This window comes from Micromonospora wenchangensis (genome assembly GCF_002210435.1).
Taxonomy (GTDB): domain Bacteria; phylum Actinomycetota; class Actinomycetes; order Mycobacteriales; family Micromonosporaceae; genus Micromonospora; species Micromonospora wenchangensis.
Genome location: NZ_MZMV01000046.1, coordinates 1 through 57,478, shown reverse-complemented (window position 1 = coordinate 57,478; position 57,478 = coordinate 1). Strand labels below are relative to the sequence as shown.

General features: G+C 73.4%; 50 protein-coding genes and 1 pseudogene. 26 read left to right on the top strand and 25 right to left on the bottom strand.

Going from position 1 to position 57,478, the window contains the following annotated elements; all coding sequences use genetic code 11:
- The first annotated feature begins 39 nt into the window (after positions 1–39).
- From B5D80_RS23675 to B5D80_RS23665, 3 genes and pseudogenes are all read left to right on the top strand, one after another.
- Entirely contained in the window at positions 40–1,677 is a 1,638-nt protein-coding gene (locus B5D80_RS23675) for an ABC-F family ATP-binding cassette domain-containing protein (RefSeq protein ID WP_088646125.1), read from the top strand.
- A 38-nt stretch (positions 1,678–1,715) separates the two neighbouring features.
- Positions 1,716–1,961: pseudogene (locus B5D80_RS23670) on the top strand (hypothetical protein); the annotation flags it as partial.
- Between the two features lie 145 nt (positions 1,962–2,106).
- The gene (locus tag B5D80_RS23665; RefSeq protein ID WP_088646123.1) at positions 2,107–2,832 is read left to right on the top strand and encodes a methyltransferase domain-containing protein; all 726 of its coding nucleotides are present in this window, start codon (positions 2,107–2,109) and stop codon (positions 2,830–2,832) included.
- Between the two features lie 25 nt (positions 2,833–2,857).
- Here the strand turns inward: B5D80_RS23665 and B5D80_RS23660 are convergent, their stop codons facing one another.
- The gene (locus tag B5D80_RS23660; protein WP_088646122.1) at positions 2,858–3,856 is read right to left on the bottom strand and encodes a LacI family DNA-binding transcriptional regulator; all 999 of its coding nucleotides are present in this window, start codon (positions 3,854–3,856) and stop codon (positions 2,858–2,860) included.
- 139 nt (positions 3,857–3,995) lie between these two features.
- Here B5D80_RS23660 and arfA point away from each other — a divergent pair, with 139 nt between their 5' ends.
- Positions 3,996–5,507: an arabinosylfuranosidase ArfA gene (arfA, locus tag B5D80_RS23655; protein ID WP_088646121.1), complete on the top strand. Its 1,512-nt coding sequence runs from the start codon at positions 3,996–3,998 to the stop codon at positions 5,505–5,507.
- A 67-nt stretch (positions 5,508–5,574) separates the two neighbouring features.
- On the opposite strand, the gene B5D80_RS23650 is transcribed toward arfA, so the two are convergent.
- Positions 5,575–7,077: an amino acid permease gene (locus B5D80_RS23650; protein WP_245854935.1), complete on the bottom strand. Its 1,503-nt coding sequence runs from the start codon at positions 7,075–7,077 to the stop codon at positions 5,575–5,577.
- 479 nt (positions 7,078–7,556) lie between these two features.
- Between B5D80_RS23650 and B5D80_RS23645 the strand changes: the two genes are divergently transcribed.
- Both B5D80_RS23645 and B5D80_RS23640 read left to right on the top strand, forming a co-directional pair.
- Positions 7,557–9,254 carry a glycoside hydrolase family 10-like protein gene (locus B5D80_RS23645; protein ID WP_483869378.1) on the top strand — a complete coding sequence of 566 codons (1,698 nt, stop codon included), beginning with the start codon at positions 7,557–7,559 and terminating at the stop codon, positions 9,252–9,254.
- A gap of 171 nt (positions 9,255–9,425) precedes the next feature.
- Positions 9,426–9,968, top strand: a complete 543-nt coding sequence (locus tag B5D80_RS23640; protein ID WP_088646132.1) for a phospholipase — start codon at positions 9,426–9,428, stop codon at positions 9,966–9,968.
- Positions 9,969–10,029: 61 nt separating this feature from the next.
- On the opposite strand, the gene B5D80_RS23635 is transcribed toward B5D80_RS23640, so the two are convergent.
- Together B5D80_RS23635 and B5D80_RS23630 are read right to left on the bottom strand one after the other, a co-directional pair.
- Positions 10,030–12,858 (bottom strand): ATP-binding protein, encoded by a 2,829-nt coding sequence (locus B5D80_RS23635; RefSeq protein ID WP_088646119.1) that lies wholly within the window; start codon positions 12,856–12,858, stop codon positions 10,030–10,032.
- Positions 12,859–13,032: 174 nt separating this feature from the next.
- Positions 13,033–13,257, bottom strand: coding sequence for an FmdB family zinc ribbon protein (locus B5D80_RS23630; protein WP_088646118.1), 225 nt, complete (start codon positions 13,255–13,257; stop codon positions 13,033–13,035).
- 56 nt (positions 13,258–13,313) lie between these two features.
- On the opposite strand from B5D80_RS23630, the gene B5D80_RS23625 reads away from it, so the two are divergent.
- The 3 genes from B5D80_RS23625 (at position 13,314) to B5D80_RS23615 (ending at position 19,204) form a co-directional block, all read left to right on the top strand.
- Entirely contained in the window at positions 13,314–14,702 is a 1,389-nt protein-coding gene (locus B5D80_RS23625; protein ID WP_425437246.1) for a lytic transglycosylase domain-containing protein, read from the top strand.
- Positions 14,703–14,774: 72 nt separating this feature from the next.
- The gene (locus B5D80_RS23620; RefSeq protein WP_088646116.1) at positions 14,775–15,791 is read left to right on the top strand and encodes a GNAT family N-acetyltransferase; all 1,017 of its coding nucleotides are present in this window, start codon (positions 14,775–14,777) and stop codon (positions 15,789–15,791) included.
- 140 nt (positions 15,792–15,931) lie between these two features.
- Positions 15,932–19,204, top strand: coding sequence for a lamin tail domain-containing protein (locus B5D80_RS23615; protein ID WP_088646115.1), 3,273 nt, complete (start codon positions 15,932–15,934; stop codon positions 19,202–19,204).
- Between the two features lie 56 nt (positions 19,205–19,260).
- On the opposite strand, the gene B5D80_RS23610 is transcribed toward B5D80_RS23615, so the two are convergent.
- The 7 genes from B5D80_RS23610 to B5D80_RS23580 all read right to left on the bottom strand — a co-directional run bounded on the left by B5D80_RS23610 (position 19,261) and on the right by B5D80_RS23580 (position 26,672).
- The gene (locus B5D80_RS23610) at positions 19,261–19,878 is read right to left on the bottom strand and encodes a helix-turn-helix transcriptional regulator (protein ID WP_144081748.1); all 618 of its coding nucleotides are present in this window, start codon (positions 19,876–19,878) and stop codon (positions 19,261–19,263) included.
- Between the two features lie 542 nt (positions 19,879–20,420).
- Positions 20,421–21,404 carry a porphobilinogen synthase gene (gene hemB, locus B5D80_RS23605; RefSeq protein ID WP_088646114.1) on the bottom strand — a complete coding sequence of 328 codons (984 nt, stop codon included), beginning with the start codon at positions 21,402–21,404 and terminating at the stop codon, positions 20,421–20,423.
- A gap of 19 nt (positions 21,405–21,423) precedes the next feature.
- Positions 21,424–23,004 carry a bifunctional uroporphyrinogen-III C-methyltransferase/uroporphyrinogen-III synthase gene (locus B5D80_RS23600; RefSeq protein ID WP_088646113.1) on the bottom strand — a complete coding sequence of 527 codons (1,581 nt, stop codon included), beginning with the start codon at positions 23,002–23,004 and terminating at the stop codon, positions 21,424–21,426.
- On the bottom strand, positions 23,001–23,969 hold the full coding sequence (hemC, locus tag B5D80_RS23595) for a hydroxymethylbilane synthase (protein ID WP_088646112.1): 969 nt from the start codon (positions 23,967–23,969) through the stop codon (positions 23,001–23,003). The genes B5D80_RS23600 and hemC overlap by 4 nt, the downstream gene beginning before the upstream one ends.
- Positions 23,966–25,357: a glutamyl-tRNA reductase gene (locus tag B5D80_RS23590; protein WP_088646111.1), complete on the bottom strand. Its 1,392-nt coding sequence runs from the start codon at positions 25,355–25,357 to the stop codon at positions 23,966–23,968. Before B5D80_RS23590 ends, hemC begins: the two co-directional genes overlap by 4 nt.
- Positions 25,354–26,124, bottom strand: coding sequence for a redox-sensing transcriptional repressor Rex (locus B5D80_RS23585; RefSeq protein WP_088646110.1), 771 nt, complete (start codon positions 26,122–26,124; stop codon positions 25,354–25,356). The genes B5D80_RS23590 and B5D80_RS23585 overlap by 4 nt, the downstream gene beginning before the upstream one ends.
- Positions 26,125–26,417: 293 nt before the next feature.
- Positions 26,418–26,672, bottom strand: a complete 255-nt coding sequence (locus B5D80_RS23580; RefSeq protein WP_088646130.1) for a glutaredoxin family protein — start codon at positions 26,670–26,672, stop codon at positions 26,418–26,420.
- A gap of 708 nt (positions 26,673–27,380) precedes the next feature.
- Between B5D80_RS23580 and B5D80_RS23575 the strand changes: the two genes are divergently transcribed.
- The 3 genes from B5D80_RS23575 (at position 27,381) to B5D80_RS23565 (ending at position 30,482) form a co-directional block, all read left to right on the top strand.
- Positions 27,381–28,412: an ECF subfamily RNA polymerase sigma factor, BldN family gene (locus B5D80_RS23575; RefSeq protein ID WP_088646109.1), complete on the top strand. Its 1,032-nt coding sequence runs from the start codon at positions 27,381–27,383 to the stop codon at positions 28,410–28,412.
- A 231-nt stretch (positions 28,413–28,643) separates the two neighbouring features.
- A complete protein-coding gene (locus B5D80_RS23570) occupies positions 28,644–29,507 on the top strand; it encodes a DUF5667 domain-containing protein (protein ID WP_088646108.1) in 864 nt (287 codons plus the stop codon).
- Between the two features lie 75 nt (positions 29,508–29,582).
- A complete protein-coding gene (locus B5D80_RS23565) occupies positions 29,583–30,482 on the top strand; it encodes an HAD family hydrolase (RefSeq protein ID WP_425437243.1) in 900 nt (299 codons plus the stop codon).
- Between the two features lie 42 nt (positions 30,483–30,524).
- Here B5D80_RS23565 and B5D80_RS23560 read toward each other — a convergent pair whose 3' ends face one another.
- From B5D80_RS23560 to B5D80_RS23540, 5 genes are all read right to left on the bottom strand, one after another.
- Entirely contained in the window at positions 30,525–31,382 is an 858-nt protein-coding gene (locus B5D80_RS23560; RefSeq protein ID WP_088646129.1) for a lysophospholipid acyltransferase family protein, read from the bottom strand.
- Between the two features lie 143 nt (positions 31,383–31,525).
- Positions 31,526–32,599: an NAD-dependent epimerase/dehydratase family protein gene (locus B5D80_RS23555; protein ID WP_088646106.1), complete on the bottom strand. Its 1,074-nt coding sequence runs from the start codon at positions 32,597–32,599 to the stop codon at positions 31,526–31,528.
- Positions 32,600–32,718: 119 nt separating this feature from the next.
- A complete protein-coding gene (locus tag B5D80_RS23550) occupies positions 32,719–32,820 on the bottom strand; it encodes a 30S ribosomal protein bS22 (RefSeq protein WP_007465623.1) in 102 nt (33 codons plus the stop codon).
- A 207-nt stretch (positions 32,821–33,027) separates the two neighbouring features.
- Positions 33,028–33,240, bottom strand: coding sequence for a helix-turn-helix domain-containing protein (locus tag B5D80_RS23545; RefSeq protein ID WP_088646105.1), 213 nt, complete (start codon positions 33,238–33,240; stop codon positions 33,028–33,030).
- A 178-nt stretch (positions 33,241–33,418) separates the two neighbouring features.
- Positions 33,419–34,339 (bottom strand): proline dehydrogenase family protein, encoded by a 921-nt coding sequence (locus B5D80_RS23540; RefSeq protein WP_088646128.1) that lies wholly within the window; start codon positions 34,337–34,339, stop codon positions 33,419–33,421.
- A gap of 143 nt (positions 34,340–34,482) precedes the next feature.
- On the opposite strand from B5D80_RS23540, the gene B5D80_RS23535 reads away from it, so the two are divergent.
- The 3 genes from B5D80_RS23535 to B5D80_RS23525 are packed head-to-tail and all read left to right on the top strand — an operon-like array spanning position 34,483 to position 36,495.
- Complete coding sequence (locus B5D80_RS23535; RefSeq protein ID WP_245854933.1) at positions 34,483–34,758, top strand: hypothetical protein; 276 nt, start codon at positions 34,483–34,485, stop codon at positions 34,756–34,758.
- 2 nt (positions 34,759–34,760) lie between these two features.
- Positions 34,761–35,927 carry a glutathionylspermidine synthase family protein gene (locus tag B5D80_RS23530; RefSeq protein ID WP_088646104.1) on the top strand — a complete coding sequence of 389 codons (1,167 nt, stop codon included), beginning with the start codon at positions 34,761–34,763 and terminating at the stop codon, positions 35,925–35,927.
- 19 nt (positions 35,928–35,946) lie between these two features.
- Entirely contained in the window at positions 35,947–36,495 is a 549-nt protein-coding gene (locus B5D80_RS23525; RefSeq protein ID WP_088646103.1) for a CGNR zinc finger domain-containing protein, read from the top strand.
- A 35-nt stretch (positions 36,496–36,530) separates the two neighbouring features.
- Here the strand turns inward: B5D80_RS23525 and B5D80_RS23520 are convergent, their stop codons facing one another.
- Positions 36,531–37,337: a sugar phosphate isomerase/epimerase family protein gene (locus tag B5D80_RS23520; RefSeq protein ID WP_211291623.1), complete on the bottom strand. Its 807-nt coding sequence runs from the start codon at positions 37,335–37,337 to the stop codon at positions 36,531–36,533.
- A gap of 76 nt (positions 37,338–37,413) precedes the next feature.
- The gene (locus B5D80_RS23515; RefSeq protein ID WP_088646101.1) at positions 37,414–38,358 is read right to left on the bottom strand and encodes a Ppx/GppA phosphatase family protein; all 945 of its coding nucleotides are present in this window, start codon (positions 38,356–38,358) and stop codon (positions 37,414–37,416) included.
- 73 nt (positions 38,359–38,431) lie between these two features.
- On the opposite strand from B5D80_RS23515, the gene B5D80_RS23510 reads away from it, so the two are divergent.
- Positions 38,432–39,244 carry a DUF3109 family protein gene (locus B5D80_RS23510; RefSeq protein WP_211291622.1) on the top strand — a complete coding sequence of 271 codons (813 nt, stop codon included), beginning with the start codon at positions 38,432–38,434 and terminating at the stop codon, positions 39,242–39,244.
- Between the two features lie 13 nt (positions 39,245–39,257).
- Here B5D80_RS23510 and B5D80_RS23505 read toward each other — a convergent pair whose 3' ends face one another.
- Both B5D80_RS23505 and B5D80_RS23500 read right to left on the bottom strand, forming a co-directional pair.
- Positions 39,258–39,941 (bottom strand): response regulator transcription factor, encoded by a 684-nt coding sequence (locus B5D80_RS23505; RefSeq protein WP_067314784.1) that lies wholly within the window; start codon positions 39,939–39,941, stop codon positions 39,258–39,260.
- Entirely contained in the window at positions 39,938–41,248 is a 1,311-nt protein-coding gene (locus B5D80_RS23500) for a sensor histidine kinase (protein WP_088646100.1), read from the bottom strand. The genes B5D80_RS23505 and B5D80_RS23500 overlap by 4 nt, the downstream gene beginning before the upstream one ends.
- A gap of 212 nt (positions 41,249–41,460) precedes the next feature.
- On the opposite strand from B5D80_RS23500, the gene phoU reads away from it, so the two are divergent.
- Positions 41,461–42,114, top strand: coding sequence for a phosphate signaling complex protein PhoU (gene phoU / locus B5D80_RS23495; protein WP_088646099.1), 654 nt, complete (start codon positions 41,461–41,463; stop codon positions 42,112–42,114).
- A 72-nt stretch (positions 42,115–42,186) separates the two neighbouring features.
- On the opposite strand, the gene B5D80_RS23490 is transcribed toward phoU, so the two are convergent.
- Positions 42,187–42,954 (bottom strand): phosphoglyceromutase, encoded by a 768-nt coding sequence (locus B5D80_RS23490; RefSeq protein ID WP_088646098.1) that lies wholly within the window; start codon positions 42,952–42,954, stop codon positions 42,187–42,189.
- 151 nt (positions 42,955–43,105) lie between these two features.
- Between B5D80_RS23490 and B5D80_RS23485 the strand changes: the two genes are divergently transcribed.
- A complete protein-coding gene (locus tag B5D80_RS23485) occupies positions 43,106–44,452 on the top strand; it encodes an MDR family MFS transporter (protein WP_088646097.1) in 1,347 nt (448 codons plus the stop codon).
- A 592-nt stretch (positions 44,453–45,044) separates the two neighbouring features.
- On the opposite strand, the gene B5D80_RS23480 is transcribed toward B5D80_RS23485, so the two are convergent.
- From B5D80_RS23480 to mshA, 3 genes are all read right to left on the bottom strand, one after another.
- Positions 45,045–45,785: a hypothetical protein gene (locus B5D80_RS23480; protein ID WP_088646096.1), complete on the bottom strand. Its 741-nt coding sequence runs from the start codon at positions 45,783–45,785 to the stop codon at positions 45,045–45,047.
- A 76-nt stretch (positions 45,786–45,861) separates the two neighbouring features.
- On the bottom strand, positions 45,862–46,377 hold the full coding sequence (locus tag B5D80_RS23475) for a type III secretion system chaperone family protein (RefSeq protein WP_088646095.1): 516 nt from the start codon (positions 46,375–46,377) through the stop codon (positions 45,862–45,864).
- A gap of 60 nt (positions 46,378–46,437) precedes the next feature.
- On the bottom strand, positions 46,438–47,802 hold the full coding sequence (gene mshA, locus B5D80_RS23470) for a D-inositol-3-phosphate glycosyltransferase (protein WP_088646094.1): 1,365 nt from the start codon (positions 47,800–47,802) through the stop codon (positions 46,438–46,440).
- Between the two features lie 182 nt (positions 47,803–47,984).
- On the opposite strand from mshA, the gene B5D80_RS23465 reads away from it, so the two are divergent.
- Positions 47,985–48,752, top strand: coding sequence for an SDR family oxidoreductase (locus B5D80_RS23465; protein WP_088646093.1), 768 nt, complete (start codon positions 47,985–47,987; stop codon positions 48,750–48,752).
- 6 nt (positions 48,753–48,758) lie between these two features.
- A complete protein-coding gene (locus tag B5D80_RS23460) occupies positions 48,759–49,556 on the top strand; it encodes an SAM-dependent methyltransferase (RefSeq protein ID WP_088646092.1) in 798 nt (265 codons plus the stop codon).
- A gap of 23 nt (positions 49,557–49,579) precedes the next feature.
- Here the strand turns inward: B5D80_RS23460 and B5D80_RS23455 are convergent, their stop codons facing one another.
- Positions 49,580–50,671 (bottom strand): UDP-N-acetylmuramate dehydrogenase, encoded by a 1,092-nt coding sequence (locus B5D80_RS23455; RefSeq protein ID WP_088646091.1) that lies wholly within the window; start codon positions 50,669–50,671, stop codon positions 49,580–49,582.
- A gap of 70 nt (positions 50,672–50,741) precedes the next feature.
- Here B5D80_RS23455 and B5D80_RS23450 point away from each other — a divergent pair, with 70 nt between their 5' ends.
- The 6 genes from B5D80_RS23450 (at position 50,742) to B5D80_RS23425 (ending at position 57,422) form a co-directional block, all read left to right on the top strand.
- Positions 50,742–51,503 (top strand): maleylpyruvate isomerase family mycothiol-dependent enzyme, encoded by a 762-nt coding sequence (locus B5D80_RS23450; protein ID WP_088646090.1) that lies wholly within the window; start codon positions 50,742–50,744, stop codon positions 51,501–51,503.
- 235 nt (positions 51,504–51,738) lie between these two features.
- A complete protein-coding gene (locus B5D80_RS23445) occupies positions 51,739–53,046 on the top strand; it encodes an ABC transporter substrate-binding protein (protein ID WP_088646089.1) in 1,308 nt (435 codons plus the stop codon).
- A 94-nt stretch (positions 53,047–53,140) separates the two neighbouring features.
- Positions 53,141–54,127 carry a carbohydrate ABC transporter permease gene (locus B5D80_RS23440; RefSeq protein WP_088646088.1) on the top strand — a complete coding sequence of 329 codons (987 nt, stop codon included), beginning with the start codon at positions 53,141–53,143 and terminating at the stop codon, positions 54,125–54,127.
- A complete protein-coding gene (locus B5D80_RS23435; RefSeq protein WP_088646087.1) occupies positions 54,124–54,957 on the top strand; it encodes a carbohydrate ABC transporter permease in 834 nt (277 codons plus the stop codon). The genes B5D80_RS23440 and B5D80_RS23435 overlap by 4 nt, the downstream gene beginning before the upstream one ends.
- Before the next feature lie 58 nt (positions 54,958–55,015).
- Positions 55,016–56,395: a GH1 family beta-glucosidase gene (locus B5D80_RS23430; RefSeq protein ID WP_088646086.1), complete on the top strand. Its 1,380-nt coding sequence runs from the start codon at positions 55,016–55,018 to the stop codon at positions 56,393–56,395.
- A gap of 19 nt (positions 56,396–56,414) precedes the next feature.
- Positions 56,415–57,422, top strand: a complete 1,008-nt coding sequence (locus tag B5D80_RS23425; protein WP_088646085.1) for a LacI family DNA-binding transcriptional regulator — start codon at positions 56,415–56,417, stop codon at positions 57,420–57,422.
- The last annotated feature ends 56 nt before the right edge of the window (positions 57,423–57,478 follow it).

Sequence of the window (57,478 nt, the reverse complement as noted above, 5' to 3'; positions counted from 1 at the left end):
TCCCCGCCCCGGATCGGCGGGCGCTAGGCTCGGGGCCTCATGAGCGCCACGATGATCGCCAAGGGACTCGCCGCCGGGCACGGGGAGCGGATGCTCTTCAGTGACCTCGACCTGGTCGTCGCCCCCGACGACGTGGTGGGGCTGGTGGGGGTCAACGGGGCGGGCAAGTCGACACTGCTGCGCACGCTGGCCGGGGTGCAGCCGGTGGAGGAGGGCAGCGTCACGCTGAGCCCGCCGGGGGCCTCGGTGGGCTACCTGCCGCAGGAGACGGAACGCCGGGCGGGCGAAACCGTCCGCGACTTCCTGGCCCGCCGGACCGGGGTCACCGGCGCGCGGGCCGCCCTGGACGCGGCCACCGAAGCGCTCACCGCGGGCACGGCCGGTGCCGACGACGCGTACGCCGGGGCGTTGGAGCGGTGGCTCGACCTCGGCGGGGCGGACCTGGACGAACGCGCCGAGCAGGTCGCCGCCGAGTTGGGGCTCACCGTCGACCTGGACCACCCGATGACCGGCCTGTCCGGCGGCCAGGCGGCCCGCGCCGGGCTGGCCTCCCTGCTGCTCAGCCGGTACGACGTCTTCCTGCTCGACGAGCCCACCAACGACCTGGACCTGGCCGGCCTGGACCGGCTGGAACGGTTCGTCACCGGGCTGCGCGCCGGCACGGTGCTGGTCAGCCACGACCGGGAGTTCCTGACCCGGACGGTGACCCGGGTGCTCGAACTCGACCTGGCCCAGCAGCAGGTCCGGCACTACGGCGGCGGCTACGGCGCCTACCTGGAGGAGCGTGAGGTGGCCCGCCGGCACGCCCGCGCCGACTTCGAGGAGTACGCCGAAACCCGGGCCGCGTTGGAGGCCCGTGCCCGCACCCAGCGGGCCTGGATGGAGAAGGGCGTGAAGAACGCCCGCCGCAAGGCCACCGACAACGACAAGATCGGCCGGAAGTTCCGGACCGAGGCCACGGAGAAGCAGGCGGCCAAGGCGAAGCAGACCGAGCGCCTGATCGAACGCCTCGACGTGGTCGAGGAACCCCGCAAGGAGTGGGAGCTGCGGATGGAGATCGCCGCCGCGCCCCGGGCCGGCGCGGTGGTGGCCTCGCTGCGCGACGCGGTGGTCCGCCGGGGCGACTTCACCCTCGGGCCGGTGAACCTCCAGGTCGACTGGGCCGACCGGGTGGCGATCACCGGGGCGAACGGCTCCGGCAAGACCACCCTGCTCGGTGCCCTGCTGGGCCGGCTGCCGCTCGACGCCGGGCACGCCGCGCTCGGCCCGGGGGTGGTGGTCGGCGAGGTCGACCAGGCCCGGGGGCTGTTCCTCGGCGACCAGCCGCTGCTGGAGGCGTTCCGGGCCGCCGTACCGGAGAAGGCACCGGCGGACGTGCGGACGCTGCTGGCCAAGTTCGGCCTGCGCGCCGCGCACGTGCTGCGGCCGGCGGTGACCCTGTCGCCCGGCGAGCGGACCCGGGCGGCGCTGGCGCTGCTCCAGGGCAGGGGGGTCAACCTGCTGGTGCTGGACGAGCCGACCAACCACCTCGACCTGCCGGCCATCGAGCAGTTGGAGTCGGCGCTGGCCGGCTACCCGGGCACGCTGCTGCTGGTCACCCACGACCGGCGGATGCTGGAGGCGGTAAGCGTCGACCGGCGGCTGCGGGTCGCCGACGGGCGGATCGCCGAGGACTGATCGGCGTCACCCGCCGACCGCCGGGTGACAATGGGGTCATGCTCAGATGGGAGTACGCGCTGCTGGTCCGCCGTCGCCAGCCGACCGCCTCCGACCTCAGCTGGGAGGTCGTCTTCGTCTGGTACGGCCCGGACGGCTCGATGACCGACGTCACCGCCTACGGCGACACCGCGTTGGCGCACCTGAACCGGGCCGGTGACCAGGGCTGGGAACTCGTCGGGATGAGCGAGGACCCGTCCCTGGAGGGCCACAACGAGCTGCACCGCTACCACCTCAAGCGGCCGAAGGCGGCAGGTGCGCCCCGGCAGCGCATCCGGGCCGTCGGCCGGCCCACCCGACGAGCCGGCGGCTGACCCGGCCGGAGCCGGCGCACCGGGATCGGGTGGTGTGCCGGGCCGGGAAGCGGGTAACGGCCGGCGGGAGGTGGCCATGGTCGCGTTGGCGCAGGCACCGCCCTCGGCCGAACGGCTGCGGGCGCTCGACGGGTTCCTCGAAGCGGCCTGGGCCGAGCAGGCCCACCACGACGAGCGGTTACGCGGACTCGGCGTCGAGGTGCGGTTCGACCGGGGGGTCGCCCACCTGAGCGGGGAGGTGCCCGGACCGGAGCAGTTGCGGCTGGTCCGCGAGCTGGTCGGCCGGCTGGCCGGGGTGTACGGCGTGTGGGGGCGGGTGCGGGTCGCCGGTCGGGACCCGGTGGTGGTGGACCTGGGCTGCGGCGGTCAGAAGCAGTACCCGACGAACCTGGGGCTGGACATCTTCCCGGCCCCCGGGGTGGACGCGGTGGCGGACCTGTCCGGGTCGCTGCCGCTGGCCGACCACTCCGTCGACGTGATCTTCACGGTGCACATCCTGGAGCACCTGATCGACTTCCTGCCGCTGGTGGACGAGTGCCACCGGGTGCTCCGGCCGGGTGGCGTGCTGCACGTGATGAGCCCCTGGTGGGGACATGTGAACGCGGTGGCCGACCCGACCCACGTCCGGCTGCTGGACGTACAGACGATCAAGGGGGTGTGCGGTCAGCGCCCGCCGGGGACCCCGCGCTGGTTTCCGCTGCACGCCGGCTGCGACGGTGCGTCGATCTTCGCCGACCTGACCCCGCTGCCCGCCGACGCGCCACAGGTGTCCCCGGCCCACCTGGCCCGCTTCTTCGACTGACCCGGGGACGCCTGACCCGGCCGGGTCAGGTGGTGCTCTCCCGGAAGGCCAGCCGGTGCGGGGCGGTGACCTCCCGGGCGGGCGCGTCCCGCTCGCCGGCCAGCCGCCCGGCGAGCAGGTCGACGGCGAGCCGGGCGATCCGTTCCTTGTCCGGGCTGACCGTGGTCAGGGTGGGGACGCTGAACCGGCCGTCCTCGATGTCGTCGAAGCCGGCGACGGCGACGTCGGCGGGAACCCGCAGTCCGGCCTCGTGCAGGGCGCGCAGCGCGCCGAGGGCGAGGGTGTCGCTGAAGCAGAAGACCGCGTCCGGGCGGGCACCGGAGGCGAGCAGGTGACGCAGGGCGGCGGCCCCGTCGGCGCGGTGCCAGGCCGGCGTGGCGGCGACGAGGCGTTCGTCGTACCCGATGCCGGCGTCGGCCAGGGCGGCGGTGTAGCCGGCCAGCCGCAGGCGGGCGCCGGCACCCTCGGGGGTGTGTTGCGCGCCGACGGCGGCGACCCGGCGGCGGCCGGTACCGATCAGGTGGGCGGTCATCTCCCGGGCGGCGGTCACGTTGTCGATCATCACGTGGTCGGCCCGGCCGTGGTCCGTCCGCTCGCCGAGCAGCACCATCGGCAGTTCCAGCCCGACGAGGTCGTCGGCGGACAGCGACAGCGGGCTGAAGATCAGCCCGTCGATCATGTGGTCGCCGATGCCGGCGGCGGCTACCTTCTCCCGTTCCCGGCCGCCGCCGGTCTGGTCGATGAGCACCGTCCAGCCGTGGTCGGCGGCGGCGGCCACCACGTGCCGCGCCAGCTCGGCGAAGTACGGCACGTCCAGCTCCGGCACGGCGAGGGCGATCACGCCGGTACGCCCCTTGCGCAGGTTGCGGGCCGAGAGGTTGGGTCGGTAGCGGAGTTCGGCGATGGCCGCCTCGACCCGGGCCCGGGTGTCCGGGCGGACGTGCTGGTAGCCGTTGACCACGTTCGACACGGTCTTGACCGACACCCCGGCCCGCTCGGCGACGTCCTTGAGGCGGTGGCGCACGTCCCCGCTCCCTCCCGCGTCCGCCGGCCGACGGTGGCGCGCGACAGATCCTTTACAACGTTGGCGACAACGGTATACAAACGCGGGGCGGCGCATCGACCGTAGTCGCTCCGAGCAGCTCAGGGGAAGAGGTGGGTCCGTGCGTGCAGCGCGGTTGACGATCGACCCGGCCTTCACGATCGGCCCGGCGGACCGCCGGCTCTTCGGTTCCTTCGTCGAACACCTGGGCCGCTGCGTGTACGGCGGCATCCACGAACCGGGACACCCCGGGGCCGACCCGCTCGGCCTGCGCCGCGACGTGCTGGAGCTGACCCGGGAACTGGGCGTCTCCGTGGTCCGCTACCCCGGCGGCAACTTCGTCTCCGGCTACCGCTGGGAGGACGGCGTCGGCCCGGTCGACGACCGCCCCCGCCGGCTGGACCTGGCCTGGAAGACCATCGAGACCAACGCGTTCGGCCTGGACGAGTTCATGACCTGGGCCACCGCCGCGCAGGTCGAGCCGATGATGGCGGTCAACCTCGGTACCCGGGGCGTGCAGGAGGCGTGCGACCTGCTGGAGTACGCCAACCATCCGGGCGGCACCCGGCTGTCCGACCTGCGCCGCGCACACGGCGCGAAGGAGCCGTACGGGGTGCGGCTGTGGTGCCTCGGCAACGAACTGGACGGCCCCTGGCAGGTCGGCCACAAGACCGCGCAGGAGTACGGCCGGCTCGCCGCCGAGACCGCACGGGCGATGAAACTGATCGACCCCTCGATCAGCCTGGTCGCCTGCGGCAGTTCCGGCCGGGGCATGCCCACCTTCGCCTCCTGGGAGGCGACCGTGCTGGAACACACCTACGAGCAGGTCGACTACGTCTCGGCGCACACCTACTACGACCCGACCGACGGCGACCGGGCCAGCCTGCTCGCCTCGGCCGTCGACATGGACCAGTTCATCAGCGAGGTCGTCGCCACCGCCGACCACGTGGCCGCCCGGCTGCGGCAGACCCGCAAGCTGAAGATCTCCTTCGACGAGTGGAACGTCTGGTACCAGTCCCGCGTCCAGGCCGACCTGGACCGGCGCGGCTGGGTCGAGGCGCCGGAACTGCTCGAAGACGACTACACGGCCGTCGACGCGGTGGTCGTCGGCGACCTGCTGATCACCCTGCTCCGGCACGCCGACCGGGTCGGCGTGGCCTGCCAGGCGCAACTGGTCAACGTGATCGCGCCGATCCGTACCCGCACCGGCGGGCCGGCCTGGCGGCAGAGCATCTTCCACCCGTTCGCCCTGACCGCCCGGTACGCCACGGGCACCGTGCTGCGCACCGAGCCGGTCTCGCCGCACTACGCCACGAAGCGGTACGGCGACGTGCCGGTGCTGGACACCGTCGCGCTGCACGACGAGGAGTCCGGCGCGCTGACCGTGTTCGCGGTCAACCGGGGCACCGAGGACCTCCCCCTGGATCTCGACCTGCGGGGCCTGTCGGGGCTGCACCCGGTGCAGCACCTCGCCCTCGTCGCCGGGGACGACCCGGACGCGGTCAACACCGAGGCCGAGCCGGACCGGGTGACCCCCCGGGAGCTGCCCACCGGCACCGTCGACGGCGACCGCTGCGCCGTACGCCTGCCGGGGATCTCCTGGAACCTGCTGCGCTTCGCGCCGCGCCCCTGACCCCGCCGGGTCCGGCGACGGCGGGGCGGGTGCCGGCCGGTGGTCCCGGCCGGCACCCGGCGGACGGTCAGGCGGAGGCGGGTTCCTCGACGCGTTCCTCGGCCTCCCGGACGGCGAGGCGGTTGCGCCGGTAGCCGTAGCAGAAGTAGATGACGATGCCGAGTGCCATCCAGACCAGGAACCTGATCCAGGTCTCGACCGACAGGTTGAGCGTCAGGTAGAGGCAGGCCAGCGCGGTGAAGATCGGCAGCACCGGGGAGAACGGGACCCGGAACGGCCGCTCCAGGTCGGGGCGCCTGCGGCGCAGGATCGGCACCGCGATCGAGACGATCATGAAGGCGCAGAGCGCACCGATGCTGACCAGGTCGGCCAGGGCGGACAGCGGCAGGAACCCGGCGAGCAGCGCCACCGCGACCGTCATCACCGCCGAGATCCGGTACGGCGTCCCCCAGCGCGGGTGGATCTTCGCCACGGCGGGCGGGAGCAGGCCGTCCCGGGAGATGGCGAAGCCGATCCGGCCCATGGCCACCAGGTCGACCAGGATCACGCTGGTCAGGCCGGCGACGGCGGCAATGGAGACGAGCACCCCGGCCCAGCCGGCACCGACCGCGTTGAAGGCCGCAGCGATCGGGGCACCCCGGTCGATCTCGGCGTACGGCACCATGCCGACCACGACCAGCGAGACGGCGATGTAGAGCGTGGTGGAGATCAGCAGGGTGCCGAACAGACCCAGGGTCAGGTCCCGCTTGGGCCGCCGGGTCTCCTCACCCAGGTTCGCCACCGCCTCGAAGCCGGTGTACGCGAAGAAGACCACGGCGGCGGCGGTGAGCACCCCGACGAAACCGAAGACGGAGGGTTCCAACCCGAACAGCGCCTGGGTGACCGGCTGCTTGATCCCGTCGTCGCCGGCGCCGGCCGGCTCGGCCGGTGGGATGAACGGGGTGAGGTTGGCCGCCTTGACGAAGAACAACCCGGCGACCACGACGAAGACGCAGATGCCGACCTTCACCAGGACCAGCAGGTTGGTGATCCGGGCCGACTCGCGGATACCGACGATGGCGACGACGCCGAGCAGCAGCACGATGCCGATCGCCCCGAGGTTGACCACGCTGCCCTCCTCGGCGAACCAGGTGCTCGGCAGGCCGAACAGTTCGGCGAGGTAACCGGACCAGCCCCGGGCCACCACCGCCGCGCCGAGCGCGAACTCCAGCAGCAGGTCCCACCCGATGATCCACGCGACGATCTCGCCCATCGTCGCGTAGGCGTAGGTGTAGGCGCTGCCTGCGGTCGGCACGCTGGACGCCAGTTCGGCGTAGCAGAGGGCGGCGAGCAGGGCGACCGCCCCGGCGATGGCGAACGAGATCACCACACCCGGGCCGGCGCTGTCGCGCGCCTCGATGCCGGTGAGGGTGAAGATGCCGGTGCCGATCACGATGCCGATGCCGAAGCCGGTGAGGTCGCGGGCCCCGAGTCGTCGTTTCAGACCGGGGGTGCCGTCACTGCCGTCGGCGTTGCCCTGGGCAACCACGTCCCTGATCGGTTTGGTTCGCAGCACGGACACTGCGCTCACCCCTCCCACCACCGCGACCGCCCTGCTGACGGCCGGTGCCGGGCGTTGCTACCCACCCCAAGCCCGCCCCAATCACCCCACCGCATCCACGCCCAGTCCCTCGATAACCACTTTCGGTCACCGTCCACCCGTTTCCCATCCCGCCCACCCCTTGCACCACCACCCCCGAGTATGAAAATTTCCTCCCATCCCCCAACCCACCCCGCCACTTCCCGCCACCCCTTTCCCCCACCCACTCCCCCGCACGCCCCTCCCCCGCCCGCCCCCGGTGATCAAGAGGTTTACGTCAATCCCGGCGCGTCGGCTGACGCAAACCTCTTGATCGACTGACGCAAAGCTCTTGATCACCGGGGCGGGGCGACACGGGGCGGGATGCCGGAGGGGAAGGGGCGAGGGGCGGAGGGGCCGGACGGAGGGGGCGGGGAGGACGGCAGCGGGAGGCGGGTGGGTGGGGGCGGGACCGGAGAAGGGAGAGTGTGGTGCGCAGGCTCGGGATCGGTGTGGTCGGGTTGGTGCTGGTGGTGGTCGGCGGGCTCGGGGTGACCGGGTCGGCGGCGGCAGCCACCGGCGCGGGGACCGGGGCGGCGGTGGCCACCGGCGGGGGCGGTGCCGCGACGGGCGGGCCGGGTGACGCCTGCGTGGTCGATCCGGCGGTGCCGAAGCGGCAGTTCCGGGCCATGTGGATCTCGTCGGTGGTGAACATCGACTGGCCGAGCGCGGGCTCCCGTACCGCCCCCGACCGGATCGCCGCCCAGCAGGCGGAGTACCGGGGCTGGCTCGACCTGGCGCAGCGGCTGCACCACAACGCGGTGGTGGTGCAGGTCCGCCCGACCGCCGACGCGTTCTGGCCGTCGCCGTACGAGCCGTGGTCGGAGTACCTGACCGGGGTACGGGGGCAGGACCCGGGCTGGGACCCGCTGGCCTTCCTGGTCGCCGAGTCACACCTGCGGAACCTGGAGTTCCACGCCTGGTTCAACCCGTACCGGATCTCGATGCCGGCACCCGGGGGCGCGGGCGCCGACCTGGGGCAGCTCGCCCCGGACCATCCGGCCCGGCAGCACCCGGAGTGGACCTTCGCCTACCCGCCGGCCGGCGTCGCCGGCAGCCGGCTCTACTACGACCCCGGCGTCCCGCAGGTCCGCGAGTTCGTCCAGACCGCGATACTCGACGCGGTCCGCCGGTACGACCTCGACGGCGTGCACTTCGACGACTACTTCTACCCCTACCCGAGCGGCACCTACCAGGTGCCCGACGACGCCACGTTCGCCGCGTACCACCGGGGGTTCACCGACCGGGCAGCCTGGCGGCGGGACAACATCGACCTGCTCATCCAGGAGATGGGCGGGCGGATCAAGGCGGTCAAGCCGTGGGTGCGGTTCGGGGTGAGCCCGTTCGGCATCTGGCGCAACGCCAGCGCCGACCCTAATGGCTCGGACACCACCGGCAGCCAGTCGTACGACATCATCTCGGCCGACACCCGCAGGTGGGTCAAGCAGGAGTGGATCGACTACGTCGTGCCGCAGCTCTACTGGTACATCGGCCAGTACCCGGCCGCCGACTACGCCCGACTGGTGCCCTGGTGGGCGCAGACGGTACGCGGCACCCGGGTGCAGCTCTACATCGGCCAGGCGGACTACAAGAGCGGTGACCCGGCCTACGGCACGTACTGGATGAACCCGCAGGAGCTGTCGGACCACCTGACGCTGAACCGGGCGTACCCGGAGGTGCTCGGCAACGTGCACTTCTCGGCCGTGCAGGTACGGGCCGACCGGCTGGGCGCGACGAGCCGCTACGCCGCCGCGCACTACTCCCGCCCGGCGCTGGTGCCGACCATGGCGCACCTGCCGGCGAAGCCGCTGCTGCGCCCGGTGCTCACCCGCGCCGAGCGCACCGCCGACGGGGTGCGGCTGCGCTGGCGGCAGCCGGCGGGCGGGAAGGGCCCGCTCGCTGACGCCACCTCGTACGCGGTCTACCGGTTCGACGGGTCCGGCCCGGTCGACGGGTGCGGCCGGGCCGACGCCGCGCACCTGCTCGGCACGGTCCGGGCCACCCCGGGGCAGCAGCAGTCCTGGGTGGACGGCACCGCCGAGCCCGGTCGGGCGTACACCTACCAGGTGACCGCGCTGGACCGGTCGTGGAACGAGAGCGCCGCCTCGCCGGCCCGGGTGGTGCGCTGATCGCCCACGGACGCCCGGGTGCCCGCGCGCCCGGGGCATTCGTCTGTTTCGACGTATGTCACCAATACGTCGCCTCCGCCACGCCCCGGCGACGGGAAGTAGATCGAGACTGATCGAACTCCGGTGACCAACCGGCGACCCCACCGCACCGCCCACCCCGCGGAGGAAAACTTGTCCCGTCGTCTCGCCACCGCCCTCGCCGCCGGCACGTTCGCCCTGCTCAGCGTGCTCGGCGTCGGCTCACCCGCGTCCGCCGCGGTGAGCACCTCGCAGAAGCTCAGCGTGCTGAGCAGCTGGACCCAGACCAGCGCGAGCAGCTACAACGCCTGGAACGCCGGCCGCCTCAACCAGGCCGCCTGGGCCGCCTACGGCTTCGACTGGTCCACCGACTACTGCTCGTCGAGCCCGGACAACCCGCTCGGCTTCACCTTCAACCTCGCCTGCTACCGACACGACTTCGGCTACCGCAACCACAAGGCGATGGGGATCTTCTCGGCCAACAAGGCCCGCCTGGACAGCGCCTTCTACGAAGACCTGAAGCGGGTCTGCGCCACCTACAACTCCGTCGTCCGGCCGGCCTGCACCAGCCTGGCCTGGACGTACTACCAGGCGGTCAGCATCTTCGGTTCGGTCGCCGCCGTCTCGCAGGCCGACCTCGACCGGGCCGCCCGGATGAAGGCCGACGCCGAGCGGGCCGCCGCCCGGCGCGGCTGACCGTCGCCCGCACCGGTACCCGACCGTCGTGCCGTCCGGCGACCCCGGACGGCACGGCGGGTCAGGCCCACTCCTCCCGGCGGTCCGCCTCGCGGCGGGGGACCGGCCGGGGCGTCACCACGCCGGTCGCCCGGAACCGGATCGAGTCGGCCGCCAGGTCCGGGTGCTCCACCGCGAACGCCAACGCCGCCGCCTCCTCCAGGCCCAGCTCACCGCCCTCGCCGTACGCGGCGTCGAAGGCCGCGTCGCCGAGGATGCGCCGCAGCTCGGCCTGCTGCTGGAGCCAGTACGTGCCGTAGATGCCCGGGGTGCCGCGCAGCCGGGCCCGGGTGGCCTGGGCCGCACCGAACAGCCGGGCCGCCGTCAACGGCTCCCCGCCCAACGCGCAGCGCACCGCCACCGCGTTCACCGTGTCGCAGGCCCGACCGTGGTAGCCGTGCCCCATCCGGGCCCGCAACGCCACCAGCAGGTGCTCGTGCGCGGCCACCAGGTCACGCCGGGCCAGCGCCACCATGCCCAGCAGCATGTCCACCGAGCGGCACCCGCGCTCCACCGGGCGGGCCGCCTCCACCGGCCGGGCCCGCCCCAGCAGCTCCGCCGCCTCGACCAGCGCGCCCCGCCGCCACAGCAGCTCGGCCAGGTGGTAGACGGCGAGCAACGCGTCCCCACCGACCTCCTGCTCGTTGGCCCAGTCGATGACCTCCCGGCAGACCCGCTCCGCCTCGGTGAACTGCCCCATGTCGACGAGCGGCACGGCCCGCCCGGCGAGCACCCGGGCCAGCAGCCCCGCGTCGCCGGCCTGCCGGGCCGCCGCCTCCGCGCGCTGCGAGAACCGCAGCTCCTCGGCGAACTCGCCGTCCGCGCCGGCGTGCAGCGAATGCAGGTGGTACGCCGCCGCCAGCTCCGCCTCGGGGATCGCCTCGCCGGTCTCGGCGATCCGCCCGTACAGCCGGAACAGCCACAGCCGGGCCTCCCGGGACAGCCCGCGCTCCCGCCACCACTGGTCCAGCCCACCGGCCAGCCGCAGCCCGGCCCGCGCACTGCCCCCGGTGGCCGACCAGCGCAGCGCCGAACGCAGCTCACCGGCGAGCGGGTCCACCGCGTACAGCGACAGGGTGACCGGTCGGCCGTCCGCCCCCAGGTGGGCCCGGTGCAGCGCGTGCTGCGCCCAGGCCACGTGCCGGTCCCGGGCGGCCTGCTCCTCGCCGGTCTCGACCAGCCGGCGCGCCGCGTACGCCCGGATCGGGTCGAGCATCCGGTAGGTGCTGCCCGAGGCGTGCGGTTCGGCCAGCACCATCGACTTGTCCACCAGCACCGACAGCGGATCGAGCGGGTCGTCACCGATCAGCCACTCCACCGTCGCCAGGTCCACCGGCCCGGTGAAGACCGCCAACCAGTGCAGCAGCCGGGACGCACGGGGCCCCAACGTCCGGTACGACCAGGTGACCGTGGCCTGCATGGTGAGGTGCCGCTCGGTCGCCGACCGCTGCACCGCCCGGTGCGCGGCGCTCGGCGGCGTCTGGCCCGAGGCGGCGGCGACCAGGTCGACGGTGTCCTGCTGGTTGCCCGCCCAGCCCCGCTCGGGGGGCCGCTCGGGTACGCCCCGGCCGGCGTCGAGGGTGCCCAGCATGTCGTCCAGCCGGGCCGCCAACTGGCCGGCGGAGAGCACCCGCAACCGGGCCGCGGCCAGCTCGATCGCCAGCGGCAACCCGTCCAGCCGCTGCACCACCCGGCGCAGGTCGGCGGCCTCCGTCCACTCCGGCGGCCGGCCGCCCCGGGCCGCCGCCGTACGGTCCAGCAGCAGCGCCACCGCGTCGCTCTCGGTACGCCCCGGCTGCGGGTCGACCGCCAGCGGCGGAATCCGCCACACCACCTCGCCGGGCAGGCCGAACGCCTCCCGGCTGGTGGCCAGCACCCGCAGCCCGCTGCCCCCGGCGAGCAGCCGGGAGATCACCTCGGCGCAGGCCGCCGGCTGGGCGTCACAGGTGTCGAGCACCACCAGCATCCGCCGGACGGCCGCGTACTCGACCAGGGTGTCCAGGATCGGGCGGCCCGGTTCCGGCCGGGCCCCGAGCACGGCGGCGATCGCGAACGCCACCAGCCCCGGGTCGGTGACCGTGGCGATGTCGACGAACCACACCCCGTCCGGGTACGCCTCCACCTGGCCGCCCGCCACCTCGACGGCGAGCCGGGTCTTGCCGGCCCCACCCGCGCCGACCACCGTGACCAGCCGCTGCCGGCGGATCAGCAGATCCAGCTCCACCCGCTCGGTGTCCCGGCCGACGAACGAGGTGACCTGGGTGGGCAGGTTGTGCGCCAGCGCCTCGGCCGTGTTCGGGCGGGGGAACTGCCGCTCCAGCCCCGGCGCGACGAGCTGGAACAGCCGTTCCCGGTCGTCGAAGCCGCGCAGCCGGTGCAGGCCCAGGTCGATCAGGGTGGCCCCGGCGGGCAGCGGGTCGGCCAGCCGTGCGGTCGACGCCGAGCAGAGCACCTGCCCGCCGTGCGCGGCGGCGGCCACCCGGGCGGCCCGGTGCACCTCGGGACTGGCGTACTCACCGTCGCGGGGCTCGGCGAAACCGGTGTGCAGTCCCATCCGCACCCTCGGCGCGGCCTCCGGGTTGGGCCAGTCGTGGGTGGACAGCGCCCGCTGCGCCGTCAGGCAGGCGGTCAGCGCCGCCGACGCGTCCGGGAAGGCGAGGAAGAACGAGTCCCCCTCGGTCAGCAGCTCCGCGCCGTCGGTCTCGGCCAGGGTGTCGCGCAGCAGCCGGCGGTGCTCCCAGAGCACCGGGCGGTAGTCGGACCCGAGCAGTTGGGCCAGCCGGGTGGAACCTTCGATGTCGGTGAAGACGAAGGTCACCCAACCGCTCGGGAGGTGCATCCGTGGCGACATGCGTGGACCTCCACCCCTGACGTCGGGTTCATGCTGCCCTATGGTCGACCGGTCACGCATCGTAAGAACGGTCGGGCGATATCGGACCCAAGGGGTCACTGATCTCGGCGCACCGGTGCGTCGGACCGTTACATCGGGCCGCTTGCGGCGCGGCCGGCAGCCGACCCGGTCAGGTCAACAGCCGCAGCCGCCGCCGCAGCAACCACCACCCGCGGGACCCGCCGGGGCGCCACCGGCGGCGGAGCCGCCCCCACGGCCGGTGACCGCCACGGTGGACAGCAGCTTGACCGTGTCGGCGTGACCCTGCGGGCAGTCGGCCGGCGCACCGGCCTCGGCCATCGGTCGGTTGACCTCGAAGGTATCGCCGCAGGCGCGGCAGCGGAACTCGTACCGGGGCATGGGCCCACCCTACGGCCGGACCTGACTCCCTGGCCGACATGGGTGATACTCAAACGGTGGTGAGCGGCGAAGATTCGACGGAACGGCCCCTGCGCGCAGCGACCCCACCCGAGGATGTGCCTCCCGCCCCGCGTCGCGGCTGGCTCCCCCGCCCCCGCCGGCCCCGCCACGACGCCCTCACCCCGCCGGCCGTCCCGGCCGGGCCCACCACCCAGGCCGACGGGGCCGGGAGGACCGGAAACCCCGCCGAGGCCGACCCGGTCGTGCCCGCCGCGAAGGCCGACGCGACCGGGAAGGCCGGGACTTCCGCGAAGACCGCCGCCGGACAGGACGCCGAACCCGCCGCGAAGACCGACGGGGCCGCGAAGGCCGACGGCGGCGAGACCTCCGAGCCGGCCACGAAGACCGAGGCCGGGGAGAAGACCGAGCCGGCCGCGAAGACCGACGGGACCGGGAAGGACGGCACGGGCGACAGTGCCGCGTCCGGGGCGAAGATCGGTCGGCGGCGACGGGTGCCGTTCGCGCACGCCGTCCGGCTGCCGCCGCCCCGGCAGGCGGTGGGGGCCGCGACCCGGGCCACCCGGGCCTGGTCGCGCCGCCCCAGCGGCCGGTTGACCCTCCCCGGCCTGTTCCTGTTCGCGCTGGTCGCGGCGACCGCCGCGGTCGGCGCGGTGGTGGTGCCGAGCGCGGTCCGGGCTCCCCGGCCGGTCGCCGTGGACGACAGCGCCTCCGCCGGCCCCGAGGTCCCGTCGGCCGGGGCGACCACCGGGGTGCCGGTGTTCCCGGGTGCCACCACCCCGACCCTGCCGCTGGGCAGCCTCCCGTCGGCCGGGGCCGTGCCGAGTGGGCCGGCCGTGCCGCCCGCCGCCGGCCGGCCCGCCGACGCGCTTGGCGACTGGGCCCGGGTCGTCGGCACCAAGGTGGGCGTCTCCCCGATCGCCATGCAGGCGTACGGCTACGCCGAGCTGGTGCTCGCCCAGACGAACCGGAGCTGCCAGCTGAGCTGGACCACGCTCGCCGCGATCGGCTACGTGGAGTCCCGGCACGGGCAGGCCAACGGCGCGACCCTCGGGCCGGACGGCCGGGCCGTACCGGAGATCATCGGTGATCCGCTCGACGGCAAGGGCGGGCGGTCCCTGATCCGGGACACCGACGGGGGGCTGTTCGACCGGGACACCGTCTACGACCGGGCGATCGGGCCGATGCAGTTCATCCCGACCACCTGGCAGCAGGTCGGTGCGGACGCCGACAACGACGGCCGCAAGGACCCGCACGACCTGGACGACGCGGCCCTCGCCGCCGGGAACTACCTGTGCCAGGGCGGCCGGAACATGACCATCCCCGGCGACTGGTGGGGCGCCATCCTCTCCTACAACGACGTACGCCGCTACGCGCAGGACGTCTTCGACAAGGCCCAGGAGTACGGGCGCGCAAGCCGTACGTGAGGTGATCGTTCGCATACATTGGCGGACCGGACACTTCCCCCGAAGAGTCATTGACGGCAAGCTAGACGCGTGATGGTGCGCGAATGGGACCCCCGAACCGCGTCGTCCGCCGAGATCGGCTCCGTGCTGGACACGCTGAACGCGGTTCTCGCGGCCGACCTCCCGCAGGACCCGCCGTGGCGGGAGGATTCGCTGCGGGAGTACCTCTCCGAGGTGATGCCCGGCGAACGACGCATCTCCTGGGTGGCCCACGCCGATCCGCCGCCCGGTGGGGGTCCCGCACCGATCCTCGGGCACGTGCACGTGCTGCTGCTCGGTGACATCGGCGTGCTGGAGGTGCTGGTGCACCCGGCGGTACGCCGCAGCGGGCTGGGCCGGGAACTGGTGCTGACCGCCGCGCGCCGGGTCTACCAGGAGGGCTTCCGGTCGATCGGCGTCGAGGTGGTCGGCGACACCCCGGCGATCGGTTTCTACTCGTCGCTGGGCTTCACCCGGGAGTATGTCGAGACCCGCAGCGTGCTCGACCTCGGCACGGTCGACTGGACGGCGCTGACCGAGATGGCCGTCGCCGTCGACCCGGGCTACCACCTGGAGTTCTACCCGGGCGGGCCGTCCGACGACCTGATCGAGGCGTACGCGCGGGCGAAGGCCGAGGTCCGCGACGTCGAGGACGGCGAACTGCGCCCCAGCTCGTACGATCCGCAACGGCTGCGGGACAGCCTCGACACGCTGCACCGGCGGGGCATGAAGCCGTACATCGTGCTCGCCCTGCACGAGCGCACCGGCGCGGTGGCCGGCCTGACCGAGGTGGTGGTGCCGGTCCAGCACCCCACCCGTGCCGACCAGTACGACACGATCGTGGTGCGTGACCACCAAGGCTACGGCATCGACCGGGCGATCAAGGCGCGGATGCTGCTGGAACTGCGGTCCGCCGAGCCGGAGCTGACCGAGGTGCAGACCTGGAACGCCCAGGCCAACGAGGCGATGCTCAAGGTCAACGCCGAGCTGGGCTACCAGCCCGACCGGGACTGGTGCGAGTACAGCGTGGACGTCGCCGAGCTCGTACACCGGCTCGACACCCACCGCTGAGCAGGGCGTCCGGCGGCATCCGGGCGGGGGCGTCGGGCGGCACTGTCGCGAATTCACCACATCGCCCCCCGGGGGATGGACGGCGGACAGCGACGCACCTTAACGTGCGTTGGTTCCCGTCCACCCATCGTGGAGGCCCCATGCGCCTGCGCCGCAGATTCGCCGCGCTCGCCACCGTCGCCGTCGTCGCCGTACCGGTGCTCGGCGTCGCTCCCACCGCGGCCACCGCCGCGCCCACCGACCTGTTCATCTCCGAGTACGTCGAAGGCTCGTCCAACAACAAGGCGATCGAGCTGTACAACGGCACCGGCGCACCGGTCGACCTGACCGCCGGCGGCTACCAGCTCCAGCTCTATTTCAACGGGTCCACCACGGCCACCACGATCGCCCTCACCGGCACCGTCGCCGCCGGGGACGTCTTCGTCTTCGCCGCCGCGTCGGCCGGCCCGGCGATCCTCGCCCAGGCCGACCAGACCACCGGCGCCAGCCTGTTCAACGGCGACGACGCGATCGTGCTGCGCCGGGGTGCCGTCGTGCTCGACGCGATCGGGCAGGTGGGTGTCGACCCGGGCACCGAGTGGGGCAGCGGGCTGACCAGCACCGCCGACAACACGCTGCGTCGGCTGCCGTCGGTGTCCAGCGGGGACACCGACCCGTCCGACGCGTTCGACCCGGCCGTCCAGTGGGCCGGCTACGCCACCGACACCTTCGACGGGTTGGGCGCGCACACCCTCGACGGCGGCGGCCCGGTCGACCAGCCGGCCGTGCTGACCTGCGGCGGAACGTTGACCATCGAGGCCGGCGCGACAGGCACCCGGCAGGTCACCGGCACCGACCCGGACGACACGATCGTCGATCTGGCGGTCACCGCGGTCGCCCCGGCCCCGGCGGGCGGATCGATCAGCCGTACCGCGTTCACCCCGGCGACCGCGCCGGGTGGCACGGCGACCGCGACGGTCACCGCCACCGGCCTGCCCGCCGGCACGTACACGGTCACCGTGACCGCGACGGACGCCGACGGCGGCACCGCCACCTGCCCGCTCACCGTGCAGGCCAACGGGGTGCTGTCGGTGGGCCAGGTGCAGGGCCCGACCCGCGACGACGAGAACCCGCGCACCGACCGGTCGCCGCTCGCCCCGCCCACCGGCACCGGCACCAGCCCGCTGCTGTACGACGTGCGGGGCGTGATCACCCAGAAGTCGCTGACCCGCACCTCGGCCGGTGCCGACCAGTACGGCTTCTACCTGCAGAGCCGCACCGGCACCGAGGACGGCGACCCGCTCAGCTCGGACGGCATCTTCGTCTTCATGGGCGCGTTCACCACGCTGATCGGTGGTTACGCGCCGACCGTCGGCGACGAGGTGGTGCTGCGCGGCCGGGTGTCGGAGTACTTCGACCAGACCCAGCTCTCCAGCGCCTCGCTGGTCCGCCGGCTCGACACCGGGCTCGACGTGAACACCGCCGTGACCGTGGACGACGCGGTCCCGCCGGCCGACGCGGCGGCGGCCGACCGGTTCTGGGAGCGGCACGAGGGTGCCCGGCTGCGGGTCCGCAGCGGGTCCGGCGTCACCGGCCCCCGGGACGTGTTCGGCTCCACCGCCGACTCCGAGGTGTGGGTGGTGGACCGGGAGGACCCGCTGCTGAAGCGGACCGACCCGTACGCCCGCCGGGTCTTCCGGGACGCCCACCCGCTGGACGACGTGCCGGGGCAGGTGTTCGACAACGGCAACGGGCAGCGCATCCTGCTCGGCGGTGGCGGCGTGAAGGCCACCGCCGGTGACTCGACGGCGCTGCTCCCGCCGGCGCGTACCTTCGACACCCTCACCGCCGACGCGTTCGGCGCGGTGTCGTACGGCTTCAGCAAGTTCAGCGTGCAGCCGGAGTCGCTGGCCCTGACCGCCGGGGCGGACCCGGCGGCGAACAACCCGCCGCGCCCGGCGGACCGGGCCCGGGAGGTCGCGGTGGCGACCTACAACGTGGAGAACCTGTACGACTTCCGCGACGACCCGTTCGACGGCTGCGACTTCACCGGCAACGCGGGCTGCCCGGGGGTGTCCCCGCCGTTCGACTACGTGCCGGCGAGCGAGGCCGACTACCGGGAGCACCTGTCGGAGCTGGCCGCGCAGATCCGCACCGACCTGCACGCCCCGGATCTGATCCTGGTGCAGGAGGCCGAGGACCAGGACATCTGCTCGGTCTCCGGCGGCAGCCTGGTCTGCGGCACCACCGACAACGCCGACGGCGCGCCGGACACCCTCCAGGACCTGGCGCTGGCGATCCGGGCCGCCGGTGGTCCCGCCTACACTGCGGCGTACGACCGCACCGGCGCGGACGCCCGGGGCATCACCTCGGCGTTCCTCTACCGCACCGACCGGTTGTCGCTGGCCGGGGCGAGCGCCACCGACCCGCTGCTGGGTTCCGCGCCCACCGTGCAGTACCGGTCGGCGGGGCTGGCGTCCAACGCGGACGTGCAGAACCCGAAGGCGCTCAACGCGGTGCTGCCGGCCGACACCGACACCTCGACCGGCAAGGACGGCAACAACGTCTTCACCCGGGCACCGCAGCTCGGCAAGTTCGTGGTGAAGGCGACGCCCGGCGGGTCGGAGTCCTACCTGCTGTACGCGCTGAGCAACCACTACTCGTCGGGGCCGGACAGCCGGGTCGGGCAGCGCACCGAGCAGGCCGCGTACGGTGCGGCGATCGTCACCGCGATCGAGGCGGCCGACCCGGACGCCCGGGTGGTGTACGGCGGGGACCTGAACGTGTTCCCCCGCCCGGACGACCCGATCGCGACCGGGGCGAACCCGACCCCGTCGGACCAGCTCGGGCCGCTCTACCGGGCCGGCCTGCGCAACCTCTGGGACGACCTGGTGGCCGACGTGCCGTCGGCGGCGTACTCGTACAGCTTCCAGGGGTCGGCGCAGACGTTGGACAACCTGTTCGTCAACGACGCGCTGCACGCCGACCTGGTGCAGATCCGGGCCGCGCACGTCAACGCGGACTGGCCGGCGGAGTTCACCGGGGACGGCACCCGGGGGGCCAGCGACCACGACCCGCAGGTGGCCCGGTTCCGCAGCCAGCCGTCGCTGCGGGTGGCCGACGCGTCCGTGGTGGAGGGCGACCGGGGCACCAGCACGATGACGTTCCAGGTCACCGTGTCCCGTCCGCTGTCCCAGCCGACCACGCTCTGCGCCGCCACGGTGGGGCTCACCGCGACGGTCGTGCTGGACTTCGAGCCGTACGTCGGCTGCCGGACCCTGCCCGCCGGGCAGACCTCGCTGGCGTTCCCGGTGACCGTGCGTGGTGACCGCAAGCGGGAGGCGGACGAGAAGATCGCGTTCGCGGTGGCCGGTCCGCTGAACCTGCGGTACGCCGACCTGCTGGCGACCGGCACCATCACCGACGACGACTGAGCGTCGCGCACCTCCGACGGCCCGTCGGTCCGGCTTCCCGCCGGACCGGCGGGCCGTCACCATTGCGGGCGCACCACCCGGGGCGGCGGTGGCACGTTGCGGTACTTCGCCACCCGCACCTCCCACTGGCTCCGGCGACGCATCGCGTCCCGGACGGCCCGGTTGCGGTAGAACGTCTCCGGTGGCCTGGCGAGCCCGTAGACGTCCGCCCACCACTCACCCGGTTCCGGGTCGAGGATGGTGTCCAGGTGTGACGGGTAGCGGCGGCCGGCACCGTCGCGGATGTCGTCGCGGTCCCGCATCGGGGTGAGCACCCGACCGAACTCGTCGACCACGGCCAGCCGGAAACCGGCCGCCGCGATGATCCGGCGCAGCAGGGCGATGCTCGGGGTGAGCGCACCCGCCTCGATCCGCCCCACCGTGCCGTGGTGCACCCCCGCCCAGCGCGCCAGTTCCCGTTGACTCGCGTCGGCCCGCCGCCGCACCGCCCGCACGATGCCGGCCGCCGGCCAGGGCAGGTCATAGGGCGTGCTGAGGAAGGTCGGCGGCTCCTCCCCTTCCCCGTCCGGCGTCGGAGGGGAGGTGGCAGCCGGGCGGGTGTCCGGGGCGATGGGAGCCGCGGGGACCGGAGTGGGGTGGGTGCCAGGTCGGTGCGGCGGCGCGGGGTCGGTCATGTCGCCACCGTCGCGCCCGGCCGAACCCCGTCGCAACCCCGCCGTCATCACCTGTGGACAACGCCCAGGCCTGTGGAAAACTCACTTCCTTTTGCGACCCGGCATCGATTACACAGGGTCACTTCACCGACCCGACCCGTCAATTACCGTGAGTCATGTCACCTCGGGCGGGGATCCACATCACCAAGATCCGCGAAAACAGCCTGAACAGCGGAAACGCCCAACCTATCTCCACCCAGCCCCACTCCCCCTCGCACGCTTTGCTCTGCTGCCGAATCGGCGACAGGCACCCACGGTAAGCGTCGCATAGAGGGCAGCAGAGCAAAGCGTGCGAACCAGGGTGGTGGAGGGGGAGCCGAAAAGTGCGGAGAGTAACCAGATCGGTTGACTGCCGAGCGGGCGGTCGACGCCGGTGAGGGACCAGCCACGCCGGCAGCAGGCACCCACCGACGACGGCGGGGCCGGGGAGCCAGGTGCAGGGGCGTGGGCGAGGAGCCACGGCCACGGGCGTGGGCCACGGCGTCCGCAGCCCGCCCCCGCGATCAGTAGCGCTGGCGCAGCAACTCGGCGGCCTCGACCGCCCAGTAGGTGAGGATGATCTGCGCGCCGGCCCGCCGGATCGAGGTGAGCGTCTCCAGCATCACCCGTTCACGGTCGATCCAGCCGTTCGCGGCGGCCGCCTCGACCATCGCGTACTCGCCGGAGACCTGGTAGGCGGCGACCGGGACGTCCACGGCGGCCCGGACCGCCGCCACCACGTCGAGGTAGGGCAGGGCCGGCTTCACCATCACCAGGTCGGCGCCCTCGGCCACGTCCAGCGCGACCTCACGCAGCGACTCCCGCAGGTTAGCCGGGTCCTGCTGGTAGGTGCGCCGGTCGCCGTCGAGCGCCGACTCGACCGCGTCGCGGAACGGGCCGTAGAAGGCGGAGGCGTACTTCGCCGCGTACGCCAGCACCGCCACGTCGGCGTGGCCGGCGGCGTCGAGGGCCCGGCGGACCACGCCCACCTGGCCGTCCATCATCCCGGACGGGCCGACCATGCCGACCCCGGCGTCCGCCTGCGCCACCGCCATCTCGGCGTACGCGGCCAGGGTCGCGTCGTTGTCCACCCCGCCGTCGGAGGTGAGCAGCCCGCAGTGCCCGTGCGAGGTGAACTCGTCGAGACACAGGTCACTCATCACCACGGTGGCGTCGCCGACCTCGGCCACCACGTCGCGGATGGCGACGTTGAGGATGCCGGCCGGGTCGGTGCCGCCGGAGCCGGTCGGGTCCCGCCGCTCGGGCACCCCGAACAGCATGATCCCGCCGACCCCGGCCTGGACCGCCTCCACGGCCGCCTTGCGCAGCGAGTCCCGGGAGTGCTGGAGCACCCCCGGGAGCGACGCGATGGCCCGTGGCTCGGTCAGCCCCTCCTTGACGAACATCGGCACGACCAGCTCGGCCGGGTCGACGCGGGTCTCGGAGACCAGCCGCCGCACGGCCGCGTTACGACGCAGCCGGCGGGGCCGGATCTCGGGGTACGACATGAGGGGCCTCCCGGTACGGCTAGCGGAACCTGAGCGCGGTCGGCCCCTGCACCTTCGAACCCCGACGCTGCTTCGCCGGCATGGCGGCGAGCTTCTCGCGCAGTTCGACGGCGTAGGCGGCGAGCGCCTCGACCAGGTCGGGCACCGAGGCGTGCGGCGGCTGCACGTCGACCCGCAGGCCGAACTCCGTCGCGGTCTCCGCCGTCTTGGGCCCGATGACGGCAACCACGGTACGCGCGTGCGGCTTCCCGGCGATACCGACGAGGTTACGCACCGTCGAGGAGGACGTGAAGAGCACCGCGTCGAACCCGCCCGACTTGATCGCGTCACGGATCTCGGCGGGCGGCGGGGCGGCCCGGACCGTCCGGTACGCGGTCACGTCGTCGACCTCCCAGCCGCGCTCGGTGAGCCCGGCGGCGAGCGTCTCGGTGGCGATGTCGGCGCGGGGCAGCAGCACCCGGCCGACCGGGTCGAGGATCTCGTCGTGCGGGGAGAACTCGGCCAGCAGCCCCTCGGAGGACTGCTCCCCGGCGGGCACCAGCTCCGGCTGGATGCCGAAGGCGCGTACCGCGTCGGCGGTGGCCTCACCGATACAGGCGATCTTGACGCCGCCGAAGTGCCGGGCGTCCAGACCGTGCTCGGCGAACTTCTCCCAGACCGCCCGGACCGCGTTCACCGAGGTGAAGATCACCCAGGCGTACCGGCCGTCGACCAGCCCCTTGACCGCCCGCTCCATCTGGGCCGGGGTACGCGGCGGCTCGACCGCGATGGTCGGCACCTCGCACGGGATCGCCCCGTACGCGCGCAGCCGGGCACTCATCGCCCCGGCCTGCTCCTTGGTCCGGGGGACGAGCACCTTCCAGCCGTACAGCGGGCGGTTCTCCCACCAGCTCAGCTTGTCCCGCTGGCCGACGCCCTCGCCGACGGTGAGCACCACCCGGCCGGTGAAGCCGAGCGCCGCCGCGACGAACGAGTCGACGCTCGACGTGGTGGTGTACTGCGTCTCGCCGGTGCCGTCGCCGGTCACCCCGACCCCGGTGCCGCCGTCCACCCCGGCGGCCAGCAGGCCGTCCCGCACGGCGGCGAGGTCACCGGCGTCGACCGCCAGCGCCAGAGACCCCCGGGCGACGGCGGCGGCGAGCGCGTCGAAGTCCAGCGTGCCGACGTCCTCGACGTCGGCGGCGGTGCGTACCCCGGGCAGCGGCACCCCGGCGTAGGTGGCGACGCCCTCGGCCTGGCCGACGCCCGGCACCACCTCGAAGTGCGCGGCGGTGCGCGCGACCGCCTGCACCTCCTTGACCACGGAGTCGTGGCCGAACGGGTCACCGGCGACCAGGTGCACCGCGTTGAGCCCGGAGCGGGCCGCGCTGATCAGCAGCTTCGCCACGTCGCCCGGCACGCCCTCGGCGGGGCTGAACTGGGCGTCTGACCGGGCCTGGGCCCGGACCACGTCGAGCAGCGTCTCGGGGACTCCCCGGTCGTACACCACCTGGTCGGCGTCGACCAGGGCATCGTGGGCCCGGCGGGTCAGCAGGCCCGGGTCACCGGGTCCGGCGCCGACGAACGCGATGCGGCCGACGGGCTTACGGGTGCGGGTCATTCTGTGCTCCCAAATTGCTGGGTCCCCGGGCCGGTGCTTCCTTCGTGGCCGAGGATCGAGTCGGCGCCGAGTTCGAGGAGTTCGGCGGCGAGTGCCTTGCCGATCTCCGCCGCGTCGGCGGGCGTTCCGGTGCGGGACAGCCGGATGTCTCGCGAACCGTCCGGGCTGATCACCGCCCCGCGCAGGTAGATCTCATCACCGGCGTCGCCTTCGGCGAGTTCGGCGTAGGCGGCGACCGGGGCGGAGCACCCGGCCTCCAGGGTGGCCAGCAACGCGCGTTCCGCGACGACCGCGGCCCGCGACGGTGCGTGGTCGAGCACGGCGAGCAGCTCGACCAGGTCGGAGTCGTCGGCCCGGCACTCCACGGCCAGCGCGCCCTGGGCGGGCGCGGGCAGCATCAGCATCGGGTCGAGCGTTTCGGTGATCACGTCGGTGCGGCCGAGCCGGGCCAGCCCGGCCCGTGCCACGACGACGGCGTCGAGGTCGGCGTCCGGGCCGAGCACCCGGGCGAGCCGGCTGTCGACGTTGCCCCGGATCGGGGTGACCTCCAGGTGCAGGCCGAGGGCGTGCAACTGGGCGATGCGGCGCAGCGCGCCGGTGCCGACCACGGCCCCCGGCGGCAGCTCGGCGAGGGTACGCCCACCGGTGGCGACCAGCGCGTCGCGCGGGTCCTGCCGGGGTGGCACGGCCGCGACGTGCAGCCCGCTCGCCCCGGCGGTGGGCAGGTCCTTGTAGGAGTGCACGGCCAGGTCGATGGTGCCGGCGGTCAACGCGTCGCGCAGCGCCGAGACGAAGACGCCGACGCCGAGGCGCTGCACCGGCGCGGACGACCGGTCCCCGGCGGTGACCACCTCGACCAGCTCGACGGGGCGGCCGGTCGCCGCGGTGATCGCCTCGGCGACGTGGCCGGACTGGGCCATCGCCAGGGCGCTGCCCCGGGTGCCGAGGCGCAGGGGGGTACTCATCGCTCACCTCCGGTGGGCGGCTGGTCGGTGTCGGTCGCCGGCACGTCGGCGACCCCGAACGAACCACGGCCGTCGACGGTGTCGACCACGTCGGGCACCGCGTCGACCCCGGAGGTCTGCGGCACCTCCAGGTCGAACAGTTCGCGCAGCAGCGCGGCGTACTGGTCACCGCCCGGTTCGGCGGCGAGCTGGCGGACCTTGACGGTGGGCTGGTGCAGCAGCCGTTGCACCACCCGGTGCACCGTGCGGGCCACCTCGGCACGCTGGTCGTCGCTGAAGTCGGGGCGACGCTGGGCGAGCCGGCGCAGTTCGGCGGTGACCACGTCGTCGGCGCGTCCGCGCAGGGCGGCCACGGTGGGCGCGACGTCGGCTCCGCGCAGCCAGCTCAGGAACGCCTCGACCTCGGCGGTCACGATCCGGCCCACCTCGGCGGCGTCGGCGGCGGCCGGGCCGTCGGCGAGCAGGGCGGCCATCCGGTCGATGTCGATCACCTCGACGCCGGGCAGCCCGGCCACCTCGGGTGCCACGTCGCGGGGCACGGCGAGGTCGAGCAGGACCAGGGGCCCCCGGTCGGGGTCGCGGCGGTCGAGCGCCCGGGTCACCACGTCGACGGTGAGGACCGGTTCGGTGGCCGCGGTGGCGGCCACTACGATGTCCACTGTGGAGAGCGCGGGGACGAGTCCGGCGATCGGGACGGCGTTCGCCCCGTACGACTCGGCCAGCCGGACGGCCCGGTCGGCCCCCCGGTTGGTGACGGTGAGCGGCCCGGCGGCCCGGCGGGACAGCGTCGCCACGCTCAGCGCGCCCATCGCGCCCGCCCCGACCACCAGGGCCGGCCGGCCGGCGAGGTCACCGTCGAGCAGTTCGGCGGTGAGGTCCAGGGCGGCGGTGACGACGCTCTGGCCGGCCCGGTCGATGTTGGTCTCGGCGTGGGCCCGCTTGCCGACCCGCAGCGCCTGCTGCATCAGCTCGTGCAGCAGCCGCCCGGCGGTGTCCGCGCCGGAGGCCCAGTGGTAGGCGTCGCGGAGCTGGCCGAGGATCTGCGCCTCGCCGACGACCATGGAGTCCAGCCCGGCGGCGACCCGGAACACGTGGTCGACGGCGGCCGAGTCGTAGTGCACGTAGAGGTGGCTGGCGAAGGCGGCGGGTGGCGCGCCGGCCTGCTCGGCGAGGACGGCGCACACGTCGCCGAGACCGCCGTGGAAACCGGACACGGCGGCATACACCTCCACCCGGTTGCAGGTGGAGACGAGCACCGCCTCGGCGACGTACGGCTGGGCGACCAGGCGGTCCAGGGTGCGGGTGAGGTCGGCGGGGGCGACCGCCAACTGCTCCAGCGTGGCCACGGGAGCGGTGCGGTAGGACGCGCCGACGACGAGCAGCTTCACGTGCCGATCGCCTCCTGGGTGTCGGGGGTCGCGAGCCCGCCGGGCAGGGCGGTGAGGGCGGAGCCGCCGGCGGCGGGCAGCGCGGTCAACGACGCCTTGCGGTGCTCGTGGAAGGACAGGATCTGGAGCTCGATGGCGAGATCGACCTTGCGCACGTCGACCCCGTCCGGCACCGAGAGTACGCACGGCGCGAAGTTGAGGATGCTCGTGACGCCGACGGCGACCAACTGTTCGGCCACCGCCTGGGCGGCCGGCGCGGGAGTGGCGATCACGCCGATCGAGATCGCCTCCTCGGCGGCGACCCGGGGCAGCTCGTCGATGTGCCGGACGACCAACCCGTTGATCATCTCGCCGACCCGGGACGCGTCGGCGTCGAACAGGGCCGCGATCCGGAAACCCCGGCTGGCGAAGCCGTCGTAGCCGGCCAGGGCGTGACCGAGGTTACCCACCCCGACCAGGGCGACCGCCCGGCGCTGGGTGAGCCCGAGCACGAACTCGATCTGGTCGATCAGCAGGGCGACGTCGTAGCCGACCCCCCGGGTGCCGTACGAGCCGAGGTGGGAGAGGTCCTTGCGGAGCTTGGCCGAGTTGACCCCGGCGGCCCCGGCCAGCCCCTCGCTGGAGACCGTCTCGTGGCCGGCGTCGGCGAGGTTGTGCAGGGCGCGGAGATACTCGGGGAGCCGCGCGACGGTCGCCTCCGGGAGGTCCGGGAGCGCCGGTACGGCACCGGCGCGGCCGGGCGCGCCAGGGTGACGGTGCTGACTCATGAGACTCCGTGCGGTGCGATCCTCGGCCGGCTCCGGTGCCCGCCCGTTGGGGGACCCCCGCCGGTGGCCGGGCGAGCCGGCCGTGCTAGCAGGGCGCGTCGAAACTACAGAGTAGGCGCTTGTGAAGACGTGCACAAATCGCGATCTTGCTGAATCGCGGCCCCCGTGCACCTGCTCCCCCATCCCGCAAGATCGATCGGGCACGCCAGCGGTGCCGCCGCGCGATTATTGCGCAATCCCGACTTCTCTCACCAATCGCGCTCGCTCGATGACCCAGGGTGATCCGCGCCACCCTAGAGCTGGGGGGTGGTCAGGTCGCGCAGCAACCGCTCCTCCTCCACCCGCCAGTAGCCGTGCTCCTTGCCGTCGAGCAGCACCACCGGCAGCCGGTCGCCGTACTCGCGCTCCAGCTCCACGTCGCCGGTGACGTCCCTCTCCACCCACCGGTCCCCGGTGACCGCCACCACCCGGTCCAGCGCGGCCTTGGCGTCGTCGCACAGGTGGCAACCGGGCCGGGTGATCAGGGCGAGCCGGGCGGCAGTGGACATCGGGACCTCCGGGTGAGGGCGGCCGGACTCGGCCGCGACGGGGATGCGCGCGGTGGACGGACCGCTGCGCACCGGTGCCGGGTGCCCGGGGCGGGCCGGGCGCACCCGCCCAGTCTCGCCCGTCCCCGGGTGCGGCACACCCGGGACGCCCGAGCCGGTCGCGCGGTGGCTGAGTCTGACACGCCGTCGGCCGCCCGGCCAGGCCCACACACCGAACCGTCACGCAGCGTCAACCGGACCACCCGAACGGGGCCGCCGCGACCGCCCCCGGGGGCGCGCCGGGCGGACCCGCGGGCACCCGTCGCCGGAGCTGCGGGGCGGGGTGTCGGGGACCTTCCACCACCCCCCTGGGCTGCAATTTCCATCAGGGAACAAGTCGCGACGTGAAAGTCAACCGACCACGACGGACAACCGGTCCGCCAGGGGTCGGCGGGCCGGGCAAATACTTTGGCCCTGTGTAACGGACTTGGCACACGCGGGTGACGTTGGCCCTATCATCACTCGGGTCGGCTCACCCCATTTGCCGTGAGTCGACACCCCTCAGCCCGAGGAGGCCCCCGTGCCTGTGCGCGCATTGGACCAGCACCTCAAGGGGATCTGCCGCGCGTCGGCACCCCCCCACACGGCCCTGCCCGTCCGGGGCAGACCCGGCACGGCGGCCGCCCGCCGCCGTCCGGTCACGGTCGTGACCCGCTGCGGGGAGGCCCGGTGACCGCCTTCGGCTACCCGGACCGTCCCACCGGACTCACCGGGCCGACGCCCCGGGCGGCGGTCAACGAACGGCTCGACCCGTCCCGCCCGGAGGCGACGCCCCGCCGGCCGCACCAGCGCCCGCACCCCAACGAGGCGGCCCCCCGGCCCGCCGCCCCCGGCGGCAACGCCACGCCGGCCGGCCGGGTGACCTCCCACTCCCGGCCCCCCATGCCGACGCAGACCCGACGGGTCGGTGAGCCGCCCGCCGTCACCGATCCGGCCGGCGGGGAGACCGCCGTGATCCCGGTGGTGCCCGCCGACGACACCGCCGTCATCCCGGCCGTACCCGCCGACGACACCGCCCTGATCCCGGCCGTGCCCGACGCGCAGCCGGCGGTGCCGGCCGCCGGACCGCCCACCACCGCGGCGCCGCCCGCCGGTACCTCCCCCACCGGCTTCCCGAGCCGCCCCGACCCGTCCGACCCGGCCACCGAGGTCTGGACGCTGGTGGAGCGGGCCCAGGCCGGCGAGGCCGAGGCGTTCGGCCTGATCTACGACCGGTACGTGGACACCGTCTTCCGGTTCGTCTACTTCCGGGTCGGCAACCGGCAACTGGCCGAGGACCTGACCTCGGACACCTTCCTGCGCGCCCTCAAGCGCATCGGCAGCTTCACCTGGCAGGGCCGCGACCTCGGCGCCTGGCTGGTCACCATCGCCCGCAACCTGGTCGCCGACCACTTCAAGTCCGGCCGCTACCGGCTGGAGGTGACCACCGGCGACGTGCTCGACGCCGACCGGGAGGACCGGGGGCCGGAGGGCAGCCCCGAAGCGGCGGTGGTCGAACACGTCACCAACGTCGCGCTGCTCACCGCCGTCACCCGGCTCAACCCGGAGCAGCAGGAGTGCATCGTGCTCCGCTTCCTCCAGGGCCTCTCGGTGGCCGAGACCGCCCGTGCGATGGGCAAGAACGAGGGAGCGATCAAGGCGTTGCAGTACCGGGCGGTCCGCGCGCTGGCCCGTCTGCTTCCGGACGGTTTCCAGCCCTGACCTGCCGCGACGATCACTCTTCGTGATTTCACTCCCGACCGTCCCGTAACCGGGGCCCGGCGCGGAGCGTTTCTCCGGGTGCGGCCGGTGGTTGTCCGGCGCGTCCCCCGGACCCGTCCCGGTCCGGAGCAGCGCCGCCGACCACGACCCTGGTACGACGGTGCACGCCGCCGCCGGTCGCGTGGACCACCGCGGCCGACCGGCCGTGACCAGCGAGAGGGGGTGCCTGCGGTGGACAGCGACCTTTTCTCCCGTCGTCGGGCCGTACGCTTCGCCCAGCTTCTCGACGAGGCCAACGGCGGCCGTCGCCACCACGTCCGGTCCCGCGCCGACGACCAGCTCACCAGGCTCGTGACGGTCGGGCAGCGGCTCGTCGCCGAGCGACCCGACATCCAGGTGGACGTCGAGTTCCGCGCCGGCCTGCGGGCCATGCTGGTGGCCGCCGCCGAACGCGGGCACGCCGCCGAACCGGTCACCGACGCCACGTCGCAGGTCACCGGCCGGGGCTCCCTGCTCGGCGGGGCGACCGCCCGACGGGCCCGGGCCCGGGGTGCCATCCTGGTCGGCATCGCGGCCGGGGCGGTCGCCGTCTCCGGCATCTCGGCCGCCAGCGAGAACGCGGTGCCGGGCGACGCCCTGTACGGCATGAAGCGCTCCACCGAACGCGCTCAACTCGCCCTGGCCAGCTCGGACGTCAGCCGGGGGCAGCTCTTCCTCGACTTCGCCCGGACCCGGCTCGACGAGGCGGCCACGCTCCGCGACGACGCGACCGGGTTCGACGCGGTCCTCGACGACATGGACGCCGACACCCGCCAGGGCGTACGACTGCTCACCGGCGGTGCCGTGCAGCACGGCGATCCGGCGGCGCTGGACGCGGTGAACACCTTCGTCAGCGGGCAGCGCCGGGCGGTCGGTGGCCTGCTCGACGGGGCCGGCTCCGCCGAACGGGAACGCACCCGGCAGTCCCTCGCCCTGCTCGACGCCATCCGCCGGCGCTCCGACGCGCTGCGGACCGCGCTCGGCTGCGCGCTGCCCGCCCCGGTCGGCAGCGACGCCCTCGGCCCGGTGCCCGGCACCTGCCCGACCGACCGCTGACCGGCGACGGAGCCGCACGCCACAGTTCCCGCGCCGACCGGTCGGCCACGGTCCACGCCCGGACTAGGCTCGATCATGCAGGGTCGCTCGTCGGAGGGAGGTGCCATGGCCGGCACCCGCAGGGTCACGGTCAGCACCGACGCCCACGGACACACCACCGGCTGGGCGGACGCGACGGCCGTCGGGCCCACGCCGACCGACCCCCGCGCCGCCGCGTTCTTCGACGTCGACAACACGATGATGCGCGGTGCGTCGATCTACTGGTTCGCCCGGGGGCTCGCCGCCCGCCGCTACTTCACCACCGGCGACCTGGCCCGGTTCGCCTGGCAGCAGACCCGGTACCGGGTGCTGGCCACCGAGCACGCCGGCGACATGTCGCAGGCCCGGCAGGCCGCCCTCGCCTTCGTCGAGGGCTGGCGGGTCGGTGACGTCGAACGGCTCGCCGAGGAGATCTTCGACGAGTTGATGGCACCCCGGATCTGGGCCGGCACCCGTCGGCTCGCCCAGCGGCACCTCGACGCCGGGCAGCGGGTCTGGCTGGTCAGCGCCGCGCCGGTGGAGATCGGCCGGGTGATCGCCGCCCGACTCGGTCTGACCGGCGCGATCGGCACCGTCGCCGAGGTGGTCGACGGGACCTACACCGGTCGGCTGGTGGGCGAGCTGATGCACGGGCCGGCCAAGGCCGAGGCGGTCAGCCAACTCGCCACGGTCGAAGGGCTCGACCTGCCCCGCTGCACCGCCTACAGCGACTCCAGCAACGACCTGCCGATGCTCACCGCGGTGGGACGCGCGGTGGCGGTCAACCCGGACGGCGCGTTGCTGCGGGTGGCCCGGGAACGGGGCTGGGAGGTGCGGGACTTCCGCACCGGTCGCCGGGCCGCGCGGATCGCCGTACCGTCGACGGCCGCGCTCGGGTTGCTGGCCGGCGCGGTCTCCGCCGGTCGGGCGCTGCACCGACGCCGCCGCCCGGCCTGACCGGGGCCACCGCGTTGCCCGGGGCACCGGGGGCGGGAGCGGTCAGGGGCCGAACGGGTCGGGGCGGCGTTCCAGTAGCTGGTGCAGGGTCTGCTGGATGGTCTCCCGGACCTGGTCGGCGAGGTTGAACACGACCAGCGGGTCGTCGGCCGAGTCGGTCAGGTGCGCGGTCGGGATCGGCGGGCAGAACTCGATCAACCACTTGCTCGGCAGCGGCACCATGCCCAGCGGCCCCAGCCACGGGAACGTCGGGGTGACCGGGAAGTAGGGCAGCTTGAGCAGCCGGGCCAGCGGCTTGATGTCGGCCAGCATCGGATAGATCTCCTCGCCGCCGACGATGGCGACCGGGACGATCGGGGTGCCGGTGCGCAGCGCCGCCGAGACGAAGCCGCCCCGACCGAAGCGTTGCAGCTTGTAGCGGTCGGAGTAGAGCTTGCCGATGCCCTTGAACCCCTCCGGGAAGACGCCCACCAGCTCGCCGTTGCCGAGCAGCCGCTCGGCGTCCGGGTTGCAGGCGACCGTACCGCCGGTCTTGCGGGCCAGCTCGGAGACGACGGGCATCCGGAAGACCAGGTCCGCGCCGAGCAACCGCAGGTAGCGGTGGGCGGGATGCTGGTCGTGCAGGGCCGCGGAGAGGATCAGCGCGTCCAGGGCCACCGTGCCGGAGTGGTTGCCGACCACCAGGCCGGCGCCGTCGGCGGGCACGTGTTCCAGGCCGGTGACCTCGGTACGGAACCAGTCGCGGTAGAGCAGCCGCAGCAGCGGGTGGAAGACCGTCCCGGTCAGCTCCGGATCGAAGCCGAACTCGTCCACCTCGTACTGGCCGGACAGGCGGCGGCGCAGGAACGCCAGCCCGGAGGCGACCCGGCGGTCCCACTGGTCACCGGGCCGCTCCACCACGGGGGAACCCGCACCGGAGGCGGCTGAACCGGAGCCGGCCGGGGTGGGGTGGGTCGTCGCGGGGACGGTCGGGTCGGGGCCCGACCCGTTGCGCGAGGCGGGGGCGGGTGTCGTGGTGAGCCGACGGTGGCCGTTCTGCGCGGTCACGTACGGTCCCGGACGGCGGAGCGGACCTGCCGGATGCTCTCCAGCACCACCTGCTCGGCGGCGGCGAGCCGGTCCGGGGTGACCACCACACCGCCGTGGTGGGCCCGGACGAAGTCGTCGAACGCCGCTGCCGTGGTGCGCGGGGTGAAGCCGTACTCCCGGGTCAGCCGGCGGGTGTCGACCACCCGGCCGTGCACGATCAGGTCGACCTGGTCGAGGCCGTAGCGGCCGAAGCCGAGGTTACGGGCGATCGCGGCGGCCCCGGACAGCCCCGGCTCCCACACCGGCACGGCCACCCGGCCGGCCCGGCGGATCGCCTGGGACAGCGAGAGCACCCCCGGCCCGGCCACGTTGTACGTGCCCGGATGGTCCTCGGCGACGGACCGGTGCAGCACCTCGAGGGCGTCGTCGAAGTGCACGAACTGGAGCCGGGGGTCACGGCCGAAGACGGTGGGCACCACCGGCTGGGAGAGGTAGCGGGTGAGCGTGGTGTCGGCGGTGGAGCCGATGAACGGGGCGAACCGCAGCACCGTCGCGGTCACGTCGGGCCGACGGCGGCGGAAGCCGCGCACGTACCCCTCGATGTCGAGGATGTCGCGGCCGAAGCCGCCGCGCGGCACCTCGCGGGGCTCGGTCTCCTCGGTGAAGACCGCCGGGTCGCGGAAGGACGCGCCGTAGGCGGCGGTCGACGACCGGACCACCAGCTTGCGCAGCCGGGGTGCCCGCTGGCAGGCGGCGAGGAGCTGCATGGTGCCGATGACGTTCTGTTCCTTCATCGCTGCCCGTCCGCCGTGCTGCGGGTCGGGGGCGGTGACCAGGGCGAGGTGGACCACGGCGGCGACGTCGAGGTCGGCCAGCAGCCCGCCGAGCGAGTCGAGGTCCAGCCGGATGCGTTCCACCCGGTCGAGCAGGCCGGCGAACTCGGGGCCGGGGGTGGCCGGGTCGATGCCGATCACCCGTTCGATCCGGGGGTCGGCGGCGAGCCGGGCGGCGACGTGCGCACCGAGGTAACGACCGACCCCGGTCACGACGACGACCCCCGGAGCACCTGGGGTGCCACCGGGGGTCATCGTGCACGCCCTGACCGGCAGGAGAGATCGAGCCGGGATGTCCGCGGCCTGATCACCTGAGCCTCCGGGGGTCGACAGATGGCAAGTGGTGCCGGACGCCGGGGGTGACCCGGCGTCGGTCACTTGCCGAGACGGCGACGCTGGACGCGGGTCTTGCGCAGCAGCTTGCGGTGCTTCTTCTTAGCCATGCGCTTGCGACGCTTCTTGACCACCGAGCCCATACGACAGCCTTTCAATGCAACGTTCGGGACGGACCCTCGGCGTCGAGATGGTGACGCCGGTGGCCGCTTTACGGACAACGGACCTGGACCAGCCTGGTGGCGTCGGGGCACACCGGCGCACGGTCAGATCGGGCTCCAGGGTAGCCGGAGAGCGTCAGCAGGACCAACGCGCCCCCGTCGATGCCCGTTACGTCGCGATCGGCCGGGTCAGGCGGTCTCCTGGAACGCCCCCCGCAGATAGTCGTGCACCGCGTGCTCGGGCACCCGGAACGACCGGCCCACCCGCACGGCGGTGAGTTCACCGCTGTGCACCAGGCGGTAGACCGTCATCTTGGAGACCCGCATCACCGAGGCGACCTCGGCGACCGTGAGGAACCTGACGTCCGACAGCCGACCGTCGGAGGACTGCGACCCGGCCATGGCTCACCCGACCCATCCCATGCCCGGCGCGCGCCACCCGACGGAGCTCCCGAACGGGCCGGCAACGCGCGTGTTACCAGTACGGTAGCGGGGCGGCTGTGACCTGCGCGATCCCTTCCCACAACTGATCGCGCTCCAGGCGTCGTTCACCCGGTCGTGACCTGGTGTTCCCGGTGGCCTACTTCTTCGAGGCCAGGGCCCGGCCGAAGAAGACCAGGTTCGCGGGACGCTCGGCGAGACGGCGCATCAGGTAGCCGTACCAGTCCTCCCCGTACGGCAGGTAGGTGCGCACCGTGTAGCCCTCGCCGGCCAGCCGGGCCTGCTCCTCGGGGCGGATGCCATACAGCATCTGGAACTCGAACTCGTCGGGCCCCCGGTCGAACCAGCGGGCCCGGTCCTCGCCGATGGCGATCAGGCGCGGGTCGTGGGTCGCCAGCATCGGGTAGCCCGCCCCGGACATCAGCACGTTGAGGCAGCGCACGTACGACTTGTCCACCTCGCGGGCCGACTGGTACGCCACCGACTCCGGCTCGGCGTACGCGCCCTTGCACAACCGGACCCGCGACCCGGCACCGGCCAGCTCCCGGCAGTCCGACTCGGTCCGCCGCAGGTACGCCTGGAGCACCGCGCCGGTCGACGGGTGGTCCTTACGCAGCTTGACCAGCGTGTCCAGGGTCGAGTCGGTGGTGGTGTGGTCCTCCATGTCCAGGGTGACCGTGGTGCCCGCCTCGTCGGCCGCCACGCAGATCGCCCGCGCGTTGTCGTAGGCCAACCGCTCGTCGAAGCGCTGGCCGAGGGCGGAGAGCTTCACGCTCACCTCGGCGGCCGGGGCGAGCCCGGCGGCGTCGAGCGCCCGCAGCAGGGCGAGGTACTCGTCCCGGGTGGCGGTGGCCTGCTCTGCGGTGACGGTGTCCTCGCCGAGGTTGTCGAGGGTGACCCGGAGGCCGTCGGCGACGAGTTCGCGGGTGGCGCGCAACGCGTCGTCGGTGCCGGTGCCGGCGACGAACCGGCGGACGACGTCCCGGGTGAGCGGGGCCGTCGCGACGAGCCGCTCGACCTGGGATGACCGGGAGGCGGCGAGGATGACGGAACGGAGCATGAGCCGAGCGTAACGCCCGACGGTGCGGCCGCGCCCGGCGGCGGGGCGGACCGGTTCCGGCCACGGCAGCGGGCCGGTTCCGGCCACGGCAGCGGGCCGGTCAGGGGACGCGCCGGTGGCGTGGATCAGTTACAACCATGAACGTGGAACGACACCCCCGCCGCCGGCTGCGGTCGGCCTCCGTGCAGCTCGGCGCGCTCACCGCGCTGGCACTCGCCCTCTCCGGCTGCAACCTCACCTCCGACGACGACGATGACGACTGCGCCCTCGGGCCGGTCGGTGGCGGGGACACCGTGGCGCTCGCCATGCAGGTGCCGACCGTCGGCATCGACCCCCGGGCCGCCGCGCCCGACCCGGTGGCCGGCGCGCTGCCGGAGCGCGGCGGGTTCGGCACCCATCTCGCCTCCTGCGGCGGCTGACGGTGCGCCGGGAGCGGGTCACCCCCCGCCCGGACTCCGACGCGGTGATCCGCACCCAGGGCCTGGTGTACGTCGACACCGAACTGCCCGACGGCGAGATCATGTCGTACTGGGACGAGTCCGCCGCGTACGCCTTCGACCTCGACGAGGTGCTGCGGCTGGAGGAGGCGACCGAGGAGCTGCACCGGATGTCGGTGGCCGCCGCCGAGCACGTGGTGGCCCGCAACCGGTACGCCGAGTTCGGCATCCCTGCCTGGGCGGCGCAGGCGGTCGCCCGGTCGCTGCACGAGCGCCCGCCCACCCTGTACGGCCGGTTCGACCTCGCCTACGACGGCTCGTGGCCGCCGAAGCTGCTGGAGTACAACGCCGACACCCCGACCGCCCTGGTCGAGGCGAGCATCGTGCAGTGGTACTGGCTGGAGGACACCCGGCCCGACGCCGACCAGTGGAACAGCCTGCACGAGCGGCTGGTCGGGGCGTGGGCCAAGATCGGGGCGGGGCTGCACGACCGGCGGGTGCACGTGTGCTGGTCCAACGAGGAGGAGTCGGGCGAGGACCAGATCACCGCCGGCTACCTGGCCGAGACGGCCCGGCAGGCCGGGCTGGACGTGACCCTGCTGCCGATCCAGCACGTCGGGTGGGACGGCCGGCGCTTCGTCGACGCCGCCGACCGGCCGGTCACCACCTGCTTCAAGCTCTACCCCTGGGAGTGGATGCTGGCCGAGCCGTACGGCCGGCCGGCGCTGGAGCCGGGCACGCCGACCACCTGGATCGAACCGGCCTGGAAGCTGCTGCTGTCGAACAAGGCGCTGCTGGCCGTGCTCTGGGAGCTGTTCCCCGGGCACGAGTACCTGCTGCCGGCGTACCTGGACTCGCCGCGCGGGATGCCGGAGTACGTGGCGAAGCCGCTGCTCGGCCGGGAGGGTGGTTCGGTACGCATCGTGACCGGCGACACGGAGATCAGCAATCCCGGCATCTATGGCGACGAGGGTTTCTGCTATCAGGAGTTCCGGCCGTTGCCGCAGTTCGACGGGGGTCGGATGGTGCTCGGTAGCTGGATCGTCGACGGCGAGTCCGCAGGTGTCGGCATCCGGGAGAGCGAAAGTCTGATCACCGACGGTTACGCGCGCTTCCTGCCGCACTACATCGACGCGCCGCGTGCCGCGTGAGTCGTCTACCGTTGGTCGGGTGAACTTCGACGCGTACGCCAGGACCGGGGTTGACCTCGTCAACGCCCACCTGGACGACCTCGACGACCTGCGGGCCCTCATTCCGGACGAGAACGCGTGGATGCGCGACGAGGTGGCCGACCGGGACCTGGCGGTCTTCCGACGGGCGCAGAAGCGGTTGCGCGACGTCTTCGAGTACGGCACCTCGGGGCGCGACGCCCAGGCGGTGGCCGAGCTGAACGCCCTGCTGGAGGCGTTCCCGGTGCAGCCGCGCATCTCCGGCCACGACTCCAGCGACTGGCACATGCACGTGACCAGCCGGGGCGCGTCGGTCAGCGCCGAATACCTGGCCGGGGCGGCGTGGGGCCTGTCGGTGTGGCTCTGCGAGTACGGCAGCGCCCGGTTCGGGGTCTGCGCCGACGAACGCTGCGGAAACGTCTACCTGGACACCTCGTCGAACTGCTGCCGCCGGTTCTGCTCGGAGCGTTGCGCCACCCGCTCGCACGTGGCCGCCCACCGCGCCCGCAAGCGCGCCGCCGAACAACCCACCCTCACCCCGGTCCCCTGAACCCCACTCACCGGGGCGGGGCGGGCGAGGCAGGGTCAGGCGTTGAGGGGGGTGGGGGCGGTGAGGTGGGCTCGGGCGAAGGCGAGGGACTCGCGCAGGTCGGCCTCGCGGACGGCGCGGCTCCTGGCGCCCCGGGTGGTGACCTCCACCGCGACCGAGCCGGTGAAGCCGCGTCCGGCCAGGGAACGCAGCAGTTCGGCGCAGGGTTGGGTGCCCCGGCCGGGCACCAGGTGCTCGTCGCGGCCCTCGCCGGTGCCGTCGCCGAGGTGGACGTGGGCCAGGCCGGCACCCATCCGGTCGGCCATCGCCAGCGGGTCGCTGTGCGACGCGGCACAGTGCGACAGGTCGAGGGTGTACGCGGGGTAGCCGACCTCGGTCGGGTCCCAGCCGGGCACGTACGGCACGAACTGCCGGCCGGCCATCCGCACCGGGTACATGTTCTCCACCGCGAAGTGCAGCCCGGTGAACCGGTCGGCGACGGTGCGCAGCCCGTCGGCGAAGTTGCGGGCGTAGTCGCGCTGCCAGGTGAACGGCGGGTGCACCACCACCGTGGGCGCCTCCAGCGTGTCGGCCAGCTCGGCGGCCCGCCGCAGCCGTTCCCACGGGTCGGGGCTCCACACCCGCTGGGTGACGAGCAGGCAGGGGGCGTGCACCGACAGCACCGGGACGCCGTAGTGCTCGGCGAGGCCGCGCAGCGCCCCGGCGTCCTGGCTGACGGCGTCGGTCCAGACCATCACCTCGACCCCGTCGTAGCCGAGTGCCGCGGCGAGCTGGAACGCCGCCGCGGTCCGCTCAGGAAAGACCGAGGAACTGGACAGGAGCACCGGGACGCGGGAAGTCACATCCCCGAGGGTAGCCCGGCCCGCCACCACAGTTCCGGACGAGCAGCGGCAAAAGCCGCGCAACGACCGGCGTACGTCACATCGGTTCGAGCTGATCCAACCGTCTGAGGATGACGCCCTCACGCAGCGCCCACGGGCAGATGTCCACCGCCGGCACGTCGAACCGGCGCAGCACCGCCTCGGCCACCACCGCCCCGGCCAGCAGCTGGTGCGCCCGACCGGCGCTCACCCCCTCCAGCTCGGGCAACTGGGCCGGCGGGATGTGCCTGACGAACCCCAGCACCTGCCGCAGCCCCGTGCGGGTGAGGCTGCGCCGCGCCCACAGGCCCGCCGAGGAGGGGGCCGCCCCGGCCAGCCGGGCCAGCGTCCGGAAGGTCTTCGAGGTGGCGACCGGCCGTTCCCAGCCGACCCCGGCCAGTTTCTCCACCACCGGGTCGAGCTGCGCGTCGACGTACTCGCGCAGCTCCTCGACGGCCTCGGCGGTCGGTGGGGTCGACCCGGCCGGGTCGACGTGCAGGCGTTCCCGGCTCAACCGGCCGGCACCCAGCGGCAGCGACACCGCCACCTCCGGGTCCTCGTCGATGCCGGCGGCCAGCTCCAGCGAGCCACCGCCGATGTCCATCGCCAGCAGCCGCCCCGCCGACCAGCCGAACCAGCGCCGGACCGCGAGGAACGTCGCCCGCGCCTCGTCCGCCCCGGAGAGCACCTCCAGCCGTACCCCGGTCTCCTCGCGGACCCGGGTCAGCACCTCGGCGGCGTTGGTGGCGTCGCGCACCGCGCTGGTGGCGAACGCCAGCAGGTCGTCGGCGGCCAGCGCGGTGGCCGACGCGCGGGCCGCCCCGACCGCCTGGACCAGCCCGTCCGCGCCGGCCCGGGTGAGCGCGCCGTCGGGGCCGATCTGCTCGGCCAGCCGCAGCACCACCTTCTCGGAGTGCGCGGCCCACGGGTGCGCGCCGTGGTGGGCGTCGACCACCAGCAGATGCACCGTGTTGGAACCGACGTCGAGCACACCCAGCCGCATGAGAAGACCCTAGGGCCACCGCGTTTCGACGGCACGCCGGCCGGCGGGTTCACTCACGCGTACGCTGGGCCGGGTGACGAGCCAGGTGGAGCTGCACGTGCTGGTGGACGGCCCCGACGACCCCCGCAGCCGGGAGGTCGGTCTGGACTTCCCCCGGGAGTGGATCGAGTTCGTCGACCCGGCCGACGAGCGGCACCTGGTGCGCGCCGACCTCACCTGGCTGCTGTCCCGCTGGACGTGCGTCTTCGGCCGGGGCTGCCACGGGATCGTCGCCGGGCGGGCCGCCGACGGGTGCTGCTCGCACGGCGCGTTCTTCACCGACGGCGACGACGAGAAGCGGGTCCGGGCGGCCGTCAAACGGCTCACCCCGCAGACCTGGCAGCACTTCCGCAAGGGTACGAAGAACTGGACCGCGACCGACACGATCGACGGCAAGAACCCGGCCCGGCGGACCGCCACCCGGGGCGAGGACGCGCCGTGCGTGTTCCTCAACGACGCCGACTTCCCCGGCGGGGGCGGGTGCGCGCTGCACGGCCAGGCGCTGCGCGACGGCGTGCACCCGTTGGAGTACAAGCCGGACGTCTGCTGGCAGCTGCCGATCCGCCGGGACCAGGAGTGGACCACCCGCCCCGACGACACGAAGGTGCTGGTGTCGACGCTCGCCGAGTTCGACAGGCGGGGCTGGGGCGCAGGCGGGCACGATCTGGACTGGTGGTGCACCTCGTCGACCGACGCGCACGTCGGCACCGAGCCGATGTACCTGTCGTACGGCCCGGAGCTGACCGCGCTGGTCGGCGCGCCCGCGTACGCGAAGCTGGCCGAGCTGTGCGCGGCCCGGCTGGGCCAGGGTCAGATCGCCCCGCACCCGGCCAGCCCGCAGGGGTGAACGGTGTGCCGGCCTACGGCTCGAACTTGTAGCCCAGCCCGCGCACGGTGACGATGAACCGGGGCGCGGACGGCTCCGGTTCGATCTTGGAACGCAGCCGCTTGACGTGCACGTCGAGGGTCTTGGTGTCACCGACGTAGTCGGCTCCCCAGACCCGGTCGATGAGCTGCCCCCGGGTGAGCACCCGGCCGGCGTTGCGCAGCAGCAGTTCCAGCAGCTCGAACTCCTTGAGCGGGAGCTGCACGGCCGCCCCGTCGACGGTCACCACGTGCCGTTCGATGTCCATCCGGACCGGGCCGGCGGCAAGCGTCGGGGCCCCCGACTCGGTCACCTCGGGGCTCTGCCGGCGCAGCACCGCCCGGATCCGGGCCACCAGCTCCCGGGGCGAGTACGGCTTGGTGACGTAGTCGTCGGCGCCGATCTCCAGCCCGACCACCTTGTCGATCTCGCTGTCCCGGGCGGTCACCATGATGATCGGCACGTGCGAGCGCTGCCGCAACTGCCGGCAGACCTCCGTCCCGGACATCTCCGGGAGCATCAGGTCGAGCAGCACGATGTCCGCGCCGGTCCGGTCGAACTCGGTGAGGGCGGAGGTGCCCGTCGCGGCGACGGAGACCTCGAAACCCTCCTTGCGGAGCATGTACGACAGGGCGTCGGAGAACGACTCCTCGTCCTCGACCACCAGTACGCGGCTCAACGGGGTGTTTCCTTTCCTACGGTCAGGCCCGGCGCAGGGTCGGTCGGGCCGGGCTCGATACCAGCGGACGGCAGTAGCGACTCCAGGGCGTCCGGAGGGCTGGCGGGTAGCCGGAGGGTGAACGTCGACCCCCCACCCAGGGTGCTCGCCACCTCCACCCGGCCGCCATGGTTGCTGGCGATGTGTTTGACGATGGCCAGGCCGAGGCCGGTGCCACCGGTGGCGCGGGACCGGGCCTGGTCGGCCCGGTAGAACCGCTCGAAGATCCGGTCGACGTCGGTGGGGGCGATGCCGATGCCCTGGTCGGTGACGGAGACCGTGACGTGGTCGTCGTCGGCCCGGGTGACGACCCGCACGGTGGTGTCCTCGCCGGAGTAGGTGATCGCGTTCTCCACCAGGTTGGACACGGCGGTGGCGAGCTGGCTGTCGCTGCCGTACGCGGTCAGGCCCCGCTGCCCCTCGGTGACCACCTGGACCCGGCGGGCGGTGGCCGAGGTGCGGGTGCGGTCGAGCACCTCGGCGATCACCCAGTCGACCGCGACGGGTTCCGGCGCGGGTTGCGGCTCGGCGCCCTGGAGCCGGGTCAGCTCCAGCAGCTCCTGCACCAGCCGGCCGAGCCGGGTCGACTCGTGCTGGATGCGCTCGGCGAACCGGCGGGCGGCCAGCATGTCCTCGGAGAGGTCGGGTGCGCCGTCGGCCGGCTCGGTGGCGTCGACGAGCGCCTCGGCGAGCAGTTGCAGCGCCCCGATCGGGGTCTTCAGCTCGTGGCTGACGTTGGCCACGAAGTCCCGCCGGACCCGGGCCAGCCGGTGCGACTCGGTCACGTCGGCCGCTTCGACGGCGATGTACCCGCCGCCGATGCCCATCGCCCGCAGGTGCACGCCGAGCGGGTTCTCCCCGGCGTTGTCGCGGCCACGGGGCAGGTCGAGTTCGATCTCGCGCCGCACCCCGGTCCGCCGGACCTGCCCGGCGAGGGTACGGATCAGCGGGTGGGCCGCGATGGAGCCGGGGGTGGCACCGGTACGGAGCAGTCCCATCGCCCGTGCTGCCGGGTTCACCAGCACCGGAACGTCGTCCGGGCCGAGCACCACGACACCGGCGCGCAGCGAGTCGATGGTCTTGCGGCCGAGCCCGGTCAGCCCGCCGGACTGGTCGTCGGGAATCGCACGCCTCCCCAGGTCCCCGTGGGGGCCCTCGCCCCCGGACGACGCCGCGCGGCGTCGCCAGGTCTGGACGGGCCGCGCCAGCAGCAGCCCGGCGACCAGTCCGGTCACCAGGGCCACCACGATCGCCACCGCCCATTCCACCCGGCGATCGTAGGGTCATTGTTAACCTGGCTATCGCCCATAACAGGACGAACCACACTCGCTTTGGCAGAAATTCACTCCCGGGCCCCGCGTCGTTCATCCGGGTTCATCTGGGCTCCCGTCGCCCCCGCCTACGGTGGGTCGCGCACCTGCTCAACCCGTACGCCAGCGGTCCCTCCGACCACCGGCGGCACCGACCCCAGGAAGTGACGATGCGCGACGAGTTCCGGGCCGACCTGCAGATCGTCAGCCAACTGCTGGTGGACATGGCCGACGGCGTACGCGCCGCGATGCGCCAGGCCACCCGCGGCCTGCTGACCGCCGACCGCGAGGCGTCCGAGGCCGTGATCGCGCGGGACGCCGAGATCGACGACCTCTACCAGCACGTCGAGGAGCGGGTCTGCGACCTGCTCGCCCGGCAGGCGCCGGTCGCCTCCGACCTGCGCGCGATGATCACCGCCCTGCACGTCGCGGCCGATCTGGAGCGGATGGGCGACCTGGCCGACCACGTGGCGAAGACCGCGCTGCGCCGGCACCCCTCCCCGGCGGTGCCGGCCGAGCTGCGGCCCGTCTTCACCGACATGGCCTCGGTCGCCGACCGGATGGCCGAGAAGATCGGCAAGGTGCTGGCCACCCCCGACGCCGACATCGCCGCCGAACTGGACCGCGACGACGACGTCATGGACGACCTGCACAAGAGCCTGTTCGGCATCCTGCTCGGCGACGAGTGGCCGTACGGGGTTGAGACCGCCATCGACGCCACCCTGCTCGGCCGGTTCTACGAGCGGTTCGCCGACCACGCGGTCAACGCCGGTGAGCGGGTGGTCTACCTGATCACCGGGGAGACCACCCCCACCGCTGGCTGACCCGCGCCGCCCGACGACGGCGAAGGGCTCCCGGCCCGGCGGAGTCGCCGGGCCGGGAGCCCTGTCGTCAGGTCAGCGGCCCTGGTTGGCGACCGCGGCGGCGGCCTCCTTGGCGGCGGCCGGGTCGAGGTAGGTCCCGCCCAGGGTGAGCGGGCGCAGCTGCGGGTCGAGGTCGTAGCGCAGCGGGATGCCGGTGGGGATGTTCAGCTTGGCGATCGCCTCGTCGGAGATCTGGTCGAGGTGCTTGACCAGGGCACGCAGCGAGTTGCCGTGCGCCGCCACCAGGACGGTGCGGCCGGCGAGGATGTCCGGCACGATCGAGTCGTACCAGTACGGGAGCATCCGCGCCACCACGTCCTTGAGGCACTCGGTGCGCGGCATCAGCTCGGTCGGCAGCAGCGCGTACCGCGGGTCACCGACCTGGGAGAACTCGTCGTCGTCGGCGATCGGCGGCGGCGGCGTGTCGTACGAGCGACGCCAGAGCATGAACTGCTCCTCGCCGTACTCGTCAAGGGTCTGCTTCTTGTTCTTGCCCTGCAGGGCGCCGTAGTGCCGCTCGTTGAGCCGCCACGACCGGCGCACCGCGATCCAGTGCCGGTCGGCGGCGTTCAGCGCCAGCTCGGCGGTGCGGATCGCCCGGCGCATCACGCTGGTGTGCACCACGTCCGGCAGCAGGTCGTGCTCGCGCAGCAGTTCGCCGCCGCGGCGCGCCTCCGCCTCGCCCTTGGCGGTCAGGTCGACGTCGACCCAGCCGGTGAAGAGGTTCTTCGCGTTCCAGTCGCTCTCGCCGTGCCGCAGCAGGACCAGCGTCCCGACGGTGGGCCCCTCGCTCGCAGTCATGCCGATCATCCTGCCGCACGGCGTCCGGGGACACGCGGGCGGTGGTGGTGACGACCACCACGTGGAAAAACGGATGACCGGTGTCCGACCCCGGAACTAGGTTGTAAGGCGCTTCAAGGACAGCGGTCATTACCTGAGCGGGGGCGCGGGCGTGCGGACGGTGCGGGGTTGGTTCCGGGAGACAACCGGTGGGCTACCGAGGACCTTCTGGTACCTCTGGACGGGCACCCTGATCAACCGGCTCGGCTCGTTCGTGCTGGTCTTCCTCGCCATCTACCTGACCCAGGCCCGCCACTTCTCGGCCGCCCAGGCCGGCCTGGTGATGGGCCTGTGGGGGGTCGGCGGCGCGGTGGGCACCACCGTGGGCGGCACCCTGGTCGACCGGTGGGGGCGACGGCCCACCCTGCTCACCGCCCACCTGGGCGCGGCCACCATGATGCTGACGCTCGGCTTCGCCCGGCCGCTCTGGGCGGTCGCGGTGGGCGCGCTGCTGCTCGGCATGTTCGCCGAGGCGGCCCGGCCGGCCTTCGGGGCCATGATGATCGACGTGGTGCCGGAGCGGGACCGGCTGCGCGCGTTCTCGCTCAACTACTGGGCGATCAACCTGGGCTTCGCCTGCGCCGCCGTGCTCGCCGGCCTCGCCGCCGAGGCCGGCTACCTGCTGCTGTTCGTGGTCGACGCGGCCACCACCCTGGTCACCGCGCTGATCATCTTCGTCAAGGTCGGCGAGACCCGCCGTCCGACGGCCGTCGCCACCGGGGGAGCGCCGGGCCGGGCCGGCGGGCCGCCCCGGGTGGGCGCGCTGCGCACCATCGCCGCCGACCGGGTGTTCCTGGGCTTCGTCGTGCTCAACCTGTTCGGCGCGCTGGTCTTCCTCCAGCACATCTCGATGCTGCCGATCGCGATGGGCGACGCCGGCCTGTCTCCCGCCACCTACGGCTCGGTGGTCGCGCTCAACGGGGTGCTGATCGTGGTGGGGCAACTCTTCGTCCCCCGGCTGATCCGGGGGCGGAGCCGGTCGCACGTGCTCGCCCTCGCCTCGGTGGTGATGGGGGTCGGCTTCGGGCTGACCGCGTTCGCCGACGCCGCCTGGTTCTTCGGGCTGACCGTGCTGATCTGGACGCTCGGCGAGATGCTCAACTCCCCGTCCAACGCCACCCTGATCGCCGAACTCTCCCCCGCCGAGCTGCGCGGGCGCTACCAGGGCGTCTTCTCGCTCTCCTGGCAGGTGGCCGGGGCGGTCGCCCCGGTGCTCGGCGGGCTGGTGCGCGAGCACGCCGGCAACGCCACGCTCTGGCTGGGCTGCGCCGCGATCGGCGTGGCGACCGCCCTGGCCCACCTGCTCTCCGGGCCGGCCCGGGAACGCCGGGCGGCCCGCCTGCGCCGCCCCGAGGTTCCCGTCGTGCCGGTCACCGCCGTCCAGCCGCCGGCCCCGCAGCCGGCCGAGGCCGCCGCGACCGCACCCGCCGAGCCGGTCGGGGCCCGCACCCCCGCCTGAGTACGCCCACCACCCCCACCGTCGACCCACGTTTCACGCCCCAGGGCAGCCCCACCGGGCCTTCCACCCGCCCCGACCGAACCCCACCCGAAAGGACGCGCACCGACCACCATTCGGCCTCCGGGCCGGGGCTGCTTCCACCACGTGCCGCGACACCGTGACGTTCGGGGCGGGGTTTCCGGATCGGCCGGACAGGGCCGAAAGTGCGCGGGAGGCCGGTGAACGGCAGAGCGCCCACCGGCGACCGATGGTCGCGGTGGGCGCTCGTACCGCCTGCCCGGCGGCGGCGGGCGACCCTCACCCCCGTAAGCGTCGCCCGCTCGCGCCGCCGGTTCCCGGGTGGCACCGTCCCCCAACGGCGTGATCCACCCGATTGCGTCCCGCTCGGTGCACGGATCTGATCGATCCGCCGCTCCCCCGAACGTTTCCGAGCGTGACGCGGTGCAATAAAGTTAGTTCGCCCAGATTCCGGATTCAACCTTCGAGCACTGTCTCGCCGGTCACAACACCGACCGTCCCCGCTCCGCTGCTGCCGTTCCGGGCTCCGTGACTGCCAACACGCGGCTACCCGGCAGCCATTCCGCCAAACGTCTCAGCCGTCTTCCCGATCGGGTGACTCGGTGCGGAAGAAGTTGCTCGGCCGGCCGTCCCGCAGCTGCTCCTGGAAGATCAGGTTCAGCTTGCGGGAGTCGAACGTCCGGAACCAGTCCTCCCAGCTCACCACACGCAGCCGGCGGCTCTCCCGGTAGCCCGGGATGTCGAAGGTGAGCACCCCCGGCCGGCCGTTGCGCTCGGTGCCGGCGATGGTCGCCGGCTTGGCGCCCCGGGCTGCGGCCCAGTTCCGGATCACCTGGTGGTTGGTGGTCACCAGGCTGCGCCCGGGACGTTCCGGACGGTCCGCCGGAGACGTGATGAGCTGCGCGGAGCGTACCGAACGGGAGGTGGACCGGCCGGTGCGTACACCCGTGGCGCGGGCGGCCTTCGCCGGCGTCGCCTTCGCCCGCGTACGCGACGGGGTGGCCTTGGCCTTCGCGGCCCCGGCCGTGCTCCTGCGGGCGGGTGCCCGACCGGACGGGCCGGTGCTGCGGCGGGCGGCGCCGCCGGCCCGGCCCTCCGCGCGCAACGTCCGTGCGAGCGCCTTCACCAGTTCCGGCTTGCGCAACGCGGAGATCCCGGAGACCCCCCGCCGACGCAACTGACCCCGGATCTCGTCGACCCTCATCCGGGAGATCTCCGATTCGGAGATGCCCGGCGTGTTCGGGGTCCGGTTGCCGGCCTGACGCGTGGTCCTGGTCGCCGTCGCGCCGCGACCTGAGCTGTTCCGCTGAGCCATGACACGCTCCTCGACAGTCCGTCCTCGGCCTGCGGCGGGTCCCACACTGCCGCGCCGCAGCGCTGCGGCATACCCGTCAGGACCGGTCCGAACCTCCGGCGGACGGGGTGAACAGGTGGGCGAAGGCGGCCAGGTTCGCGGTCGACTCGCCCCGCTTGACCCGCCACTCCCACTCCCGGCGGATGGAACTGCCGAACCCGATCTCCAGCATCGTGTCGAAGGACTCGTCGGCGTAGCTGAGCACCGCGCCGAGCAGCCGGTCCAGCTCGTCGGCGTCGACGGCGGACGGGTTGACCCGCCCGGTGAGGTAGACGTCCCCGACCGCGTCGATCGAGAACGCCACGCCGTACATCCGGGCGTTGCGTTGCAGCAGCCACGCCCACAGCTCCTCGCGCCGCTCGTCGGGCTGGCGCATCACGAACGCCTCGACCCGCAGCGCGTGCTCGCCGACGATCAGGTTGCAGATCGTCTTGAGCTTGTGGGTGCCGGGCAGGGTGACCGCGTACGAGCCCTCACCGGTGGCTTCCCAGTCCAGTTCCCGTTCGGTGCAGACCGCCTCGATCAGGGCCGCCAGCTCGCTCTTCGCGCTCATCGGACCCACTCTACGGCCGCCGTGGCCGCCCCACCCGGCGACGAGGGGCGGGGTGCCCGGTCACCACGAGCCGGTGAGCGCCGGACCGTCGGCCAGCCGGGCCGCCAGCCGCTCCCGGTGCCCGGTGACCGCCTCGCCGTAGACGGCGAGCAGCCCGGAGACGGTGCGTTCCCAGGAGAAGCTCCGGGCGTGCCGGGCGGCCCCCCGACCCAGCGCCTCCCGACCGGCCCGGTCGGGCAGCAGCCGGGCCAGCGTACGGGCCCAGTCGGTCGGGTCGTGGCCGTGCACGAGCACGCCGCTGACCTGGTCCCGGACGGCGGTGACCAGGCCACCCACGGCGGCGGCGACCACCGGCGTGCCGCAGGCCTGCGCCTCCAGGGCCACCAGCCCGAACGACTCGTTGTGCGAGGGCACCGCCACCAGGTCGGCCGCCCGGTAGAGGGCGGGCAGGTCGTCACCGGTGCGCGGCGGCAGGAAACGCACCCGGTCGGCGACCCCCGACGAACCGGCCAGCTCGATCAGCGAGGTGGGCCGGTCCAGGCCGCTGCCGCTCGGGCCGCCGCAGATCACCACGGTCACCTGGTCGGCCAGGGCCGGGTCGCGTTCCCGCAACGCGGCGACCGCGCGGACCAGCACGTCCGGGGCCTTCAACGGCTGGATCCGGCCGACGAACGCGACGACGTACCCGTCGGTGGGCAGGCCCAGCCGGCGACGGGCGGCGCGGGCGGCGGCCTCCCGGTCCCCGGCGGCGGGCCGGAACCGCGCCAGGTCCACCCCCGGCTCGACGACCGCCACCCGGGACGGGTCGGCGGCGTACCTGTCGATCAGGTCGGTGGCCTCCGCGCGGGTGTTCGCGACCAGCCGGTCGGCCTCGGCGACCACCTGTTCCTCGCCGATCACCCGGGCCTTCGGCTCCGGCCGGTCACCGGCGGCGAGCTGGGCGTTCTTCACCTTCGCCAGGGTGTGCGCGGTGTGCACCAGCGGCACCCCCCAGCGCTCCTTGGCCAGCCAGCCGACCTGACCGGAGAGCCAGTAGTGCGAGTGGATCAGGTCGTAGTGGCCCGGCGGGCGGGCCGCCTCGGCCCGCAGCACCCCGGCGGTGAAGGCACAGAGCTGACCGGGCAGCTCCTCCTTGGTCAGCCCCTCCAGCGGGCCGGAGGTGACGTGCCGGACGTGCACCCCGGGGGCCATCTCCACCACCGGCGGCAGGTCACCGGAGGTGGCCCGGGTGAAGATCTCCACCTCGACGTTCGCCTCGGCGAGCCGACGGGCGACCTCCAGGATGTAGACGTTCATGCCGCCCGCGTCGCCGGTGCCCGGCTGGTGCAACGGTGAGGTGTGCACCGACAGGGTGGCGATCCGGCGGGGCCGGGGCCACGGCAGGGCACCTCGCTGACGACCGACACCGGTGTGCTGATCCGCCACGTCCGCTCCCTCTGTCACGGTTGATGCCGTCCCGCACGACCGGCGCTCCTCGGACAACCTTCACGCCGGATGCAATCTTCCCCATCGGGCTTCGGAAATGCCTCGCCCCGGGCCGTGGGCGTGACGGACCTCATCACGGGACCCGGGACGGCCGGTCGCGCCGCCGGGGTGAGAATGGCCTGATGACCTCTGTCGCGATCGTCACCGGGGCGTCCAGCGGGATCGGCGCGGCCACCGCCCGCCGGCTCGCCGCCGAGGGTTTCCACGTGCTCGCCGCCGCCCGCCGCACCGACCGGCTCGCCGGTCTGGTCGCCGAGATCGCGGCGGCCGGCGGCAGCGCCACCGCCGTAGCCTGCGACGTCACCTCGGACGAGTCGGTGGCCGGGCTGGCCCGCGCCGCCGCCGACGCCCCCGGTCCGGTCACCGTCCTGGTCAACAACGCCGGCGGGGCGCGTGGGCTGGACCCGGTGGAGACCGGCTCGGTCGCCGACTGGCAATGGATGTACGACGTGAACGTGCTCGGCACCCTGCGGGTCACCCAGGCCCTGCTGCCGGCCCTGGAGCGTTCCGGCGCCGGGACCGTCGTGGTGGTCTCGTCCACCGCCGGGTTCACCGTGTACGAGGGCGGCGGCGGATACAGCGCGGCCAAGCACGCGCAGACCGCCGTGGCGGGCACCCTGCGGTTGGAGCTGTGCGGCCGGCCCGTCCGGGTGGTCGAGATCGACCCCGGGATGGTCCGGACGGAGGAGTTCAGCCTGAACCGCTTCGGCGGGGACGCGGCGAAGGCCGACGCCACCTACGCCGGGGTGGCGCGGCCCCTGGTGGCCGCCGACGTCGCCGAGTGCGTCGCCTGGTGCGCCACCCTCCCGCACCACGTCAACGTGGACCGTCTGGTGGTCCGCCCGCTGGCCCAGGCCGCCCAGCACAAGGTGCACCGGGTCGGGCAGTGACCCGGGATGGCTGACCGGGGCCGGCAGCGGCCGGTGGGGGTGGTGACCCGGGGGACGACGAACCCGAACCGGCTCCGCCGGGTCGACAACTGGATCGTCGGGACCTGCGGCGACCGGTTACGGGCCGCCGCCGACCCGCTGGTGGTGGACCTCGGTTACGGCGCCACCCCGGTCACCGCCGTCGAGCTGCGGGACCGGCTGGCCGCCCGGGTCCGCGCCGACGTCCGGGTGGTCGGGTTGGAGATCGATCCGGTACGGGTGGCCGCCGCCGCGCCGGCCGCCGACCCACCGGGGTTGACGTTCGCCCGGGGCGGCTTCGAACTGGCCGGGTTGCGGCCCACCGTGGTCCGGGCGTTCAACGTGCTCCGCCAGTACGACGAGAGCGAGGTGGCCGACGCCTGGCGGACGGTCACCGACCGGCTCGCCCCGGGCGGGGTGCTGGTCGAGGGCACCTGCGACGAGTTGGGCCGGCTGGCCGGCTGGCTGCTGGTCGACGCCACCGGCCCCCGGACGCTGACCCTGGCCGCCCGGCTGAGCACGCTGGAGAGCCCCGCCCGGTTGGCCGAGCGCCTGCCGAAGGCGCTGATCCACCACAACGTGCCGGGCGAACGCGTCCACGCCCTGCTGCACGCCCTGGACGACGCCTGGCAGGCCGCCGCCGGGCTGGCTCCGTTCGGTCCCCGCCAACGCTGGCTGACCGCCGTCGGCGCCCTGCGGTCCACCGGTTGGCCCGTCCTCGACCGCCCCCACCGCTGGCGTCACGGCGAACTCACCCTCCCCTGGTCCACCGTCGCCCCCACCTGACCCAGGGCGGGGGTCGGGGTGGGTCAGAGGGTGCAGTTGACGAGGACGGGTTCGGGGTGCAGGGGGACGGCGAAGCGGGTGTGGACGCCGTCGCGGATCTCCCGGGCGAGGGCGATCAGGTCGGCGGTGCGGGCGGTGCCGCTGTGGTTGGTCAGGGCCAGGGTGTGCTTGCCGGAGATGGCGGTGCCGCCCGGCCCGGGGTGCCCCTTGGCGAAGCCCGCCTTGTCGATCAGCCAGGCGGCGCTGACCTTCACCAGGTCACCGGGGCAGGGCCAGGACGGGGGTTCGCCGATGTCGGCGGCGCGCTCGCGCAGCAGGTCGTACGCCGCCCGGTCGAGCACCGGGTTGGTGAAGAACGAGCCGACCGACCAGGTGTCCGGGTCGGCGGGGTCGAGCACCATGCCCTTGCCGGCGCGCAGGCCCAGCACGGTGTCCCGGGCGGCGGCCAGCGGCACCCGGTCACCGACCTCGACGCCGAGCGAGCGGGCCAGTTCGGCGTAGCGGACCGGCCCGGACAGCGGCGAGCGGTCCAGCCGGAAGTCGACCGAGAGCACCACCCAGCGGTCGCTGTACTTGAAGATGCTCCCCCGGTACGCGAAGCCGCAGTCGGCGGCGGCGACGGTGGTGAGCCGGTCCTCGGCGCGGTCGTACACCTGGACGCCGGTGATCCGTTCGGCGACCTCCTGGCCGTACGCGCCGACGTTCTGGATGGGGGTGGCGCCGGCCGAGCCGGGGATGCCGGAGAGGCACTCCAGGCCGGACCAGCCGTTGCCGACGGTGGCGGCGACGAGGTCGTCCCAGGGTTCGCCGGCTTCGACCCGTACGGTGACGGTGTCGGTGTCCTCGGCGACCACGGTGTAGCCCCGCGACCGGATCAGCACGACGGTGCCGGGGAAGCCGGCGTCCCCGACGACCACGTTGCTGCCGCCGGCGAGGACCAGCACCGGTTCGTCGCGCCGGTGCGCCTCGCGGACCCGGTGGACGATCTCGTCGGCGCTGGTGGCGGTCACGCAACGGGCGGCGGGGCCACCGAGCCGCAGGGTGGTGTATTCCGCCAGGGCGGCCGGATCGGCGGGTTGCGCGTCCGTTGTCGGTTTGGCGTAGACGTCTGACACGCCTTTCACCCTAGGCTGAGGGGTAGCCGCGGCACCCACTGGTCGCCGGGTCACCCCGGGGAGGATTGCGATGAGCAGACTGCACGCCACGAAGGACTTCTGGTTGGGAGCGCTCCGGATCGACGGTCCGGCGTTCGCCGCGGCCGTCGCCGAGGCCCCGCCGGAGACACCGGTGCTGTCCTGCCCGGGGTGGACGGTGGCAGACCTCACCGTGCACCTGGGCGGTCTCTACTACTGGGTGCACTCGGTCGCCGGCGCCGGGGACACCGCGCAGCCGGCCAGTCGCGACGACACCGTCGACCTGCCCGCCGGGGTGACGCCGCTCCAGCTCTGGCAGCACCAGTACGACCAGCTGATGACCCTGTTCGACGCGCTCGACCCGGAGGCCCCGGCGTGGAACTGGGCGCCGCAGCCGAAGAAGGCCGGGTTCTGGGCCCGGCGGATGGCGCACGAGACCGCGGTGCACCGGTGGGACGCCCAGCTCGCCATCGCCGCCGGTGACCCGATCGAGGCGAAGCTCGCCGCCGACGGGGTGAGCGAGGTGCTGGACACCTGGCTGCCGTCCGGTCGTCGGCGTAACCGGGGGCAGTGGCAGGGGGTGGTGCACCTGACCGCGACGGACGCCGCGCAGGACTGGTACCTGCGGATGCGCGGCGAGGGGGTGGCCCTGCTGGACACGGCGACGGTGTTCGGGCACGACGACCACCACGCCCGGGTGCAGGTCACCGGTTCGGCCAGCGACCTGCTGCTGGCGCTGTGGGGCCGGGTCAGCTTCGACACCCTCGGGGTGGCGGGGGACCGTTCCCTGCTGGAGGGCCTGCGGGTGGGCTGACCTCCCGCACCGCGTCCGCGTACCGCAGAGCGGCCGTCCCCGTCCGGGGGCGGCCGCTCTCGTGTGTGCCGGCCCGGCCAATGCTCCGAGAGAGCGCTCTCTTGACAGGAGTCGATCGACCCACCACCCTGTCGTGAGAGCGCTCTCTCACCGCTATCGAGTCCGGGCCGCCGCCTCACGTGGCCCGCGCATACACGCACCACCCCACCACCGACCTGAGAGGGGTCCGACCCAGATGGGTGTCTTTTCCCGCCGCCGCCTCACGGCGATCGCCCTGGTCACCGTCACCGCACTGCTCGGCACCACCGCCTGCGGCGGCGACGACGGGGCCGCCGACGGCGGCCCGGTCACGCTGACCGTCGACGTGTTCGGCCAGTTCGGCTACGAGAAGCTCTACCGGGAGTACGAGGCCGCCCACCCCGGCATCAAGATCGTGGAGCGGGGCACCGGCGGCAACCTCGACGAGTACTCCCCCAAACTCACCCAGTGGCTCGCCGCCGGCAAGGGCGCCGGTGACGTGGTAGCCATCGAGGAGGGGCTGCTGGTCGAGTACAAGGCCAACCCGCAGAACTTCGTCAACCTGCTCGACCACGGGGCCGCCGACCTCAAGGGCAACTTCCTGGAGTGGAAGTGGACCGGCGGGCTGACCGCCGACGGCAAGCAGCTCATCGGCCTCGGCACCGACGTCGGCGGGATGGCGATCTGCTACCGCAAGGACCTCTTCGCCGCCGCCGGCCTGCCCACCGACCGGGAGGCCGTGTCCAAGCTCTGGCCCACCTGGCAGGACTACGTGCGGGTCGGCGAGCAGTTCAAGGCGAAGAACACCGGCGCGGCCTTCCTGGACGCCGCCACCAACACCTTCAACACCATCCTGTTGCAGACCGCCGGCAACACCACCGGCTACAGCTACTACGACACCACCGACAAGCTGGTGGTCGACAGCAACCCGGCGGTACGCCAGGCGTACGACACCACCGTCGACATCATCGACTCCGGCCTCTCCGGCCGGTACGGGGCCTGGTCGGAGGAGTGGGTGTCGGCCTTCAAGCAGGCCAAGTTCGCCACCATCGCCTGCCCGGCCTGGATGACCGGGGTGATCGAGGGCAACGCCGGGCCCGACGCCAAGGGCAAGTGGGACATCGCCCAGGTGCCCGGCAGCGGCGGCAACTGGGGCGGCTCCTACCTGGCGGTGCCGAAGCAGAGCCGGCACCAGGCCGAGGCGATCGAACTGGCCAAGTTCCTGACCAGCGCCAAGGGCCAGATCGGCGCGTTCCAGGAGAAGGGGCCGCTGCCGTCGTCCCCGCAGGCGCTGGAGGACCCGGCGATCGTCAACTCGACCAACGCGTACTTCTCCGACGCCCCGGTCGGCAAGATCTTCGCCGCTGGCGCGAAGAGCCTCAAGCCGGTCTACATGGGCCCCAAGAACCAGGCCGTCCGCACCGAGGTGGAGAACGCCGTGCGCACCGTCGAACTGGGTCAACGCAACCCCGCCCAGGGCTGGACCGACGCCACCGCCAACGCCCGCAAGGCCGCCGCCAAGTAACCCGGTCCGGGGGCGGGGTCGCGGGCCCACGCCGCGACTCCGCCCCCGACGGGCGGGCGGGTGCAGGCCGGGACAGAGAGGAAACGCACGGGAGATGGTTGTTCAGGTCGACGGTCCGCCGCCGGGGGCGGTACGGACCCGGAGCAGACGGCCGGAGCGGGAGCACCGGTTGGCCCGGCTCGACGTCAGGTACTCGCCCTACCTGTACGTGACGCCGTTCTTCCTGCTGTTCGCGATCTTCGGGCTCTATCCGCTGGCGTACACGTTCTGGGTGTCGCTGCACGACTGGGACCTGCTGGGGGTGGACCCGGCCTTCGTGGGCGCGCAGAACTACACCCAGCTGATGGCCGACGCCGACTTCTGGAACTCGGTGGTGAACACCCTCGGCATCTTCGTCCTCTCCACGGTGCCGCAACTGCTCGCCGCCCTCTGGCTGGCCAACCTGCTCAACCGCCGGCTACGGGCACGGACCACCTGGCGGATGGCGGTGCTGGTGCCCAACGTCACCTCGACGGCGGCGGTGGCGATCGTCTTCGCGGTGCTGTTCGGCCGCGAGTTCGGCATGATCAACTGGCTGCTCGATCTGGTCGGCGTCGACGCGATCGACTGGAAGGCGAACCGGTTCGCCGCCTGGACGGCCATCTCCGCCATGGTCGACTGGCGGTGGACCGGCTACAACGCGCTGATCTTCCTGGCCGCGATGCAGGCCATCCCCCGCGACCTGTACGAGTCCGCCTCGATCGACGGGGCCGGCCGGGCCCGGCAGTTCTGGTCGATCACCGTGCCGCTGCTCAAACCCACGATCATCTTTGCGGTGATCATCTCCACCATCGGCGGACTGCAACTGTTCACCGAGCCCCGGCTGTTCAACTCCGGCACCAACGCGATCCGGGGCGGGCCGCTGCGCGAATCCCAGACGATGACCATGTACATGTTCGAGAACGCCTTCGCCCCGCACTACAACTTCGGCTACGGCTCGGCCGTCGCCTGGCTGCTCTTCGCCCTGATCGCGGTGGTCGCGGCGATCAACGTACTGATCCTGCGCCGGCTCGGCGGCGGCGCCCGCAAGGGGGACCGATGACCCGCATCTGGTCGGCCGGCCGGCTCACCTACCCGGCGCTGACGCTCACCGCCCTGCTGTCGATCTTCCCGATCTACTGGATGTTCGTGGTCGCCAGCCGCAGCAGCGACGCGATGGGCCAGGTGCCGCCACCGCTCACCCCCGGCGGCAACCTCGGCGCGAACATCACCCGGCTGTTCGCCAACCCCGACGCGCACTTCCTCACCGGCCTGGTCAACTCGACGATCGTCGCGGTCAGCGTCACCTTCTCGGTGGTGCTCTTCTCCACCCTCGCCGGGTTCGCATTCGCCAAGCTGCGGTTCCGGGGCCGCAACGCCCTGCTCATGGTCATCGTCGCCACCATGATGGTGCCCACCCAGCTCGGGGTCATCCCGCTGTACCTGCTGATGACCAAGCTGAACTGGAACGACCGGCTGCCGGCGGTGATCGTCCCCGCCCTGGTCACCGGGTTCGGCGTGTTCATGATGCGTCAGTACGCGGCCCAGGCGGTCAGCACCGAGCTGATCGAGGCGGCCCGGGTCGACGGCTGCCACACGCTGCGGATCTACTGGAACGTGGTGCTGCCCGCGCTGCGCCCGGCCGCCGCCGTCCTCGGCCTGCTCACGTTCATGACGACCTGGAACGACTTCCTCTGGCCGTACGCTGTGCTCAACGACCCGGAGAATCCGACCGTGCAGTTGTCGTTGCGGGCCCTCTCCGACGGTTACTACCAGGACATGTCGCAGGTGTTCACCGGCACGGCGATCGCGACGCTGCCATTGCTGCTGGTGTTCGTCGTGTTCGGCCGCCAGATCATCGGCGGCATCATGGAAGGTGCGGTTAAGGCGTGAGCGCGAGGAGTGAGCCGGGTTTGCGAGCCCCGCAGTCGCGAACGAAGGAGAAAGCCGCGTGAATGAGGTTCGTTTTCCGGAGGGCTTCGTGTGGGGCGCGGCGACCGCCGCGTACCAGATCGAGGGCGCGGCCCGCGACGACGGTCGCGGCGAGTCCATCTGGGACACCTTCAGCCGTACGCCGGGCAAGGTGTTCGCCGGGCACACCGGTGACGTCGCCTGCGACCACTACCACCGGTACGCCGACGACGTGGCGCTGATGGCCGAGCTGGGGCTGGCCGCGTACCGGTTCTCGGTGGCCTGGCCCCGGATCAGGCCGGACGGCACCGGCCCGGTCAACCCGCGCGGCCTGGACTTCTACGACCGGTTGACCGACGCGCTGCTCGACCGGGGCATCGACCCGATCGTCACGCTCTACCACTGGGACCTGCCGCAGACGTTGCAGGACCGGGGCGGCTGGACCAGCCGGGAGACCGCCGAGCACTTCGCCGACTACGCCCTGGCGGTGCACGCCCGGCTCGGTGACCGCATCCGCACCTGGACGACGCTCAACGAGCCTTGGTGCTCGGCGTACCTGGGTTATGGCAACGGGGTGCACGCCCCCGGCGAGCAGGACGCCGGGGCGGCGTTCCGGGCCGTACACCATCTGCTGCTGGGGCACGGGCTGGCGGCACGGGCGCTGCGGGCGGCCGGCGCGCGGACGGTCGGGATCACCCTCAACCCGGCGGACGTCGCGCCGGCCGACCCGGCCAGCGCCGCCGACGCCGCCGCGGTGCGTCTCGTCGACGGCCTCCAGAACCGGATCTTCCTGGACCCGCTGACCGGGGCCGGCTACCCGGCCGACGTGCTCGAACACGTCGCCCGGATGGTGGAGCCCACGTTCGTCCGGGACGGCGACGAGAAGATCATCGCCGCGCCGCTGGACCTGCTGGGCATCAACTACTACTCGCCGACCTACGTCGCGGGCCGCCCGGACGGGGCGGGCAGCAGCGCCTACCCGGGCACCGAGCAGGCGGTGGAGTTCCTGCCCGCCACCGGGCCGGTGTCCGACATGGGCTGGCAGATCGAGCCGGCCGGGCTGACCCGGCTACTGGTGCGGCTCGCCGCCGACTACCCGGGGCTCCCGCTGATGATCACCGAGAACGGTGGCGCGTTCCCCGACGACAGCGGCACCTCCGACGGGGGCGGGGCGGGCCGGATCCACGACGCCGACCGGATCGCCTACCTGGACGGGCACCTGCGGGCCGCGCACGAGGCCATCTCCCGCGGAGTCGACCTGCGCGGCTATCTCGTATGGTCGTTGCTGGACAACTTCGAGTGGGCCGAGGGCTATCGGAAGCGGTTCGGGATCGTCCACGTCGACTATCTGAACCAGCGGCGCACCCCGAAGTCGAGCGCCCGGTGGTACCAGGAGGTGATCTCCCGGAACGGGCTGTGACGAGGTGGTGGTGGCGGGTATGACGGCGGCACAGCGGCCCACCCTGGAGGAGGTCGCCCGGCAGGCCGGCGTGTCCCGGGCGACGGTCTCCCGGGTGGTGAACGGCTCCACCACGGTCGCCGAGCCGATCCAGGAGGCGGTCCGCCGGGCGGTGGCCGAGCTGGGGTACGTGCCGAACCTGGCCGCCCGCAGCCTGGTCACCCAGCGGACCGACTCGGTCGCCCTGGTGCTGCCGGAGGCGGCCACCCGGGTCTTCTCCGACGACCAGGTCTTCCCCGGGCTCATCCGGGGCGCGGCCCAGGAACTGGAGGCGGCCGACAAGCAGCTCGTGCTGATGCTGGCCGGTTCGCCCGCCGGGCACGACCGGGTCGCCCGCTACACCACCGGCCGGCACGTCGACGGGGTGCTGTTCGCCTCGCTGCACGGGGAGGACCCGCTGCCCGGCCGGCTCGCCCGGCTGGGCATCCCGGTGGTGTGCAGCGGCCGGCCGCTGGACGCCGCCGACGTGCCCTACATCGACGTGGACCACATCGGCGGGGTCGCCAGGGCGACCCGCTACCTGATCGACAACGGTCGCCGCCGGATCGCCACCATCGCCGGCCCGCAGGACATGGTCGCCGGCATCGAACGGCTCGCCGGCTACCGCGACACCGTGGTCGCCGCCGGCCTGCCGCAGATGATCGAGTACGGCGACTTCACCCGCGAGTCGGGGACCATCGCGATGCGTCGGCTGCTCGCCGCGTACCCCGATCTGGACGCGGTCTTCGCCGCCTCCGACCTGATGGCGCACGCCGCTCTGCGGGCGCTGCACGAGGCGGGCCGGCGGGTGCCGGACGACGTCGCGGTGATCGGCTTCGACGACATCGAGACGGCCGCCTACACCGAGCCACCGCTGACCACCGTGCGCCAGCCGATCGTCGAGCTGGGACGGAAGATGACCCGGCTGCTGCTGGCCCTGGCCGACGGTGCCGAGGTGGAGCGGGCGGTGGTGCTGCCGACGGAGCTGGTGATCAGGCAGTCCGCCTGACCCCCCGCCCCGGTCCCGTCCGCTGCGCTCCCTGCCCACCGCGCTGCCCCCCCCCC

Excerpts from the sequence above, each read along its gene's own strand:
- B5D80_RS23475 (WP_088646095.1), bottom strand. The coding sequence starts at position 46,377 with ATGAGCGCGAAGAGCGAGCTGGCGGCCCTGATCGAGGCGGTCTGCACC.
- B5D80_RS23665 (WP_088646123.1), top strand. The coding sequence starts at position 2,107 with ATGGTCGCGTTGGCGCAGGCACCGCCCTCGGCCGAACGGCTGCGGGCG.
- B5D80_RS23465 (WP_088646093.1), top strand. The coding sequence starts at position 47,985 with ATGACCTCTGTCGCGATCGTCACCGGGGCGTCCAGCGGGATCGGCGCG.
- B5D80_RS23490 (WP_088646098.1), bottom strand. The coding sequence starts at position 42,954 with ATGACTGCGAGCGAGGGGCCCACCGTCGGGACGCTGGTCCTGCTGCGG.
- B5D80_RS23435 (WP_088646087.1), top strand. The coding sequence starts at position 54,124 with ATGACCCGCATCTGGTCGGCCGGCCGGCTCACCTACCCGGCGCTGACG.
- hemC (WP_088646112.1), bottom strand. The coding sequence starts at position 23,969 with ATGAGTACCCCCCTGCGCCTCGGCACCCGGGGCAGCGCCCTGGCGATG.
- B5D80_RS23610 (WP_144081748.1), bottom strand. The coding sequence starts at position 19,878 with ATGACCGACCCCGCGCCGCCGCACCGACCTGGCACCCACCCCACTCCG.
- B5D80_RS23580 (WP_088646130.1), bottom strand. The coding sequence starts at position 26,672 with ATGTCCACTGCCGCCCGGCTCGCCCTGATCACCCGGCCCGGTTGCCAC.
- B5D80_RS23445 (WP_088646089.1), top strand. The coding sequence starts at position 51,739 with ATGGGTGTCTTTTCCCGCCGCCGCCTCACGGCGATCGCCCTGGTCACC.
- B5D80_RS23450 (WP_088646090.1), top strand. The coding sequence starts at position 50,742 with ATGAGCAGACTGCACGCCACGAAGGACTTCTGGTTGGGAGCGCTCCGG.
- B5D80_RS23555 (WP_088646106.1), bottom strand. The coding sequence starts at position 32,599 with ATGACCCCCGGTGGCACCCCAGGTGCTCCGGGGGTCGTCGTCGTGACC.
- B5D80_RS23635 (WP_088646119.1), bottom strand. The coding sequence starts at position 12,858 with ATGTCGCCACGGATGCACCTCCCGAGCGGTTGGGTGACCTTCGTCTTC.
- B5D80_RS23600 (WP_088646113.1), bottom strand. The coding sequence starts at position 23,004 with ATGACCCGCACCCGTAAGCCCGTCGGCCGCATCGCGTTCGTCGGCGCC.
- B5D80_RS23615 (WP_088646115.1), top strand. The coding sequence starts at position 15,932 with ATGCGCCTGCGCCGCAGATTCGCCGCGCTCGCCACCGTCGCCGTCGTC.
- B5D80_RS23550 (WP_007465623.1), bottom strand. The coding sequence starts at position 32,820 with ATGGGCTCGGTGGTCAAGAAGCGTCGCAAGCGCATGGCTAAGAAGAAG.
- B5D80_RS23565 (WP_425437243.1), top strand. The coding sequence starts at position 29,583 with ATGCAGGGTCGCTCGTCGGAGGGAGGTGCCATGGCCGGCACCCGCAGG.
- hemB (WP_088646114.1), bottom strand. The coding sequence starts at position 21,404 with ATGTCGTACCCCGAGATCCGGCCCCGCCGGCTGCGTCGTAACGCGGCC.
- B5D80_RS23585 (WP_088646110.1), bottom strand. The coding sequence starts at position 26,124 with ATGAGTCAGCACCGTCACCCTGGCGCGCCCGGCCGCGCCGGTGCCGTA.
- B5D80_RS23460 (WP_088646092.1), top strand. The coding sequence starts at position 48,759 with ATGGCTGACCGGGGCCGGCAGCGGCCGGTGGGGGTGGTGACCCGGGGG.
- B5D80_RS23620 (WP_088646116.1), top strand. The coding sequence starts at position 14,775 with ATGGTGCGCGAATGGGACCCCCGAACCGCGTCGTCCGCCGAGATCGGC.
- B5D80_RS23440 (WP_088646088.1), top strand. The coding sequence starts at position 53,141 with ATGGTTGTTCAGGTCGACGGTCCGCCGCCGGGGGCGGTACGGACCCGG.
- B5D80_RS23675 (WP_088646125.1), top strand. The coding sequence starts at position 40 with ATGAGCGCCACGATGATCGCCAAGGGACTCGCCGCCGGGCACGGGGAG.
- B5D80_RS23540 (WP_088646128.1), bottom strand. The coding sequence starts at position 34,339 with ATGCTCCGTTCCGTCATCCTCGCCGCCTCCCGGTCATCCCAGGTCGAG.
- B5D80_RS23515 (WP_088646101.1), bottom strand. The coding sequence starts at position 38,358 with ATGCGGCTGGGTGTGCTCGACGTCGGTTCCAACACGGTGCATCTGCTG.
- B5D80_RS23630 (WP_088646118.1), bottom strand. The coding sequence starts at position 13,257 with ATGCCCCGGTACGAGTTCCGCTGCCGCGCCTGCGGCGATACCTTCGAG.
- B5D80_RS23545 (WP_088646105.1), bottom strand. The coding sequence starts at position 33,240 with ATGGCCGGGTCGCAGTCCTCCGACGGTCGGCTGTCGGACGTCAGGTTC.
- B5D80_RS23425 (WP_088646085.1), top strand. The coding sequence starts at position 56,415 with ATGACGGCGGCACAGCGGCCCACCCTGGAGGAGGTCGCCCGGCAGGCC.
- phoU (WP_088646099.1), top strand. The coding sequence starts at position 41,461 with ATGCGCGACGAGTTCCGGGCCGACCTGCAGATCGTCAGCCAACTGCTG.
- B5D80_RS23480 (WP_088646096.1), bottom strand. The coding sequence starts at position 45,785 with ATGGCTCAGCGGAACAGCTCAGGTCGCGGCGCGACGGCGACCAGGACC.